General features: G+C 43.1%; 55 protein-coding genes (2 of these 55 running past the window's edge). 39 read left to right on the top strand and 16 right to left on the bottom strand.

Going from position 1 to position 57,671, the window contains the following annotated elements; translation table 11 throughout:
• The 28 genes from pfkA to argH form a co-directional block, all read left to right on the top strand.
• Positions 1-155: the 3' end of a 6-phosphofructokinase gene (pfkA, locus tag GRFL_RS00950; RefSeq protein WP_083642666.1), read on the top strand. Its footprint begins 832 nt before the window's first position; 155 of the gene's 987 nt are visible here — the last part of the coding sequence; its start codon lies beyond the left edge, outside the window; it ends in the stop codon at positions 153-155.
• 16 nt (positions 156-171) lie between these two features.
• Entirely contained in the window at positions 172-1,170 is a 999-nt protein-coding gene (gene gap, locus GRFL_RS00945; RefSeq protein ID WP_083642664.1) for a type I glyceraldehyde-3-phosphate dehydrogenase, read from the top strand.
• A 102-nt stretch (positions 1,171-1,272) separates the two neighbouring features.
• Positions 1,273-2,133, top strand: a complete 861-nt coding sequence (locus GRFL_RS00940; RefSeq protein ID WP_083642663.1) for an N-acetylglucosamine kinase — start codon at positions 1,273-1,275, stop codon at positions 2,131-2,133.
• Between the two features lie 130 nt (positions 2,134-2,263).
• Entirely contained in the window at positions 2,264-3,799 is a 1,536-nt protein-coding gene (locus GRFL_RS00935) for a YifB family Mg chelatase-like AAA ATPase (RefSeq protein ID WP_083642661.1), read from the top strand.
• A 104-nt stretch (positions 3,800-3,903) separates the two neighbouring features.
• Entirely contained in the window at positions 3,904-5,067 is a 1,164-nt protein-coding gene (locus GRFL_RS00930) for a DUF2891 domain-containing protein (protein ID WP_083645904.1), read from the top strand.
• Positions 5,064-6,284: an Nramp family divalent metal transporter gene (locus tag GRFL_RS00925; RefSeq protein ID WP_083642659.1), complete on the top strand. Its 1,221-nt coding sequence runs from the start codon at positions 5,064-5,066 to the stop codon at positions 6,282-6,284. Before GRFL_RS00930 ends, GRFL_RS00925 begins: the two co-directional genes overlap by 4 nt.
• A 1-nt stretch (position 6,285) precedes the next feature.
• Positions 6,286-7,023, top strand: coding sequence for a 5-oxoprolinase subunit PxpA (pxpA, locus tag GRFL_RS00920; protein WP_083642657.1), 738 nt, complete (start codon positions 6,286-6,288; stop codon positions 7,021-7,023).
• Position 7,024: 1 nt separating this feature from the next.
• Complete coding sequence (pxpB, locus tag GRFL_RS00915) at positions 7,025-7,750, top strand: 5-oxoprolinase subunit PxpB (protein WP_083642655.1); 726 nt, start codon at positions 7,025-7,027, stop codon at positions 7,748-7,750.
• Positions 7,747-8,610 carry a 5-oxoprolinase subunit C family protein gene (locus GRFL_RS00910; RefSeq protein WP_083642653.1) on the top strand — a complete coding sequence of 288 codons (864 nt, stop codon included), beginning with the start codon at positions 7,747-7,749 and terminating at the stop codon, positions 8,608-8,610. The genes pxpB and GRFL_RS00910 overlap by 4 nt, the downstream gene beginning before the upstream one ends.
• Positions 8,611-8,868: 258 nt before the next feature.
• The gene (locus GRFL_RS00905; protein ID WP_083642651.1) at positions 8,869-9,261 is read left to right on the top strand and encodes a hypothetical protein; all 393 of its coding nucleotides are present in this window, start codon (positions 8,869-8,871) and stop codon (positions 9,259-9,261) included.
• Positions 9,258-10,001: a hypothetical protein gene (locus tag GRFL_RS00900; protein ID WP_083642649.1), complete on the top strand. Its 744-nt coding sequence runs from the start codon at positions 9,258-9,260 to the stop codon at positions 9,999-10,001. Before GRFL_RS00905 ends, GRFL_RS00900 begins: the two co-directional genes overlap by 4 nt.
• Before the next feature lie 45 nt (positions 10,002-10,046).
• Positions 10,047-10,826: a sensor histidine kinase gene (locus GRFL_RS00895; RefSeq protein WP_083642647.1), complete on the top strand. Its 780-nt coding sequence runs from the start codon at positions 10,047-10,049 to the stop codon at positions 10,824-10,826.
• Positions 10,823-11,458 (top strand): response regulator transcription factor, encoded by a 636-nt coding sequence (locus GRFL_RS00890; protein WP_083642646.1) that lies wholly within the window; start codon positions 10,823-10,825, stop codon positions 11,456-11,458. Before GRFL_RS00895 ends, GRFL_RS00890 begins: the two co-directional genes overlap by 4 nt.
• A gap of 57 nt (positions 11,459-11,515) precedes the next feature.
• Positions 11,516-13,051, top strand: a complete 1,536-nt coding sequence (locus GRFL_RS00885) for a bifunctional GNAT family N-acetyltransferase/carbon-nitrogen hydrolase family protein (protein ID WP_083642644.1) — start codon at positions 11,516-11,518, stop codon at positions 13,049-13,051.
• A gap of 362 nt (positions 13,052-13,413) precedes the next feature.
• Positions 13,414-15,087 (top strand): dihydroxy-acid dehydratase, encoded by a 1,674-nt coding sequence (gene ilvD, locus GRFL_RS00880; protein ID WP_083642642.1) that lies wholly within the window; start codon positions 13,414-13,416, stop codon positions 15,085-15,087.
• Positions 15,088-15,098: 11 nt separating this feature from the next.
• Positions 15,099-16,829, top strand: a complete 1,731-nt coding sequence (gene ilvB / locus GRFL_RS00875) for a biosynthetic-type acetolactate synthase large subunit (protein WP_083642640.1) — start codon at positions 15,099-15,101, stop codon at positions 16,827-16,829.
• Positions 16,829-17,368: an acetolactate synthase small subunit gene (gene ilvN, locus GRFL_RS00870; protein WP_083642639.1), complete on the top strand. Its 540-nt coding sequence runs from the start codon at positions 16,829-16,831 to the stop codon at positions 17,366-17,368. The genes ilvB and ilvN overlap by 1 nt, the downstream gene beginning before the upstream one ends.
• On the top strand, positions 17,365-18,840 hold the full coding sequence (gene ilvC, locus GRFL_RS00865) for a ketol-acid reductoisomerase (RefSeq protein WP_083642637.1): 1,476 nt from the start codon (positions 17,365-17,367) through the stop codon (positions 18,838-18,840). Before ilvN ends, ilvC begins: the two co-directional genes overlap by 4 nt.
• Positions 18,840-20,108, top strand: a complete 1,269-nt coding sequence (gene ilvA, locus GRFL_RS00860) for a threonine ammonia-lyase IlvA (RefSeq protein ID WP_083642635.1) — start codon at positions 18,840-18,842, stop codon at positions 20,106-20,108. The genes ilvC and ilvA overlap by 1 nt, the downstream gene beginning before the upstream one ends.
• Positions 20,109-20,432: 324 nt before the next feature.
• On the top strand, positions 20,433-21,062 hold the full coding sequence (locus tag GRFL_RS00855; protein ID WP_083642634.1) for a GNAT family N-acetyltransferase: 630 nt from the start codon (positions 20,433-20,435) through the stop codon (positions 21,060-21,062).
• Between the two features lie 3 nt (positions 21,063-21,065).
• Entirely contained in the window at positions 21,066-22,253 is a 1,188-nt protein-coding gene (argG, locus tag GRFL_RS00850) for an argininosuccinate synthase (protein ID WP_083642632.1), read from the top strand.
• A complete protein-coding gene (argC, locus tag GRFL_RS00845; protein ID WP_083642631.1) occupies positions 22,250-23,209 on the top strand; it encodes an N-acetyl-gamma-glutamyl-phosphate reductase in 960 nt (319 codons plus the stop codon). Before argG ends, argC begins: the two co-directional genes overlap by 4 nt.
• 11 nt (positions 23,210-23,220) lie before the next feature.
• Positions 23,221-24,012 carry a pyrroline-5-carboxylate reductase gene (gene proC, locus GRFL_RS00840; protein ID WP_083642629.1) on the top strand — a complete coding sequence of 264 codons (792 nt, stop codon included), beginning with the start codon at positions 23,221-23,223 and terminating at the stop codon, positions 24,010-24,012.
• Between the two features lies 1 nt (position 24,013).
• Positions 24,014-25,147 (top strand): aspartate aminotransferase family protein, encoded by a 1,134-nt coding sequence (locus GRFL_RS00835; protein WP_083642628.1) that lies wholly within the window; start codon positions 24,014-24,016, stop codon positions 25,145-25,147.
• A 15-nt stretch (positions 25,148-25,162) separates the two neighbouring features.
• Entirely contained in the window at positions 25,163-26,110 is a 948-nt protein-coding gene (locus tag GRFL_RS00830; protein ID WP_083642626.1) for an N-acetylornithine carbamoyltransferase, read from the top strand.
• Positions 26,111-26,887, top strand: coding sequence for an acetylglutamate kinase (gene argB / locus GRFL_RS00825; protein ID WP_083642625.1), 777 nt, complete (start codon positions 26,111-26,113; stop codon positions 26,885-26,887).
• Complete coding sequence (locus GRFL_RS00820; RefSeq protein WP_083642623.1) at positions 26,884-27,954, top strand: M20 family metallo-hydrolase; 1,071 nt, start codon at positions 26,884-26,886, stop codon at positions 27,952-27,954. The genes argB and GRFL_RS00820 overlap by 4 nt, the downstream gene beginning before the upstream one ends.
• 98 nt (positions 27,955-28,052) lie before the next feature.
• Positions 28,053-29,324 carry an argininosuccinate lyase gene (gene argH / locus GRFL_RS00815; protein ID WP_083642622.1) on the top strand — a complete coding sequence of 424 codons (1,272 nt, stop codon included), beginning with the start codon at positions 28,053-28,055 and terminating at the stop codon, positions 29,322-29,324.
• Between the two features lie 57 nt (positions 29,325-29,381).
• Here argH and leuB read toward each other — a convergent pair whose 3' ends face one another.
• Genes leuB through GRFL_RS00795 form a run of 4 tightly spaced genes read right to left on the bottom strand, consistent with a single transcriptional unit; the run spans position 29,382 to position 33,683 of the window.
• A complete protein-coding gene (gene leuB, locus GRFL_RS00810; protein WP_083642620.1) occupies positions 29,382-30,500 on the bottom strand; it encodes a 3-isopropylmalate dehydrogenase in 1,119 nt (372 codons plus the stop codon).
• A gap of 12 nt (positions 30,501-30,512) precedes the next feature.
• Positions 30,513-31,127 (bottom strand): 3-isopropylmalate dehydratase small subunit, encoded by a 615-nt coding sequence (leuD, locus tag GRFL_RS00805; protein ID WP_083642618.1) that lies wholly within the window; start codon positions 31,125-31,127, stop codon positions 30,513-30,515.
• Position 31,128: 1 nt separating this feature from the next.
• Positions 31,129-32,511: a 3-isopropylmalate dehydratase large subunit gene (leuC, locus tag GRFL_RS00800; protein ID WP_083642617.1), complete on the bottom strand. Its 1,383-nt coding sequence runs from the start codon at positions 32,509-32,511 to the stop codon at positions 31,129-31,131.
• Positions 32,511-33,683, bottom strand: coding sequence for a 2-isopropylmalate synthase (locus tag GRFL_RS00795; RefSeq protein WP_083642615.1), 1,173 nt, complete (start codon positions 33,681-33,683; stop codon positions 32,511-32,513). The genes leuC and GRFL_RS00795 overlap by 1 nt, the downstream gene beginning before the upstream one ends.
• A gap of 148 nt (positions 33,684-33,831) precedes the next feature.
• Between GRFL_RS00795 and GRFL_RS00790 the strand changes: the two genes are divergently transcribed.
• Together GRFL_RS00790 and GRFL_RS00785 are read left to right on the top strand one after the other, a co-directional pair.
• Positions 33,832-35,376 (top strand): hypothetical protein, encoded by a 1,545-nt coding sequence (locus GRFL_RS00790; RefSeq protein WP_083642614.1) that lies wholly within the window; start codon positions 33,832-33,834, stop codon positions 35,374-35,376.
• Positions 35,377-36,249 (top strand): DMT family transporter, encoded by an 873-nt coding sequence (locus GRFL_RS00785; RefSeq protein ID WP_083642612.1) that lies wholly within the window; start codon positions 35,377-35,379, stop codon positions 36,247-36,249.
• Here GRFL_RS00785 and ypfJ read toward each other — a convergent pair.
• The 3 genes from ypfJ to panB form a co-directional block, all read right to left on the bottom strand.
• Positions 36,246-37,091 (bottom strand): KPN_02809 family neutral zinc metallopeptidase, encoded by an 846-nt coding sequence (ypfJ, locus tag GRFL_RS00780; protein ID WP_083645903.1) that lies wholly within the window; start codon positions 37,089-37,091, stop codon positions 36,246-36,248. The genes GRFL_RS00785 and ypfJ overlap by 4 nt on opposite strands.
• A 221-nt stretch (positions 37,092-37,312) precedes the next feature.
• Positions 37,313-38,014: an RluA family pseudouridine synthase gene (locus GRFL_RS00775; RefSeq protein WP_083642611.1), complete on the bottom strand. Its 702-nt coding sequence runs from the start codon at positions 38,012-38,014 to the stop codon at positions 37,313-37,315.
• Positions 38,015-38,066: 52 nt separating this feature from the next.
• Positions 38,067-38,885 (bottom strand): 3-methyl-2-oxobutanoate hydroxymethyltransferase, encoded by an 819-nt coding sequence (panB, locus tag GRFL_RS00770; protein WP_083645902.1) that lies wholly within the window; start codon positions 38,883-38,885, stop codon positions 38,067-38,069.
• A gap of 64 nt (positions 38,886-38,949) precedes the next feature.
• On the opposite strand from panB, the gene GRFL_RS00765 reads away from it, so the two are divergent.
• Entirely contained in the window at positions 38,950-39,405 is a 456-nt protein-coding gene (locus tag GRFL_RS00765; RefSeq protein ID WP_086047714.1) for a nuclear transport factor 2 family protein, read from the top strand.
• Here the strand turns inward: GRFL_RS00765 and GRFL_RS00760 are convergent.
• The 4 genes from GRFL_RS00760 to GRFL_RS00745 all read right to left on the bottom strand — a co-directional run bounded on the left by GRFL_RS00760 (position 39,402) and on the right by GRFL_RS00745 (position 43,789).
• A complete protein-coding gene (locus GRFL_RS00760) occupies positions 39,402-40,445 on the bottom strand; it encodes a formylglycine-generating enzyme family protein (RefSeq protein ID WP_083642608.1) in 1,044 nt (347 codons plus the stop codon). The genes GRFL_RS00765 and GRFL_RS00760 overlap by 4 nt on opposite strands.
• Positions 40,446-40,535: 90 nt before the next feature.
• Positions 40,536-41,540: an alcohol dehydrogenase gene (locus GRFL_RS00755; RefSeq protein WP_083642606.1), complete on the bottom strand. Its 1,005-nt coding sequence runs from the start codon at positions 41,538-41,540 to the stop codon at positions 40,536-40,538.
• Positions 41,541-41,666: 126 nt separating this feature from the next.
• On the bottom strand, positions 41,667-42,353 hold the full coding sequence (locus GRFL_RS00750; RefSeq protein ID WP_083642604.1) for a CPBP family glutamic-type intramembrane protease: 687 nt from the start codon (positions 42,351-42,353) through the stop codon (positions 41,667-41,669).
• Between the two features lie 2 nt (positions 42,354-42,355).
• A complete protein-coding gene (locus GRFL_RS00745) occupies positions 42,356-43,789 on the bottom strand; it encodes an L-serine ammonia-lyase (protein ID WP_083642602.1) in 1,434 nt (477 codons plus the stop codon).
• Between the two features lie 216 nt (positions 43,790-44,005).
• Here GRFL_RS00745 and dnaK point away from each other — a divergent pair, with 216 nt between their 5' ends.
• Positions 44,006-45,937: a molecular chaperone DnaK gene (dnaK, locus tag GRFL_RS00740; protein WP_083642600.1), complete on the top strand. Its 1,932-nt coding sequence runs from the start codon at positions 44,006-44,008 to the stop codon at positions 45,935-45,937.
• A gap of 106 nt (positions 45,938-46,043) precedes the next feature.
• Positions 46,044-46,409, top strand: coding sequence for a hypothetical protein (locus GRFL_RS17950; RefSeq protein WP_139839246.1), 366 nt, complete (start codon positions 46,044-46,046; stop codon positions 46,407-46,409).
• 53 nt (positions 46,410-46,462) lie between these two features.
• On the opposite strand, the gene eutC is transcribed toward GRFL_RS17950, so the two are convergent.
• The 4 genes from eutC to GRFL_RS00715 all read right to left on the bottom strand — a co-directional run bounded on the left by eutC (position 46,463) and on the right by GRFL_RS00715 (position 50,633).
• Complete coding sequence (gene eutC / locus GRFL_RS00730) at positions 46,463-47,212, bottom strand: ethanolamine ammonia-lyase subunit EutC (RefSeq protein ID WP_083642597.1); 750 nt, start codon at positions 47,210-47,212, stop codon at positions 46,463-46,465.
• The gene (locus GRFL_RS00725; protein WP_083642595.1) at positions 47,212-48,576 is read right to left on the bottom strand and encodes an ethanolamine ammonia-lyase subunit EutB; all 1,365 of its coding nucleotides are present in this window, start codon (positions 48,574-48,576) and stop codon (positions 47,212-47,214) included. Before GRFL_RS00725 ends, eutC begins: the two co-directional genes overlap by 1 nt.
• A gap of 92 nt (positions 48,577-48,668) precedes the next feature.
• Complete coding sequence (locus GRFL_RS00720; RefSeq protein ID WP_083642594.1) at positions 48,669-49,928, bottom strand: NRAMP family divalent metal transporter; 1,260 nt, start codon at positions 49,926-49,928, stop codon at positions 48,669-48,671.
• 69 nt (positions 49,929-49,997) lie between these two features.
• Entirely contained in the window at positions 49,998-50,633 is a 636-nt protein-coding gene (locus GRFL_RS00715) for an alpha/beta hydrolase (protein WP_083642592.1), read from the bottom strand.
• Positions 50,634-50,678: 45 nt separating this feature from the next.
• Between GRFL_RS00715 and GRFL_RS00710 the strand changes: the two genes are divergently transcribed.
• From GRFL_RS00710 to GRFL_RS00690, 5 genes are all read left to right on the top strand, one after another.
• Positions 50,679-51,101, top strand: a complete 423-nt coding sequence (locus GRFL_RS00710) for a PaaI family thioesterase (RefSeq protein WP_083642590.1) — start codon at positions 50,679-50,681, stop codon at positions 51,099-51,101.
• On the top strand, positions 51,101-52,243 hold the full coding sequence (locus tag GRFL_RS00705) for a chorismate-binding protein (RefSeq protein ID WP_236995852.1): 1,143 nt from the start codon (positions 51,101-51,103) through the stop codon (positions 52,241-52,243). The genes GRFL_RS00710 and GRFL_RS00705 overlap by 1 nt, the downstream gene beginning before the upstream one ends.
• A 50-nt stretch (positions 52,244-52,293) precedes the next feature.
• Complete coding sequence (menD, locus tag GRFL_RS00700) at positions 52,294-54,027, top strand: 2-succinyl-5-enolpyruvyl-6-hydroxy-3-cyclohexene-1-carboxylic-acid synthase (protein ID WP_083642586.1); 1,734 nt, start codon at positions 52,294-52,296, stop codon at positions 54,025-54,027.
• A 63-nt stretch (positions 54,028-54,090) separates the two neighbouring features.
• The gene (locus GRFL_RS00695) at positions 54,091-54,435 is read left to right on the top strand and encodes a DUF2853 family protein (protein ID WP_083642584.1); all 345 of its coding nucleotides are present in this window, start codon (positions 54,091-54,093) and stop codon (positions 54,433-54,435) included.
• An 83-nt stretch (positions 54,436-54,518) separates the two neighbouring features.
• The gene (locus GRFL_RS00690; RefSeq protein ID WP_083642582.1) at positions 54,519-55,361 is read left to right on the top strand and encodes a CvfB family protein; all 843 of its coding nucleotides are present in this window, start codon (positions 54,519-54,521) and stop codon (positions 55,359-55,361) included.
• Here the strand turns inward: GRFL_RS00690 and GRFL_RS00685 are convergent.
• A complete protein-coding gene (locus GRFL_RS00685; protein WP_083642580.1) occupies positions 55,342-55,800 on the bottom strand; it encodes a hypothetical protein in 459 nt (152 codons plus the stop codon). The two genes, GRFL_RS00690 and GRFL_RS00685, sit on opposite strands and share 20 nt — an antisense overlap.
• A gap of 260 nt (positions 55,801-56,060) precedes the next feature.
• Here GRFL_RS00685 and GRFL_RS00680 point away from each other — a divergent pair, with 260 nt between their 5' ends.
• Positions 56,061-57,671, top strand: partial view of a SusC/RagA family TonB-linked outer membrane protein gene (locus GRFL_RS00680; protein ID WP_083642578.1) — the 5' portion only. It continues 1,524 nt past the right edge of the window; the window shows 1,611 of its 3,135 coding nt (coding positions 1-1,611); it begins with the start codon at positions 56,061-56,063; the stop codon falls past the right edge of the window.

Genomic DNA, 57,671 nt, shown 5'->3' with positions numbered 1-57,671 from the left:
TAGGAGCGGTAGAAGCTCTCATGGAAGGAAAGACCGAGGTAATGATCGGTATTCATCATCAGAAGGTGGTTCATGTAAATCTTCAAACCGCTATCAAAGGGGACGCTAAAATCGATAAAGAATTACGAAGGGTGGCAGACATCACTTCGGTATAACTTAAAACCAAAAGAAATGAGTACAAAAATTGGAATTAACGGGTTTGGACGTATTGGGAGAATTGCCTTCCGTATTGCGGCTCAAAACGAAAACGTAGAAGTTGTAGCTATCAACGATTTACTGGATGTAGATCACCTTGCATACCTTTTAAAATATGATTCAGTTCACGGAAAATATTCCGGAACTGTGGAAGTTCAGGATGGACACCTTGTGGTAGATGGAAAAAAGGTGAGAGTAACTGCTGAAAAAAACCCAGCCGACCTTAAGTGGGACGAAGCAGGAGTAGAAGTGGTTATGGATTGTACAGGAATCTTTACTGATCTTGACAATGCCAAAGCGCACCTGGATGCTGGAGCCAGAAAAGTGGTAATTTCAGCACCTTCTAAGACTGCGCCTATGTTCGTAATGGGAGTGAATCACCACGAAGTTACAGCAGATCAGAACATCGTTTCTAACGCATCTTGTACTACCAACTGTTTGGCACCACTTGCTAAAGTGATCGATGACGAGTTTGGTTTGGTAGAAGGACTAATGACTACGGTTCACGCTTCAACTTCCACTCAGTTTACCGTAGATTCTCCATCTAGAAAGAATTTTAGACTTGGTAGAAGTGCGATGGCGAATATCATCCCTTCTTCAACTGGAGCTGCAGTCGCAGTAACAAAGGTAATTCCTTCATTAAAAGGAAAACTTACCGGTATGGCATTTAGAGTTCCTACTACTGATGTTTCCGTAGTGGATCTTACAGTAAGAACTGAAAAAGCTGCCAGCTACGAAGATATCAAAGCAGCCTTCAAAAAAGCTGCTGAAGGAGATTACAAAGGGGTGATTTCTTATACTGATGAGGAAGTAGTGAGCCAGGATTTCGTATCAGATGCTCATACTTGTAACTTCGATGCAGGAGCAGGAATTGAATTGAACGACAATTTCTTCAAATTGATCGCATGGTATGACAACGAGTACGGATACTCTTCTAAACTTGTTGACCTTGCTGCTCACGTAGCATCTCTATAATATTTCAGGCCTGAAGAAAATTCTTTTTTAGCTGCTTATTTCGTATTTTTAATAAGTAGAACAGGCTTTTCTTCAGGCTTATTTTAACTGTAAAACATTACAATGATTTTAATTGCCGACGGGGGATCCACCAAGTGTGACTGGATTCTTTTAAACAGCGAGGGAGAACAGGTATTGAAGACCCGTACCAAGGGACTCAATCCCGCTGTGTTTAAAGAGCCGGTCCTGGAAGAAAGGCTTGCCGAGAACAACGAACTTTCCGAGATTAAACATAAGATCGAAAAAGTACATTTCTATGGTGCCGGTTGTGGAACTCCAACTCCTCGAGAACTGCTTCGCAGCATCCTGGCGAATTACTTTACGAATGCCGATGAGGTTTTGGTGATGGAAGACATGGTGGCAGCCGTCTATGCTGCAACGACCGAACCCGGAATCGTTTGTATCCTCGGAACCGGTTCGAACAGCTGTTATTTCGATGGAAAAGATATTCATCAGGCCGTGGATTCACTAGGTTATATTCTGATGGATGAGGCCAGCGGAAATTACTTCGGAAAAAGACTCATCCGCGATTACTATTATAAACGAATGCCTCCTGAAGTAGCTGAAAAGTTCGAAGAAAAGTTCGATCTGAATTCAGATACCATAAAAATGAATTTGTATCGCAAAGACAACCCGAATACCTATCTGGCACATTTTGCAGAATTCATTTTCACCAATGAACGGAACGGGTATTTCTATAAACTGCTCCACGAAGGAATGTCAGATTTTGTGCATTCTCGAGTGATGTGCTATCCGCAGGTCACTTCGGTGCCGGTACATTTTATAGGAAGTATCGCCTACTTTAGTCAGGATATCATTCGTGCAGTAACACAACCTTATGGAATCACCTTAGGCAATTTTGTTAGAAGACCAATAGATGCTTTGATCGAATATTATCGAGAAAATGTCATCAAGGTTTCCTAAAAATGGTTTTAAGATATGGAAAAGCCCGGTTTGTACCGGGCTTTTTTTTATGTTTCAAAATTTCACCTTTTCGGCTAAAAATTTTTTAATCACCAATTGATCAAAAGATTACATTTAGTGAAAAAATCAGGTGCTAGTAAAAGTATATGGAAGTTCGGTTTTTGGGGTAGAGGCCACCACGATCACCGTAGAAGTTAATGTAGCCAGCGGAATTGGCTATCATCTTGTGGGCCTGCCTGATAATGCCGTGAAAGAATCGAGTTATCGCATCACCGCGGCATTGCAGAATAACCAGTACAAATTACCCGGAAAAAAGATCATTATCAACATGGCGCCGGCCGATCTTCGGAAAGAGGGTTCTGCTTATGATCTCACTTTTGCGATGGGAATTTTGACGGCTTCCGGCCAGATTCAGGCTGAGCAACTTTCCGAATACCTGATTATGGGGGAACTTTCCCTGGATGGTAGTCTGCAACCCATTAAAGGTGCTTTGCCAATAGCCATTCAGGCTAAAAAAGAGGGGTTTAAAGGTTTTATACTTCCAGCGCAAAATGCGAATGAAGCGGCTATCGTTGCCGGCCTGGATGTTTACGGGATGTCTAACTTAACCGAAGTGATTTCCTTCTTCGCCGGGGAAAAATCAGATCCGGTACAGGTGGATACCCGGGAGATTTTTCGGGAGGAGTCGGCTGTATTCGAATTTGATTTTTCGGAAGTGAAGGGCCAGGAATCGATCAAGCGCTGCATGGAGATCGCGGCTGCCGGTGGTCATAACGTGATCCTCATTGGGCCGCCCGGAGCTGGGAAAACAATGCTTGCCAAACGTTTGCCAAGCATTTTACCGCCCATGACGCTACAGGAAGCCCTGGAAACGACTAAAATTCATAGTGTGGCCGGGAAGATTAGAGATCAGCGCGGGTTGATATCGCAAAGACCTTTTAGAAGCCCCCATCATACTGTGAGCGATGTGGCCCTGGTGGGTGGTGGTGCCTACCCGCAACCTGGTGAGATTTCTCTGGCTCATAACGGAGTATTGTTTCTCGATGAGTTGCCAGAATTCAAACGAAGCGTACTGGAAGTGATGAGGCAGCCGCTGGAAGATCGTGAAGTGACTATTTCCAGGGCGAAATTCAATGTAACTTATCCTTCAAGTTTCATGCTGGTGGCAAGTATGAATCCCAGTCCGGGAGGTTATTTCCAGGAACCCGGGGCAATGGTGACCAGCACTGCTGCTGAAATGCAGCGATATTTGGGAAAGATCAGCGGGCCGCTTTTGGATCGGATAGATATTCATATCGAGGTAACTCCCGTTCCTTTTGAAAAATTAAGTGACGCCCCAAAGGGTGAGAGCAGTTCTGTCATTCGAAACAGGGTAATGGCGGCCAGGGATATTCAGTTTCATCGTTTTGCGGAATTTTCAGGCATTCATTACAATGCCCAGATGGGAAGCCGCCAATTGGAAAAGTATTGCAAACTTGAAGAGCAAGCGAAAAATCTTCTGAAGCAGGCGATGGAAAAACTCAATCTTTCGGCCCGGGCCTATGACAGGATTCTGAAAGTTTCCCGCACGATCGCAGATCTTTCCGCAGCGGAAAACATTCAATCTTCACACATTGCAGAAGCCATACAATATCGCAGTCTGGACCGAGAAGGCTGGCTGGGCTGAGTATCTTCAGGTTTCATTAACTAAACCTTTGAAGTCTTTTCCCTATTTTTGGGAATAACATGATAATCTGCAAACTAACCTTAAGGGGAACAAGCCTGGAGCATATGAAAAAACTGCCTCTGATCTTTGGTCTTTTACTGATTTTTGCCTGCAAAGGCCCAACCGATGAGACCAAATCATCTAATTCTTCGGAAGACAGCCTTTCTACCGAAGACCTTTTACCGGAAAGCCTAATGGAATCCAAACCTGTTGTTTTAACGCTGGAAGAAGCCAATAACCTGGCTGAACTGCCTTTAGCCTGCGTTAATACAGAATATCCAAATAAACTGGGGCAAACCCTTGAAAACAAAAATGCCATGGGTGAGCCACATGAATTGCACCCGGCATTTTATGGGTGTTTTGACTGGCACTCGTCAGTCCACGCGCACTGGTCTTTGGTATATTTGTTGAAAAATTTCCCCGATCTCCAGAAGGCGGAAGCGATTCAGCAGGCACTGGAAAAATCCTTATCTGCTGAAAATATCCAGGGAGAAGTGGATTATTTCAACAGGGAAGAAAGCAATTCCTATGAGCGCACCTACGGCTGGGCATGGCTGCTGAAGCTTTCCGAAGAACTTAAAACCTGGGAAGATCCAAAAGCCAAGGAACTGGCAGATAATCTGGAACCTTTGACGCAACTTATCGTAAAACGATACAAAGAGTTCCTCCCCAAATTAAATTATCCTATTCGCGTTGGAGAACATACCAACACCGCATTTGGCCTGGGTTTCGCTTGGGATTATGCTCATACGGTTAAGGATGAAGTTTTTGAGGAAGCGATCACTAAACGCGCTCAGGAATTTTACCTTAAAGACGATAATTGCCCGGTTTCCTGGGAGCCAAGTGGTTATGACTTTCTTTCGCCCTGCCTGGAAGAAGTGGATATTATGAGAAGGGTGCTTCCTAAAAACGCTTTTAGTATGTGGATCGATGATTTCATGCCGGAGCTTAAAAATGAGGATTTTTCAATGGAAGTTGGAGAAGTTTCTGATCGTACTGATGGAAAACTGGTACATCTAGACGGGTTGAACTTCAGCCGCGCCTGGGTTCTGTACGGCCTGGCCAATCAATATCCGGAACAATTCGGTCACTTAAAAAGTCTTGCGAACGAACATATTTCACATTCTTTTGATAATGTAGCGGGCGACAGCTATGAAGGCGGTCACTGGTTGGGAACTTTTGCGATCTATGCACTTCAGCAGGCTGGAAAGCCAAAATCTGAAGAGTGAAAGAATTTTTGAAAAACCTGGGGCCGGGAATCCTGGTTTCCGCTGCATTTATCGGTCCCGGAACGGTTACGGTTTGTAGTATTGCCGGGGTGGAATTCGGGTATAATCTCCTTTGGGTCTTGCTCATTTCGGTCATTGGCTGCATGCTGCTTCAGGAAATGTCGGCCCGGTTGGGACTTATTTCCGGAACGGGATTAAGCGAAAATATCAAATCCCAACTTGCGAATCCTATTCTTCGGAATATCGCGCTGCTCCTCGTTTTTTCGGCTATCGTGATCGGTAACGCCGCCTATGAAGCGGGTAATATCAGTGGGGCGGCTTTAGGCCTGCAGGGAATTTTTGCTGATGTAAGTCTGAAATTGGGGAATCTGAAGATCAATCTTTGGAGCTGCTTGATTGGCGGACTGGCTTTTATTCTACTGTTTTTGGGTAGTTATAAGCAACTGGAAAAAGTATTTATAGGCCTGGTATTATTGATGAGTTTATCTTTTCTGATTACCGCGATCCTTACCAAACCTGATCTCAGACTGATTTTTAAGGGTTTAATTCCTTCCAATGTTGATGCCGGCTTGCTGAGCATCATCGCGCTCGTGGGAACTACGGTTGTGCCTTATAATTTGTTTTTACATGCTTCCCTGGTTAGCGAAAAATGGAAAGGTGCTGGTAAGTTGGGAATTGTTCGGAAAGAATTGATCTTTTCCATAGGTCTGGGTGGACTCGTGTCTATGGCTATTCTCATCTGCGCCGCGGCTTCCGGAATTCAGAATATTGAAAACGCTGGCGATCTTGCGGCCGGCCTGGAACCCCTTTTTGGAGAAGCGGCTACGGTCTTTCTGGCTTTGGGTTTGTTGGCGGCCGGCATCACATCATCTATAACAGCTCCACTGGCCGCGGCTTACGTCGTGCGTGGCTGCCTGGGTTGGAAACCTGCAAGAAACGACTGGAAATTTCGAATGGTCTGGATGAGTATTGTGCTCTTAGGGATCATATTTTCTTCTGTGGGCTTTAAGCCGGTTGAGGTGATCCAGTTCGCACAGGTAGCCAATGGGATGGTGCTTCCGGTAGTTGCGATCTTTCTATTCTGGATCGTAAACCGGGCGGCAGTAATGGGGGAATACCGGAATGGTTTCATTCTGAATTTATTCGGAATTTTAGTGATCGGACTCGCTTTTTTCCTCGGAATCAAATCGATTTATAACGTTTTAAGCAACTTTTGAAATGGAAAATTACATTCACATAAACTGCGATCTTGGCGAAGGCGGAAAATTTGACGCTGAACTGATGCCGCTGATTTCCGCCTGCAACATTGCCTGTGGCGGTCATGCCGGCAACCTGGAAACCATGCAGCATAGTGTAAGGCTGGCGATGAAGCACGATACTGAAATAGGAGCTCATCCGTCGTATCCTGACAAAGAAAATTTTGGAAGAAAAAGCCTTTCGATGACTGCTGAAGATTTGAAACTATCGGTGGAAGCACAGGTCATGAGCCTGTTGCAGATTGTGGAGGCAGAAGGAGGAAAATTAACTCATATTAAACTGCACGGTGCACTGTATAATGATGCGGCAAAAGATGAAAATATTGCAAAAATTGTCTTGGAATCATTCCGACTTCTGGAGCATGATTTTCGATTATATGTTCCTGCAAATTCGGTGATTCAGGAGCTGGCAATGGGGGAGTTTGATTGTTATGTAGAGGCTTTTGCAGATCGTAATTACGAACCAGACTATAGCCTGGTTGCACGTTCAAAACCTGATGCGATCATAACGGATAAAGAATTGGTTTTCGAACACATTCATGAAATCTATGCGCACCAAAAAGTACGAGCGGTAAACGGAGAAATATTGGAACTGGAAGCCGATACTTTTTGCCTGCATAGCGATACGCCATCTTCGGTAGAAATTTTAAAATATCTGCATAAAAAGTTTGCTGAAAATCACTTAAAAATTCAGCATTGATATGGAGGGTTTTCCGAAGATTTCGAGGATGGGAGAGCGATCGATTCTGATTCAGTTTGATTCAGAGATCAGTCAAAATACGCTTCGGAAAGTACTTTTCTATAAAAATAGGCTGGAGAGAAAGTTATCTGAAGAAAAACTTCAAATAATTAACACATATAACTCGATATTAATAAGTTATGAATGCACTATAGAAGATGCTTATAGTGCGTTTATCGCAATAAATGAAGTCCTTTCTGAGGCTAATATACTAAAAAAAGATTCGGGTAAGGTCTACCGGTTGCCCGTATGCTACAGCGAAGAATTTGGGCCGGATCTTCATGTGATTTCCAAACGGAATAACCTGGCTGTAGAGGAAATTATCAGTCTACATTCAGCTCAAAAGTACCTGGTCTATTTTATAGGTTTTTTACCCGGGTTTCTTTACCTCGGAGGACTTGATCAAAAGTTGCATATTCCACGGAAAGAAAGTCCACGGCAAACTGTTGAGAAAGGCTCGGTTGGAATAGCCGGTAGTCAGACTGGTATTTACCCGAAAAGCAGCCCCGGAGGCTGGCAATTAATTGGCAGGTCCCCTGTAGATCTTTTTAATCCCAAACAGGTTCCGCCCTGTGAAATCTCACCTGGCGACCAAGTGGTCTTTGAACCTGTTTCTGAAATGGAATATTTCCAAATTGAAAGAGCTGTTCAAAAAGGAGCATACTCGTTAAAATTTAAGCGAAAATGAGGGGAGAGATTGAAGTGTTACAACCTGGATTATTTACCAGTTTACAGGATCGAGGCAGGTTCGGATTTCAAAATTTTGGAGTGCCGCGAAGCGGAGTAATGGATCTGTATTCGATGAAAATTTGCAATCTTATTTTAGGGAATCCACCAGATACTGCTGCTCTGGAATTTACTTTCCAGGGCCCCGAGTTAAAGTTTTTACACGATGCCCGGATCACTTTGAGTGGCGGGGAATTTATGGCAAGTCTGGACGGCAAAGCGGTCTCTCGTTTTGAAGTGCTGAATATTCCTGCAGGAAGTATTTTAAAGATTGGTCCTACAAAAAACGGACTTCGAGGATATATGGGGATCAAGAACGGTTTTTCTGAAGAAAAGATCATGGAAAGCCATAGCTGGTATGAAGGCATTACCCCAAAAAGCCGGCTCGCCAAGGGAGATTTTCTCTATTTTACCGCCGTTAATAATGAGATTTCTGCCAGCCATGCCGCTTTAAAGCCGCAAATGGCGTATCTTAATACTGATGCAATCGTAGTCTTTGCCGGGCCAGAATGGGAAAATGTTCCGGTTGAGCTTCAACAGGAAATCCTGAAGCAGGAATTCACCCTTCATCAGAGCAGTAACAGAATGGCTTTCCGTGTAAACGAAAAAATCCCGAATGCGCTGGAACAGATCGTCACCGGGCCGGTCATTCCTGGAACGGTACAGTTTACACCGGGTGGGGATTTGATCATTCTTGGGAACGATTGCCAGACCACCGGCGGTTATCCAAGGATTTTGCAGGTTTCAGAAAAAGGTTTACAGGTATTGTCGCAAAAGATTCCGGGGAAAAAGTTTCGTTTTAAACTGGAAGAGTTGATATAAAGGGGCAAAAAAAAAGTGCCTAGTGGGATGACGGTTATAGAAAAGACCCTACTCAGAACTATAACTTACCACTTCGACACTTCTTTTGCCCCAAAACACTTTAGCTTTACTAAAATGACATTACAAATGTAACTTCAGCTTTGAGTTGATACAAGGGGATTTTTCCCCTTTTTACATTTTTGATAGGAAATTGCTTGGCAGAATTAATAATTTTGAAACTTTAAGTTAATTTAACAAATCAACCAAACCAGAAAGAAAATGCCAAGACCAACTAAATGCATTAGCGTAGCCGAAGCCAAGGCGCTACAACAGGAGTGGTGGGACACCCGGCTGGAAGTGACCACCAATGGACATAAACACCAGGACACCTGCGAATTTCATTTCAGCCTGGAAGAACTTCAGGAATTCCTGGATTATGTAAAGGAAGAATCTGATGCTGCCGGGATTAAGAGCCCTGGAATCAATATCTGGTTCGGTGCTTACCAGGCAAAAGAAAGCAGGCCTAATTTGAGTACGATTTTTCTTTCCGCAACCAAAAAGAAAAATGGAGAAGAAGTTGATGAATATGGGCGGGATTACGATGAAAATCCTGAGATCGACCCGATGAATGACAATAGTGGTCCGTGGCCGCCACTTCAATACAATCCATGATAGACTATATTTTAAAGCACAAACTCTACCTGGGAGCAAGCTATGAATTTCTGGCCATGCTCTCAGCGCTATGGTATTATTTTCATTTTAAAGACAGCATCAGTAGAGGCCTGAAGCTTTTTATCCTTTATCTGGTGATCGTTTTTATTGTAGACACGTCAGGGTTTTATGCGCTTTGGGCCTACCTCGATAATTACGAGACCATCCCGGCACTGAAGGATTCGCCGTTTGCCCGGAATTTCTGGCTCTATAATGCTCTGCATGTGATAGGCTATTTCTGTATTGGCTATTTTTTCACTTCACAGCTGGAATATCTTCAGAAATATAAATTGAAAAAGATCCTGAATATACTGCTTGTGGGTATCGTGGTTTACAGCCTGGTATGCTATTTAACTTTCGGGACTTTCTTTGAAACCTATGATCCTTCGGTAATGATCATAGGAACTTTGGCAGTTGTTTTGTGTATTATGGCGTATTTCTTTGAACTGCTGCTTTCCGAAAAAATTCTGCATTTCCGCACCAATCTGCTGTTCTATTTTGCAGTGGTGATTATGATGTGGCACCTCGTCATAACTCCTATCAACCTGTACATGTCGTATACAGGTCTCAGCAATATAGAGTTTCGCCAGTTCTACATTACTTTCCTACACTGGATGAATTTCATCATGTACAATACCTTTGCTGTAGGGTTTTTCCTGGCTTACCTCAGGCGCCGGAAACAGGCTTTGAGCCTGGGATAGCGAATTTTGCCAAAAAAACGTATACTTGCTTTAGAAAATTAATGCATGCTGCGGAAAGAGGATATTTTTCTCATCATTTACTTTATCCTGGTCATATTTTTCCTGGCGGCTTTTACGATCGTTTTCTTTGTGGTTTATCAGAAGCGGAAAAATAAACTGCTGCAGGAACGACTGGAAGCCGAACAACGTTTCAGGGATGAACTGAATACCGCCCGTTTGGAAATACAGGAAGCCACGCTGAAGAATGTAAGCTGGGAACTGCACGATAACATTGGGCAGCTGATGGCTGTGGCGAGCATGCAGCTGAAATTACTTCAGAAAAAACAACCCGAAAATACTGGGATCGAGGAAGTTCACAACCTGGTTTCCGATTCGCTCACCGAAGTTCGTGCGCTCTCCAGATCGCTCAATAATGAAGTCATCGAGAAAAATGGGCTTGTAAAAACCGTTCAGAATGAGCTGGACCGCTTCAATCGCCTGGAAGTGCTGCAGGCTGAACTGCAGGTGAAGGGCGAGCCTTTCCAATTGAAACAGGAAGACGCCATTATTCTTTTTCGCATCCTTCAGGAATCTTTTTCCAATACGCTCAAACATTCCGGGGCTTCCCAATTGAACGTGCTGTTTGAATTTTCAGAAGATACACTCGAGATCACCGCTCGAGATAATGGTAAAGGTTACGAACAGGACGGCGTGGAAACGGGAGCCGGTTTGCTCAACATGAAGAGTCGTGCGGCAATGATTCATTCGGAAATTTCGATGGAATCTTCTGAAAATACAGGAACTTCTCTATATTTACGGTATCTAAACATGAAAAACCTCCCATGAATCGTTCGATCATCATTGTTGATGACCATAGACTTTTTGCGCAATCATTACGTGGCCTTGTAAATTCTCTGGATGGATTTGAGGTGACTGCCGCTTATAAAAACGGTTCTGAACTTGTAGGATATCTTGGCAATGGGGTTGAGCTTCCCGAGATCATTCTTCTGGACATGCGTATGCCGGTGATGGATGGCATGCAAACCATGCAGTGGCTGAAGCAGCACCATCCCGAGCAAAAGGTACTGGCCCTCACCGTAGATCAGGAAGAAAACACCATTATTAAAATGCTGAAACTGGGCTGTCGCGGGTATCTTCTGAAAGATATTGATCCAGATGAATTCGAAGAAGCGCTGAAAGCCGTGGCAGAAGAAGGTTATTATACCAACAGAACGATTTCAGATGCCCTGAGTTCTTCAGCCAGCCATAAAAAGAACCAGGAGGAGCTCTCTGCCCGGGAAACCGAATTCCTGGGGCATGCCTGCAGTGAACTCACCTATAAGCAGATCGCTGAACAAATGCATTTGAGCCCTAAGACAATTGATGGTTACCGGGAAAGCCTATTTTCCAAGCTTCGGGTACGTTCTCGCGTAGGCCTTGTGATCTATGCCATCAAGGAAGGTATTCATCAAATTTGACATTTTTATAGCATTTTCAATTTCTAAATTCACCGGAATCTCTTGTATCTTCGTGCTATGATAGATTCAGCAAAAATTGAGCTTCGTAACCTGCAGGTGCAGGATTATGAAGAATTGAAGGAGTCGATGATCAAAAGTTATCACTCCATGCCGCATGAATACTGGACCAAAAAGGAGATTAAAACGCTTATTCGCAAATTTCCTGAAGGTCAGCTATGCATCGAGATCGATAATAAGATCGCGGGCTGCGCGCTTTCGATCATCGTGGATTATGACAAGTTTGACGATAATCATGATTATGATTCGATCATTGGCGGTGAAAATTTCTCTACTCATACTGCGAATGGAAATGTGCTCTACGGAATTGATGTGTTCATTCATCCCGAATACCGTGGAATGCGTTTGGGACGACGGCTTTATGAGGCTCGTAAGGAATTATGTGAGCATCTGAACCTGAAATCGATCATCTTCGGCGGAAGGATTCCCAATTATTCCAAATTTGCTTCGGAACTTACCCCAAAACAATATATCGATAAGGTGAAATTGCAGGAGATTCATGATCCGGTTCTGTCATTTCAGCTTTCGAACGACTTCCACGTCAAAAAAGTGATCAAAGGTTATCTTTCCGGAGACCACGAAAGTAAGGAGTTTGCCACATTGATGGAGTGGAACAATATTTACTATACGAAATCTGGAAACCTGGTGAAATCTACCAAAACCGTGGTTCGGCTTGGTTTGGTGCAGTGGCAAATGCGTTTGTTCAAGAACTATGAAGCCCTGGTTTCGCAGATCGAATTTTTCGTGGATACCATCAGTAGCTATCAAAGCGATTTCGTACTGTTCCCGGAATTGTTCAATGCGCCTTTAATGGCTGAGTTCAACCACCTGAATGAGGCAGAAGCCATCCGCGGACTCTCAGAATACACCGATCGATTGCTGGAAACTTTCCGCGAATTCGCGATCAACTATAATATTAATATCATCACCGGGAGCATGCCGCAGGCTGTTGGGGACCATATGTACAATGTAGGTTTTCTGTGTCGGCGCGACGGTAGCTACGAGCGATTTGAGAAAATTCACATTACCCCGGCTGAGGAGTCGGCATGGGGTATGAAAGGCGGGAACCAGGTTCAGACCTTTGATACCGATTGCGGGAAAATTGGAGTGTTGATCTGTTATGACGTTGAATTCCCGGAACTGCCCCGAATCCTGAAAGATCAGGGAATGAATATCCTGTTCGTCCCATTTATGACCGATACGCAAAATGGGTATTCCCGGGTAAAGATCTGTGCACAGGCTCGTGCCGTGGAAAACGAATGCTACGTGGCTATTGCCGGTTCGGTAGGAAACCTTCCTAGGGTGGCAAATATGGATATTCAATATGCCCAGAGCGCCGTGTTGACGCCTTCAGATTTTGCTTTCCCAGTAAACGGGATCAAGGCTGAAGCGACGCCCAATACGGAAAGTACCCTGCTCGTGGATGTGGACCTGGACCTACTGAAGGAATTGCACAATTTCGGAAGTGTTCGCAATTTGAAAGATCGTCGTAAAGACCTGTATTCTCTGAAGCTCAGGAAGAAAAATAAAAGTTAAAGTAGATTTCAGGAAATGTTTTCTTAGATTTGAGTGAATGATTAAGATCAACCAAAATATTATCGCTACTGTAATTGTGGTCATTTCTATTATTAGAAACCGACCCTGACAGATGCATAATATTTTAAAGTACTAAAGCCATCTGTAAAGATGGCTTTTTTTATGCGCTCAGGCGAGGATATACCCGAAAATTGACTTTCTGCAAAAGTTTTGACTGTCGTAATCAAAATAATTGTAAATAACTGAAAAACAGTTATTTGAACTCTTATTAAACGTTTCGACTGTAAGTAAGCCTCCTGATGCTAAGAATTGGAAAGTTTAACAACTGGTACTTTTAAGTGCTGGAACCTAAAAATGTTTTGATGAGTAATAAATTCAGCAAAGTAATAACTCAAAGTGATTCTCAACCGGCATCCCAGGCGATGCTTCACGCCATTGGACTAACCAAAGAAGATTTTCAAAAACCATTTGTTGGAATTGCCAGCACTGGTTATGAGGGAAATCCCTGTAATATGCATTTGAACGATCTGGCTAAAGACGTAAAAAAAGGCACGGAGCAAGCCGGACTTGTGGGACTAATTTTCAATACGATTGGCGTAAGTGATGGGATTTCCATGGGAACTCCGGGAATGCGCTACTCTCTTCCTTCAAGAGATATCATTGCTGATTCTATGGAAACCGTGGTTAGCGCCATGTCTTATGACGGGCTGGTAACCGTAGTTGGATGCGATAAGAACATGCCGGGTGCTCTGATGGCACAACTGCGCTTGAATCGCCCATCAATATTGGTGTATGGAGGAACGATCGCTTCCGGTTGTCATAATGGGAAAAAACTGGATGTCGTTTCGGCTTTTGAAGCTTGGGGCTCGAAAGTAGCCGGCGACATCGATGAAAAAGAATACCAGGCAGTTATTCAGAAGGCGTGTCCTGGTGCCGGAGCCTGTGGTGGAATGTATACCGCCAACACTATGGCTTCAGCAATTGAAGCTTTGGGAATGAGTTTGCCTTATAATTCTTCAAATCCCGCTGTAGGTCCCGAAAAAGCAGAAGAAAGCACGAAGGCCGGGGAAGCGATGAAATTGCTTCTGAAAAAAGATATTAAACCCCGCGATATCGTGACCAGGAAATCCCTGGAAAATGCGATCAGGTTACTGACCGTTTTGGGCGGGTCCACCAATGCGGTACTGCATTTCCTGGCGATCGCCAAAGCGGCGCAGGTCGATTTCGGCCTTAAGGAATTCCAGCAGGTTTGTGACAATACGCCGTTTTTGGCAGATTTGAAACCAAGTGGGAAATACGCGATGGAAGATGTACATAGAATTGGCGGAATTCCTGCGGTTATGAAATATATGCTTCAGAATGATATGCTGCACGGTGATTGTCTAACGGTTACCGGAAAGACGCTGGCGGAAAACCTGGCTGAGGTTCCGGAGATGGAAGAAGGGCAGGACGTCATCCGCCCGCTGGATAACCCGATCAAAAAGACCGGTCATATTCGCATTTTATACGGAAATCTTGCAGAAGAAGGTTCCGTAGCGAAGATTACCGGAAAAGAAGGCCTGGAATTTACCGGAAAAGCCCGTGTTTTCAACGGTGAATATGATGCGAATGACGGCATTAGTTCCGGGAAAGTGAAAAAAGGAGATGTGGTGGTTATTCGGTATGAAGGGCCAAAAGGTGGTCCCGGAATGCCTGAAATGCTGAAACCTACTTCTGCCATTATGGGTGCAGGGCTTGGAAAAGATGTAGCCCTGATCACAGACGGTCGGTTTTCAGGAGGAACACATGGGTTTGTGGTAGGACACATTACTCCTGAAGCGCAGGAGGGCGGACTTTTAGCCTTATTGAAGGATGGCGATGAAATAACAATCAATGCGGAAACCAATACCATCGATGTAGCACTTTCCGAAGAAGAAATAGCAGAAAGAAGAAAAAGCTGGCAGCCGCCTGCACTTAAAAAACAAAGCGGTGTTCTTTATAAATATGCCAGAACGGTGGCTTCAGCCTCACAGGGTTGCGTGACCGATGAATTTTAATACGTGGAACTATGGAAGTAAAAACAGCAAGTTTTGAGAAAAAGGAGACGGAAAAAGTAACAGTTTCGGGAGCTGAAGCGGTTATCAAATGTCTGCTTGAGGAAGGCGTCGATACCATCTACGGTTATCCCGGAGGTGCGATCATGCCTGTCTACGATGAATTGTTCAAATACCAGGACAAGCTTCATCATGTACTCACGAGACACGAGCAGGGTGCAACGCACGCTGCGCAGGGTTACGCACGAGTCTCGGGAAGGGTCGGCGTTGCTGTGGCTACTTCAGGTCCCGGGGCTACCAACCTCGTAACAGGGATTGCCGATGCCATGATCGATTCCACTCCAATGGTTTGTATTACCGGGCAGGTAGGCTCTCATTTGCTGGGAAGTGATGCTTTCCAGGAAACCGATATTGTGGGTATTTCCACCCCCATTACCAAGTGGAATTACCAGATCACCCGCGCCGAAGAAATTCCGGAAGTGATGGCTAAGGCATTTTATATCGCCAGGTCAGGAAGACCAGGGCCAGTTTTGGTAGATATTACCAAAGACGCGCAGTTTGCCTCACTGGATTTCAGCTATAAAAAATGTTCAGGGATCAGGAGCTATAAACCCGTTCCCGAAGTAAATCTTCTTCAGGTAGAACGCGCTGCGGAAGTAATCAATAATGCCAAAAAACCCATGATCGTGTGGGGTCAGGGAGTTATCCTGGGTCATGCGGAAGATTTGCTCAAGAAAGTAGTTGAAAAAGCCGGAATTCCGGCGGCCTGGACCATTTTGGGCCTTTCCGCACTGGAAACTGAACATCCGCTGAATGTAGGAATGGTTGGGATGCATGGAAATTACGCACCCAATGTTTTGACCAATGAGTGCGATGTGTTGATCGCCATCGGGATGCGTTTCGATGACCGGGTTACCGGTAACCTGGAGACTTATGCCAAGCAGGCAAAAGTGGTTCATTTTGAGATCGACCCGGCGGAAGTCAATAAAAATGTGACAGCCGATTATCCGGTTCTGGGAGACGTTAAAGAAACTCTGAAAGTGCTTTTGGAACTGCTGAATGAAAATGACCATTCTCAGTGGCACAATCAGTTTAAAGAATTATATAAAGAGGAATATAAAAAAGTCATCAGTCACAATCTGGATGTTTCCAAGCCAGATATTCATATGGCTGAGGTGATTCGCGAAATCAACAAAATGTCTAAAGGTGATGCGGTGATCGTTTCAGATGTAGGGCAACACCAGATGAAGGCCTGTCGGTACGGTAAATTCAACCAGACGCGGAGCAATGTGACTTCCGGAGGTTTGGGAACCATGGGGTTTGCGCTTCCGGCGGCAATCGGAGCCAAAATGGCTGCTCCGGAAAGAGAAGTGGTAGCAGTGATCGGCGATGGCGGTTACCAGATGACCATCCAGGAACTGGGAACAATTTTTCAAACTAAGGTACCGGTGAAAATTGTGGTTTTAAATAACGGTTTTCTCGGAATGGTTCGCCAGTGGCAGCAGTTGTTCTTTGATAAAAGATATGCTTCTACTGAAATGGTTAACCCAGATTTTGTGACGATCGCCAAGGGATATCATATTAAAACCTGCCGCGTGACCGAAAGAGCTGAACTGGCAGCTGCGGTCAAAGAAATGATGGAAAGCGATGAGGCTTTCTTCCTTGAAGTAAAAGTTGAACAGGAAGAGAACGTGTTCCCAATGGTTCCAACCGGGGCATCAGTATCAGACATATTATTGGAATAATGGAAAAGAAGAATTTTACCGTATCGATATACACCGAAAATAATTTGGGTCTTTTGAGCCGTATCGCGGCGATCTTCCTGAAAAGACATATCAATATTGAAAGTATTACAGCGTCGCCCAGTGAGGTGACCGAGGTGATGCGCTTTATCATTATTGTAAATGTGACCGAAGAGCAGATCAAAAAGATCGTGGGCCAGATCGAAAAGCAAATCGAGGTGATCCGTGCTTTTTATCATACTACGGAAGAAACCATATACCAGGAAACCGCGCTTTATAAGATCAAATCTGAAGAATTCCTGAATGATCACAACATTCAGGATTTTATTAAGGAAACCAACGCGCGTATTGTAACCGTGACCAAAGAGTTTTTCGTGGTGGAAAAAACCGGCAAACACCGGGAGATCAATCAGCTTTACGAAACTTTAAAACCTTATGGTTTGATGCAGTTCGTTCGCTCCGGCACCATTGCCGTGACCAAGAACGAAATGCCCATTTCAGAAATATTAGAAAAATTTAATACTACAAATTCATTATCATGACGAACTATTTTAACAGTCTTTCTTTACGCGATCAATTAGCCCAGCTGGGAACCTGCCGTTTCATGGAGCTGGATGAGTTCAGCGACGGAGTGGCTGCTTTAAAAGGAAAGAAAATAGTTATCGTGGGCTGTGGCGCCCAGGGACTTAACCAGGGTCTGAACATGCGGGACAGCGGTTTGGACATTTCTTATGCGCTTCGCGAAGGAGCTATTCAAGAGAAGAGACAATCCTGGAAAAACGCTACTGAAAATAATTTTACTGTTGGTACATACGAGGAATTGCTTCCGGAGGCAGACCTGGTCATCAATCTTACGCCAGATAAACAACACACCCCGGTGATCAGTTCTATTATGCCACATATCAAAAAAGATGCAGTGCTATCTTATTCTCACGGTTTTAATATCGTGGAAGAAGGTATGCAGATTCGTGAGGATATCACCGTGATCATGGTGGCGCCAAAATGTCCCGGTTCAGAAGTTCGTGAAGAATATAAAAGAGGTTTTGGGGTCCCAACGCTGATTGCTGTGCATCCTGAAAACGATCCTCAGGGGATTGGTCTGGATTGGGCGAAAGCCTATGCATTTGCTACCGGAGGTCATAAAGCGGGAGTGCTTCAGTCTTCTTTTGTAGCCGAAGTGAAATCTGATCTTATGGGTGAGCAAACCATTCTCTGTGGAATGTTGCAAACCGGTTCGATCTTGACTTTTGACAAAATGGTGGCTGAAGGAGTAGAGCCGAAATATGCTTCCAAGCTTATTCAGTATGGTTGGGAAACGATTACGGAAGCTTTGAAACATGGTGGAATCACAACGATGATGGATCGTTTGTCAAATCCAGCTAAACTTCGCGCTTTTAAAATTTCAGAAGAATTGAAGGAACAGATGCGTCCGCTTTTTCAGAAGCACATGGATGATATTATTTCAGGAGCATTCAGTTCCAGGATGATGACCGACTGGAAAAATGATGATAAGGAATTGCTGACGTGGCGTGCAGAAACAGAAAATACCGCCTTTGAACAAACCGAAGCAACTTCCGAAGAAATTAAGGAACAGGAATATTTTGATAAAGGTGTCCTGATGGTTGCCATGGTAAAAGCGGGTGTGGAACTGGCTTTTGAGACAATGGTCGAAGCAGGAATTATCGCAGAATCGGCTTATTACGAGTCACTGCATGAAACTCCGCTGATCGCCAACACTATTGCCAGAAAGAAACTGTTTGAAATGAACCGTGTGATCTCTGATACTGCGGAATATGGCTGTTATTTATTTGATCATGCAGCCAAACCTCTGATCAAGGATTACGTCAATGGGCTGGAGCCTGAAGTTGCCGGAAAGACTTTTGGCGATGGATATAATGGAGTGGACAATCAGGAATTGATCGCGGTGAACGATGCTATTAGGAACCATCCGGTCGAGAAAGTGGGTGGTGTGCTGAGACAGGCGATGACCGCAATGAAGAAAATACATGCTTAATGAGTTTATTGCAGAAGGATATTTATAGACCAGATTTAAAAGATGTAAAGAAAGCGGCCGAGCGTATTTCCAAAGTAGTGGTGAATACGCCTCTGGCCGATTCTTTTACGTACAGCGCTAAATATGACGCCCGTATTTTATTTAAAAGAGAGGATCTGCAGCAGGTTCGTTCCTATAAAATTCGTGGTGCGTATAACAAAATATCCAGTCTGCCACAGGAACAACTTAAAAAAGGTGTGATTTGTGCCAGTGCGGGAAATCATGCCCAGGGAGTTGCTTTCGCCTGTAATAAATTAAAAACAAAAGGTGTTATTTACATGCCAATTACTACGCCCAGGCAGAAGGTCGAACAGACAAATATGTTTGGTGGGGAATGGGTTGAAGTGGTGCTAAAAGGTGACACTTTTGACGATTCTTATAAAAATGCTATCAAGCACGGTGAGAAGTTTGGCCAGGTTTTTATCCATCCGTTTGATGATGAAAAAGTGATCGAGGGACAGGCAACGATCGGGATGGAAATTCTGGAACAGGCTGATGGCCCGATAGATTATGTTTTTGCACCATTTGGTGGCGGCGGATTGCTGGCTGGATTGTCTTCCGTATTTAAACAGCTGAGTCCGAATACCAAGATTATTGGTGTAGAGCCGGAAGGAGCGCCATCCATGCTTTCTTCCATGAAAGCCGGAAAAGTGATTGAACTGAAAACGATAGAGCGCTTCGTTGATGGAGCAGCCGTTCAGAAAGTAGGTTCCAGGAATTTTGAGATCTGTAAAGAAAATCTGGATGCAATGATCACTGTTCCGGAGGGGAAAATTTGCCAGACGATTCTGGATCTTTATAACAAAGACGCAATCGTGGTGGAACCTGCCGGAGCGATGGCAATCTCAGCTTTAGATTCTTATGCGGAAGATTTAAAAGGGAAAACCGCAGTCTGTATTGTAAGTGGAAGCAATAACGACATTACCCGAACTGCTGAGATCAAAGAACGAGCTTTATTATATGCAGGGATCAAACATTATTTCATTATCAGTTTCCCACAAAGGGCAGGAGCTTTACGAGAATTCGTGGATAAAGTTCTGGGACCAAACGATGATATTACCCATTTTGAATATTCTAAAAAACATCATCGTGAAAACGGACCCGCTGTGGTGGGAATAGAATTGAACGATCCGGCTGACTTTGAGCCGCTGGTTGCCAGGATGAAAAAGAAGAACTTTTTTGGGGAATATCTCAATGATAAACCGAATTTATTTCAATTTTTAGTATAAAAATCTTGTTAAATCAAATTATTATGTACTTTTACTTTATGATTCTGAGACAAATAATATTGCAATCATATCACTTTAGGCCGCGCCGCAGTTAATCACGCGCCTAATTCTTCATTTTTATAATATTATTTGATCTTTATTTTGAACATTTTTTCCAGCATATTATTTAAGATTTTTATCAGTGTTTTCACTGATATTTCTCCTATGCGCCGCTTTCCCCGCCGCACGTAAGTGCGTGTATTCTATTATGGAACTTAGGTGAGTCCGGTTCCCCCTTCGAAAGATCAAAATCAAAATTATTTAAAAACTAAAATTTCTTAGCAAATGAAAATTGTCATTGCTAATAAATCTCATGCTTCTTACGCAGAAGAAATCTGCACTACTATTGAAGAATCGGCCAAGGTTCGCGGTACTGGTATCGCACGTCGAACTCCCGAATATGTCATTAGTAAAATGGAAAAAGGCAATGCAGTGATCGCCCTGGATGGCGAGAAATTTGCCGGTTTCTGTTATATCGAAACATGGAGTCATGAGAAATATGTGGCAAACTCAGGTTTGATCGTGCATCCGGATTATCGGCAGCATGGCCTGGCAAAAGACATCAAAAAGGTCATTTTCAAACATTCCCGCGAAAAGTATCCCAATGCAAAAATCTTCGGGATTACCACTGGCTTGGCGGTAATGAAGATCAATTACGAGTTGGGTTATCAACCGGTAACTTTTTCTGAATTGACCGATGATGAAGCTTTCTGGAAAGGATGCCAGACCTGTAAGAATTACGACATTCTAACCCGAACCGAGCGAAAAATGTGCTTGTGCACCGGTATGTTGTATGATCCGCAGAAGAAGAAGGAAGCTAAAGAAAAATCAAAGTTAAACGATAAAGCCTTTCACAGGCTCAAAAACATCAAGCAAACACTTTTTTACAAAAAGGAAAAACTTGAAAAAGAATAAATTATGAAGAAAGTCGTAATTGCCTATAGCGGTGGTTTGGACACCAGTTATTGCGCGAAATACCTCTCAGAAGAAGAAAATTTTGAAGTTCATGCGGTAAGCGTGAATACCGGTGGTTTTTCCGAAGAAGAGATCGAAAAGATCGGTTCCAATGCGAAAAAGATCGGAGCGGCAACCTATAAGAATATCGATGCGGTATCTTCGTTTTATAACAAAGTGGTTAAGTATCTCATCTACGGAAACGTTTTAAAGAATAACACCTATCCGCTTTCCGTAAGTGCCGAACGAATCGTACAGGCGCTGGAAATCATCAATTATGCAAAGGAAACCGGGGCTGAATATATCGCCCACGGAAGTACTGGTGCAGGAAATGACCAGGTGCGTTTTGATATGATATTTCAGCTTATTGCTCCAAATATTAAGATTATTACGCCTATCAGAGATAAAAAACTGACTCGCCAGGAAGAAATCGATTACCTGAAATCGAAAGGCGTGGAAATGAACTGGGAAAAAGCCAAATATTCGGTGAACAAAGGGCTTTGGGGAACCAGCGTGGGTGGTGCAGAAACGCTGACCTCTGAAAAACCACTTCCAGAGGAAGCTTATCCTTCCCAGTTAAAAGAAAAAGAGCCACAGCAAATTACCCTTGGATTCACGAAAGGAGAATTCACTTCTTTAAACGGAAAAGAAAATGCTCCGGAAAAGAATATTCAGCTTTTAGAAGAGATTGCGAAGCAATATGCGATCGGGCGTGATATCCATGTGGGCGATACCATAATCGGAATTAAAGGACGCGTTGGATTTGAAGCTGCCGCAGCGCAGATCATTATCAAATCTCATCATTTGTTGGAGAAGCATACCTTGAGCAAATGGCAATTACAGCATAAAGATTACCTGGCGAACTGGTATGGTACACATTTGCATGAAGGCCAGTATTTGGAACCGGTCATGCGTGATCTGGAAGCCTTTTTGGAAAGTTCCCAGAAGCAGGTAACCGGTGAGGTTTATGTGAGTTTGCATCCTTATCGTTTCCAGTTAGACGGAATAAGATCAGATTTTGATTTGATGAATTCCGGTTTCGGAAAATACGGGGAAGAGAACAATGCCTGGACGGCAGATGATGCTAAAGGATTTATCAAGATACTTTCCAATTCCGGGAAGATCTATCAATATGTAAAAGAAAAAGGATGATCAAGGCGGGAATTATTGGAGGCGCAGGATACACAGCCGGTGAGCTGATCAGGATTTTGCTGAATCATCCTGAAGCCGAAATTGACTTTGTTTACAGTACTTCACAACCGGGAAAACCTGTTTCGACCATTCATCAGGATCTCGCCGGTGAAACCGAGATTACATTTACCGATTCGATCAATAAGGACGCCGATGTTGTTTTTCTTTGCCTTGGCCACGGAAATTCTAAAAAGTTTTTAGCAGAAAACCACTTTTCTGAAAATACGAAGATCATCGACTTGAGTACCGATTTCAGAATGAATGGTGATCATGATTTTGTTTATGGCTTGCCTGAATTTTTTAAATCTGAAATTTTGTCGGCTAAAAATATCGCAAATCCGGGATGCTTTGCCACCGCCATCAGCCTGGCGATTTTACCGCTGGCTAAATCTGGTGAGATAAAATCTGACTGGCATGTGAATGCGGTTACCGGTGCGACTGGTGCAGGAACTTCCCTTTCAGATACCACGCATTTTACCTGGAGAGACAATAATTTTTCTTCCTATAAATCTTTTGGGCATCAGCATTTGAATGAAATAGGGCAGAGCTTGAAAATGCTGCAACCCGATTTTTCTTCCGAAGTAAATTTTATTCCGAACAGGGGGAATTTTTCCCGCGGAATTCATGCTACGGCTTATACCGAATATAATGGAAGCCTTGAAGACGCAAAAAAGCTTTATTCAGAAGTTTATTCTGAAGCACCCTTTACCCATTTAGTGGAAGATATCCATTTGAAACAGGTGGTGAATACCAATAAATGCCTTCTGAAACTGGAGAAATTCGGAGATAAGCTGCTTGTGACCAGCGTGATCGATAACCTGTTGAAAGGAGCTTCCGGGCAGGCGGTTCAGAATATGAATTTAATATTCGGTTTTCCTGAAGATGCAGGATTGAAATTGAAGGCCAGTTATTTTTAAAAAACAGAATTATGAAAATTGCCATTTTAGGAACCGGGAATCTTGGACTTTCTATCGCGAAAGGTTTAATATTCAGCAATGCTTTTACCAGCCTGTATCTAACCAAAAGAAATGCAGAGGGAATCAAGGATTATGAAGAGTATTCCAAAGTAAAAGTGACGAGCGATAACCGTGAAGCGGTTCAAAACGCAGATATTTTAATTTTTTCCGTTCAGCCAACCCAAATGGAAAGAATACTGGAGGAGATCAAGGATCTTTTAACCGAAAAGCACGTGATCATTTCTACCGTAACCGGATTTAAAATTCCGCGTATCGAGGAAATTGTTGGTGACCAGTTTATCATTCGTTCCATGCCAAATACGGCGATTGCTGTCGGTAAATCGATGACCTGTCTTTGTTCTAACGAAAAAGGGAAAAAGCGAATCGCGATTGCTGAAGCTATTTTCAATCGTTTAGGTACCAGTATCATTATTCCTGAAAATAAAATGCAGGCGGCCACGGTGATTTGTGCCAGCGGGATCGCATTCTGGATGCGTCTCATCCGCGCAACCACTCAGGGAGCTGTCCAACTCGGTTTTGACGCAAAAGACGCGCAGGAGCTTTCTATGCAAACCTGTTTAGGTGCCGCGAGCCTTTTGATCGAATCGGGCAAACATCCGGAAGAGGAAATCGATAAGGTAACTACGCCGCGAGGCTGTACTATTGAGGGACTGAATGAAATGGAGCATAATGGTCTAAGTTCTTCGCTGATCAAGGGACTGCAGGCTTCCTTTAAAAAGATCAATAATATTTCAGAAAAATAATATGGAGTTATTTGATGTTTATCCGTTATACGATATCACACCGGTGAAAGGTGAAGGTTGCTATGTGTATGATGAAAACGGAACAAAATACCTGGATCTGTATGGCGGTCACGCGGTGATTTCCATAGGGCATTCCCATCCAGAATATGTAAAGGCAATTTCAGACCAGGTTTCAAGACTTGGATTTTACAGTAATTCTATCAAAAACCTGATGCAACAAGAACTGGCCGATAAATTGGAAAAATTGGCCGGAATTGAGAATTATCAGTTGTTTTTGTGCAATTCGGGAGCTGAAGCGAATGAAAATGCCTTAAAGGTTGCCTCCTTTGAAACAGGAAAAAGCAAGATCATTTATTTCGATAATGCTTTCCACGGAAGAACTTCCGGGGTTGTTGCCGTTACCGATAATGAATCGATCAAAGCACCTTTTAACAAAGATCATCATGTGGTAAAATTGCCTTTTGGAGATGCTGAAGCTTTGACCGAAGCCATGCAGGAAGGTGACGTAGCCGCAATCATTTTTGAAATAATTCAGGGTGTAGGCGGTTTGGATGAAGCTGAAACCGCTTTTTATAAAAAAGCCGAAAAGTTATGTGAAAATTACGGTGCCATACTGATCGCTGATGAAGTGCAGGCTGGTTATGGAAGAACTGGTGATTTTTTCGCATTTCAGAAGCATGGCATCAGACCTGATATCATTTCCATCGCGAAAGGAATGGGAAATGGCTTTCCTATTGGCGGAGTTTTGATCGATAATAACATCAAAGCAAAATATGGAATGCTGGGAACGACTTTCGGCGGAAATCACCTGGCCTGCGCAGCTGGGATTTCAGTTTTAGATGTCATTGAAAAAGAGAACCTGATCGAGAACGCATCAGAACTTTCAGAATATATTCAGCAGAAAGCCAAAGAGATTCCGCAGATCAAAAAAGTTAAAGGCCGCGGACTCATGATCGGTCTGGAATTCGATTTTGAAGTAGCTGCTTTAAGAAAAGACCTGCTTTTCAATTACCAGATCTTCACAGGAGCTGCGAGCAATAAAAAACTGCTGCGAATTCTTCCGCCATTGAACATTCAAAAAGAACATTTTGAGGCTTTTTTCAAAGCATTGAAAACGGCTCTCGAAAACCATTAAAGTATAAGATTTTTCATGAAAAATTATTTTTCAACTCACGATATTCAAAATATTCAGGAACTGATTAACCAGGCATTAGAACTGAAAAAAAGCAATACCAGCCTGGAACTTGGAAAGGGAAAAACCCTTGGATTGTTATTTTTTAATCCGAGCCTTCGTACGCGTCTAAGCACCGAAAAAGCCGGGAAGCTACTTGGGATGGATGTGATGACGATGAATGCAGGAAAAGATGGATGGGCGCTGGAATTTGAAGATGGAGCGATCATGAATTCAGATAAAGCTGAACACATTAAAGAAGCTGCCGGGGTACTTTCTCAATACTGTGACATCATAGGCGTTCGTGCTTTTCCTGAACTGATTGATCGCGATAAAGATGAAGAAGAACAGGTTTTAAAGAGTTTTCAGAAATATGCCAGTGTTCCGGTAATTAACCTTGAAAGCGCTACCGGTCACCCTTTACAGGCATTGACCGATGCGATAACGATCACAGAGCTGAAGGACAAACCAAAACCAAAAGTGGTACTTACCTGGGCGCCGCATACCAAGGCATTACCACAATCGGTCCCGAATTCTTTTGCCGAGATCATGCAGAAGATCGATGTTGACTTTGTGATCACCAATCCAAAAGGATACGATCTGAATCCGAAAGTAACCGGTGATGTTAAAGTGATCCATGACCAGGAAGAAGCCTTGAAAGATGCCGATTTTGTGTATGTGAAGAACTGGAGTAGTTATGAAAACTACGGAAAAGTATTGTCTACGGAAAAAGACTGGACCTTCAATCAGCAGAAATTAAAACATACCAATAACGCGAAGGTGATGCATTGTTTGCCAGTTCGTAGAAACGTGGTGATCGCAGATGATGTTTTAGATAGTCCGAATGCTGTGGTTCTGCAACAAGCTGGAAACAGGACTTTTGCAGCGCAGGCTGTGATGAAACGAATTCTGGAAAATCTTGATTAAATGAAACAGCTGAAGGTCATAAAAATAGGAGGGAAGCTCATTGAAGATGAGGGAAAACTTGCAGATTTTCTGAATGATTTCGCCAAATTGAAAGGACCAAAAATCCTGGTTCATGGCGGTGGAAACATGGCAACCGAAATCGCCGGAAAACTAGGTTATGAAACCAAAATGGTTGATGGCAGGAGAATTACCGATGAAAATTCTATGGCAGTGATTACCATGGTTTATGGTGGATTGATAAATAAGAATATCGTCGCCAAACTTCAGAATAGAAATGTGAATGCTATTGGGTTATGTGGTGCCGATGGAAAAGCCATTGTATCTAAAAAACGTCCTGTAAAAGAAATCGACTTCGGATTCGTGGGGGATATTGAAAATATCAATTCAGAATTTATTCTGAATCTCTTGGAGCAAGGTATCACGCCGGTTTTTTCCGCAATTTCTTATAGCGAAACCGGGGAGTTGTTCAATACAAATGCTGATTCTGTAGCTTCGGAAATTGCTGTGGCGATGAGTAAGGAAATGGAAACGGAGCTGCTATATTGTTTTGAAAAGAAAGGTGTTCTGGCGGATATCGATAATGAAACTTCGATCATTGAGAAGATTGATGCAGAGGAATATCAGAGCTTACTCGAGCAGAAGGTCATCAGCGACGGAATGCTGCCCAAACTACATAATTGTTTCCAGGCAATAGAGAAAGGTGTACAAACTGTAAGATTAGGCGATATGCATTTACTTCGACCAGAATCCAAACATACCAAAATACTAAGTTCATGAAATTAGAAGAATTACAGCAGAAAGCTAATGAATTGCTGAAAGATTTGATTCAGACCCAATCCTTTTCCGGTGAAGAAGAACACACAGCACAACTGCTTGAAAACTGGATGCAGGACTTCGGAATTCAATATGAAAGACATTTGAACAATGTTTGGGCAAAAAACGATCATTTTGATGATTCAAAACCCACCTTGTTACTCAATTCCCATCACGATACGGTCCGTCCCAATAAAGGTTATACTCGCGACCCTTTTAAAGCGGAAATAATCGACGGGAAATTATTCGGGCTAGGTAGTAATGATGCCGGGGGCTGTCTGGTTTCCTTACTGGCAACTTTTACCTGGTTTTATCAGTATGATGAGCTGGATTACAACATCATTTTCGCTGGAACTGCGGAAGAGGAGACCAATGGCAAGAACGGGATAGCCTGTATGCTTCCAATTATGCCAAAAATTGATGTGGCAATCGTGGGAGAACCAACGTTGATGAATCTGGCAATTGCTGAAAAAGGACTGGTTGTTTTCGACGCGAAAGTGAAAGGAACACCTTCTCATGCCGCACATCCGAACGATAATAACTGTATTTATAAATCAGCTAAGGCGTTACAATGGTTTGAAAACTTCAGTTTTCCGCAAATTTCCGAAGTTCTTGGAGAGGTAAAACTCACCGTCACCCAGATCAAAGCGGGAACCCAGCATAATGTAGTTCCGGCAGATGTAGACCTGGTAATAGACGTTCGGGTAAATGACAAGTATTCCAATGCTGAAGTCGCCGAAATTTTACAAAAACAGGCGCCTGTTGATGAAATTGTACCAAGGTCATTACGCTTAAATTCCTCATCGATTCCAAAGGATCATATTCTGGTGAAAGCCGGGATTGAACTAGGCATGGAAACTTACGGATCGCCTACACTTTCAGATCAGGCAATGCTCAGTTGTCCGTCGCTTAAATTAGGGCCGGGCGATTCAACCAGATCACATTCCGCAGATGAATTCATTTATGTGAAAGAGATCGAGGAAGGCATTGAAAAATATATCAAACTGCTTGAAAAAGCATTAGAGAGGTAACTTTTATAAGCTTCGACAGACTCAGTTAAACAATAAAATTACGTCAGGCTGAATTTATTAAACTAGTTCAGGATGGCTCTGACTAAAACCAAAAAATTATGAAACTCTGGGATAAAGGTATTTCCATAGATAAAAAGATCGAAAAGTTTACGGTTGGTAATGATCGTGAACTGGATATGTTTCTGGCAGAATATGATCTAACGGCTTCGGAAGCGCATGCTAAAATGCTTGGGAAAGTCGGGATACTTTCTGAAAAAGAAGTTGAAGATCTTGTGGCTGAAATTGATAATCTGAAACAACAGCTGCAAAATGGCAATTTTGTGATCGAAAAGGATTTTGAAGATGTTCATTCCAAGATCGAATATGAACTGACTCAAATACTGGGTTACACCGGGAAAAAGATTCATACTGCACGTTCCCGAAATGACCAGGTTCTTGTTGCGATGCAATTATATTTTAAGGACAATTTGCAGGAGATCATCGCAAAAACCAAAAACCTGATCAGCATTCTTTTGGATCTTGCTGAAGAACATAAGGAAAAGGTTCTTCCGGGATATACGCATTTACAGGTTGCGATGCCGTCTTCTTTTGGACTATGGTTTTCGGCTTATGCTGAAATCCTGATCGACGATTTGTATTTACTGGAAGCCGGGATGAAGGTGGTAGATCAGAATCCGCTTGGTTCGGCTGCAGGTTATGGCTCATCTTTTCCTATTGACAGGCAATTCACGACAGACGAACTTGGGTTTGCTACACTGAAATACAATGTTGTTGCGGCACAAATGAGCCGTGGGAAGTGTGAGCGAACTGTGACCTCTAATATTACTTCTATAGCCAATACCTTATCGCGATTTGCGATGGATATCTGCCTGTATATGAGCCAGAATTTCAGTTTTATCTCTTTTCCTGATGAGTTAACGACCGGTTCGAGCATCATGCCGCATAAGAAGAACCCGGATGTTTTTGAATTGATTAGAGGAAAATGCAATAAACTTCAGTCAATTTCCAATGAAATGATCCTGATCACCAATAACCTGCCTAGTGGTTATCACCGAGATTATCAGCTTATAAAAGAGAACAGTATTTATTCCGTAGAAAATATGAAAGAGATTCTGGATATTTTCTCCCATTCCATCGCCCAGATCGAAGTAAATGACATAAGCCTTTCCGACGAAAAATATAAATACCTCTTTACAGTTGACAGTATTAATGACCTTGTAATGCAGGGTCAGTCGTTTCGTGATGCTTATAAGGAGATAGGGGGGCAGGTTCAGAATAATACCTATGAGCCTGTTGCGCTAAAGGAGCATACACATTTGGGGAGTAAGGACAACCTCGCCCTGGAAGAGATTCGGAAAAAGATGTCATAAAAAAACCTCCTGAAAGTCCGAAGACAATCAGGAGGTCAAAACATAAATGAACAAAATTTAAATTATCGTCATTTGCCCAAAATTGAGATTTTCGTTGTTGATCATGTGATTTTCCGTATCACTGATCACACTTTCCAAAAAGTCTCCAACTTTAGACGTTGAATAATGATTGTCTTTATTAATATCTGGAGTACACACATTTAGTGCTATACTCATTTCCACTGCTTTGCGAATTGATAGGGCTTCAGCATTCAATCCAAAATTTTCCAGCAACATAGCCGCCGAAAGAATGGATGCTACCGGGTTTGCAATTCCTTTTCCGGCCGCTTGCGGATAAGAACCGTGAATCGGCTCGAATAAAGCTACTTCAGCTCCTACGGAAGCAGATTCTAACAATCCGATACTTCCTCCAATCACACTGGCTTCATCTGAAATGATATCTCCGAACATATTTTCAGTAAGGATCACATCAAACTGTTTCGGATTTAAGATCATCTGCATCGCAGCGTTGTCTACAAAAAGAAAATCCAGGTCGATTTCAGGAAACTCCTTTTCAGCAAGAGTTGTCACGGTTTTGCGCCACAAACGGGAGGTTTCCAGAACGTTGGCTTTGTCTACCAGCGTCACTTTTTTACCTCTGGTTTTTGCAGCCTCGAAAGCCAGGCGCGCAATGCGCTCAATTTCAGTTACAGAATAGGTGCAAAGATCTGATGCAGTCTGCCCATCTTTACTGGTGCTTTTTTCACCAAAGTAGATTCCTCCTGTCAATTCCCGAAAAATGACCATATCGGCACCTTTAATATTTTCAGCTTTTAATGGAGAACGGTCAATTAGCGCATCGTAAGCCTTGACCGGCCTGATATTGGCAAATAAGCCCAGTTCTTTCCTTAATTTCAATAAACCCTGTTCCGGTCGCACTTTTGCGGAAGGATCGTTGTCGTATTTTGGATCTCCAATTGCCCCGAAAAGTACAGCATCAGAATTCTTACATAATTCCAAAGTGGCATCCGGCAGCGGATTCCCCAACAAATCTATTGCTGCCGCACCGACCACAGCTTCTTCAAAATAGAAATCATGATCAAATCGATCTGCTACGGCTGTCAACACTTTTACTGATTGCTGTACGATTTCAGGACCAATCCCGTCTCCGGGAAGAACAGCTATATTCAACTTCATTCTAGTAGGGTTTTAAACAGTTTTTTCCAGCTTTTCAGAGCTGCTTTTTTCTTTTTCATAATTCTTTATAGCATCCAGTTTGCTCACCAGGAAGTCGATATCGTCGTACCCATTGATCAAACAGGTTTTTTTATAAGGGTCAATTTTAAAGGATTCTTTTTCACCGGTTCCGGTAATTTCGATCTCTTGGTTCTCAAGGTCTACCTTAATTTCTTCGGAAGGATTTGCCGTCACCGCAGTAAATATATCCTGAAGAAAATCTTCGCTCACCTGTACCGGTAAAAGTCCATTATTCAGGGCATTTCCTTTAAAGATATCCGCGAAATAGCTCGAAACCACTACCTTAAAGCCATATCCTTTGATCGCCCAGGCGGCGTGTTCCCTGCTGGAACCACAGCCAAAGTTATTTCCTGCAACCAGAATGGAGCCTTTATAAGTTGGATCGTTCAAAGCAAATTCTTCATTTACTGAACCGTCTTTGTTGAATCTCCAGTCCCGGAAAAGATTATCACCAAATCCGGCTTTATCGGTAGCCTTTAGAAATCGAGCAGGAATGATCTGATCGGTATCCACATTTTCCATGTCTAAAGGCACGACTGTATCTGTAAGTGTTGTAAACTTTTCCATTTTAATTCAGGCTTTTGGTAAAATCAACAAGTTTTCCTGCAACGGCTGTCGCAGCAGCAGTTAACGGACTTGCCAAAATGGTTCTGGAACCCTGTCCCTGTCTTCCTTCAAAATTTCGGTTGCTGGTTGATACACAATATTCACCTTCCGGAATTTTATCATCGTTCATAGCCAAACAAGCTGAGCAACCCGGTTGTCTTAGTGTAAATCCTGCTTCTTCAAAAACCTTATCCAGGCCTTCTTCTTTGATCTGCGTGGCAACCTGCCTTGATCCAGGAACGATCAAAGCGTTCACATTTTCAGCTTTTTGTTTTCCTTTTATATAAGATGCAGCTACTCGGAAATCTTCAATTCGAGAATTGGTACAACTTCCTATAAAAACCCAGTTTATGGTTTTATCGATCAGAATTTCTCCCGGCTTAAAATTCATGTAAGCCAGTGCTTTTGAGTCACTTTTATTTCCTTCTAACGGAATGGATCCTGTTAGTTTGATTCCCATTCCAGGATTGGTTCCGTAAGTGATCATTGGTTCAATATCTTCTGCATCAAAAGAGTATTCCTGATCAAATTCTGCATCTTCATCGGTCTTTAATGTCTTCCAGTAAGAAACCTGTTTTTCGAATTGTTCCCCTTTAGGAGCAAACTCGCGACCTTTAACATACTCAAAAGTAGTTTCATCAGGAGCGATAAGTCCGCCACGCGCACCCATTTCGATACTCATATTACAAACGGTCATACGACCTTCCATAGACATTTCTTCAAATACATTTCCGGCATATTCACAGAAATATCCGGTTCCGGAATTGGTTCCAAGCTGGCTGATGATATACAGGATCACGTCCTTTGGAAGCACTCCTTTTTTGAGTTTTCCATTAACATTCACCCGAAGTTTTTTCGGCTTTTCAACCAGTAAACATTGGCTTGCAAAAACCTGGGCAACCTGGCTGGTACCGATACCGAAGGCAATCGTTCCGAATGCGCCGTGAGTTGAAGTGTGACTGTCACCACAAACAATGGTCATTCCAGGTTGGGTAATTCCCAATTCTGGCGCCATCACGTGAACGATCCCATTATAAGGATGGCCGAGGCCATACAGCGTAATATCATTTTCTTCGCAGTTTTGCGAAAGTTCTTTCAATTGTTTTCTTGACAAAAGGTCCTTAACCGGTAAATGCTGATTTTGTGTAGGCGTATTATGATCGGCCGTGGCCACGATCTGATCTGGTCTGGCCACAGGAATTTTTCGCTCCTTCAATTCATTAAAAGCCTGCGGACTCGTTACTTCGTGTATCAGATGTTTATCGATGTACAAAATATCCGGACCGTCAGGAATACTTTCAACTACATGAGCATCCCAAATTTTATCAAATAATGTCTTTTTCATTAAGCTATAGCTCTTGCATTTTTACGATAGATCTCCATGATTGTATGGATATCGGTATCGGCAACTTCTTTTTTCTGATCTGCGAAATTCAAGAATTCGTGGTAAACCACGTCCAATTCCAATTTCGTTAGGTTATAACCCATTTTCTTGGCTTTGTACGCTAAAGCGGCACGACCACTACGGGCTGTTAAAACAATAGCCGACTCGGTAACCCCTACGTCGGCTGGATCTATGATTTCGTATGTTTCTCTGTTCTTTATGACGCCATCCTGGTGAATTCCGGAACTGTGAGCAAAGGCATTGGCCCCGACGATCGCTTTGTTAGGCTGGACGTACATACCCATTTCCCTGGAGACCATTTTACTGGTGTCAAACAATAACTTCGGGTTAATGTTCGTATTTAAATTTAAGGTAGGGTGTTGTCTTAAGATCATTACGACTTCTTCCAAAGACGTATTACCGGCTCTTTCACCTATACCGTTTATGGTGCACTCAATTTGTCTGGCGCCATTTGCCACTCCTGAAATCGCATTGGCTGTAGCCAATCCAAGATCGTTGTGACAGTGACAGGAAATGATCACATTCTCGATTCCTGGTACATGGTCTTTCAAGAACTTGATCTTACGCCCATAATCCTCCGGAAGGCAATAGCCGGTCGTATCAGGGATATTCAGTACGGTGGCTCCGGCCTTCACTACTTCAGCACAAACTTTTGCCAGGAACTCATTATCAGTTCTACCCGCATCTTCCGCGTAAAATTCCACGTCATCTACATATTTTTTGGCATAGGCAACGGCTTCTGCGGCGCGATCGATAATTTCAGATCTTGAGGAGTTGAATTTGTATTTGATGTGAGAATCAGAAGTTCCAATTCCCGTATGAATTCTAGGTTTTCTGGCATACTGAAGTGCTTCCGCAGCTACTTCAATATCTTTTTTAACGGCACGGGTGAGTCCACAAACAGCAGCATTTTTTACGAGTTTGGAAATCTCGGTAACCGACTGAAAATCTCCAGGGCTCGAAACCGGAAAACCGGCCTCAATCACATCTACTCCCAGTTCATCCAGTCTCGCAGCGATTTTCAACTTTTGTTGAGTATTCAATTTGCAGCCGGGGACCTGTTCGCCATCCCTCAATGTAGTGTCAAAAATTTCTACCTTTTCTGTGCTCATATGAGATTTATTTTACTTTATCTTTATCTAAAGTATTGGAAAACATACGCTTCAAACCCCATTTTTTGGAAACTGTTACGATAGTTAATTGTTCTTTTTTTGAATGTAAATTATTGAAAAACAGTGTTTTAAAAATATATTGATTACAATGACCAATGACTTAACCGAAAATCTATTTTCTCTGATAAAGTCCTTATCAGCTTCAGAAAAGAGGCAATTTTCACTTTATGTTGGCCGTATTGGCGTAAATGCCGATAGCAAGTTTCTGAATTTATATAAGGTGATTTCCCGTCAGAAAAAATATGACGAAAAGGAAATTCTTGATAAAACGAAGATCAGCAAACAGCAACTTTCCAACGTCAAGTCCCATTTATATAAGCAACTTTTAATCTCCCTTCGATTGAACCCTGTTCACCAGGATATTCCTATCCAGATCAGGGAACAACTGGATTTTGCCTGGATCCTGTACCACAAGGGATTGTACAAACAAAGCCTGAAACTGCTTGATAAGGTGAAAACCCAGGCGCTTACGTATGAAGAGAAGAATGTTGCCTATGAAATCCTGGAGCTGGAAAAGATCATTGAATCACAATATATCACACGTTCGATCAAGAACCGGGCAGACAGCCTTATCAGGCAAACCGAGGAGCTGAACTATCTCAACCTTATTTCGGGAAAACTGTCTAATTTATCGCTGGAGTTGTATTCCATTTTCCTGAAAATGGGATATTGCCGTACCGAGGAAGAAGCGGCAGACATCAAAGCTTATTTTCAGAAGCAGTTACCAGAATACACCTTCAGTGAGCTGGGGTTTCGGGAAAGATTGTGGTTGTATAAGGCAAATTTGTGGTATAGCTTTTTAATACAGGATTTTTTGGGTTGCTACCGCTATTCGATGAAATGGAACGATCTTTTTAAGGAATATGAACATCTCATCCCCATTCACCCGGTTTCTTACCTGAAAGGGAACCACTATCTGTTGGAATCGCTTTTTTACCTTAATCATACTGAGCTTTTCGAAAAAACGCTTAAACACCTGGAAGATTCGCTGCGGAACCCAAAAATTCCGCATGATGACAATATTGCCGCGCTGGCCTTTTTGTATGTGTATTCCAATAAGCTGAATTTACGTTTTATGAAAGGGCAGTTCAGCAATGCCGAAGAATTGATCGAGAAGATCTCTAAAAAGATCGATAAATTCAAGGACCGCCTGGACGAACACCATATCATGATCTTTTATTATAAAATCGCCTGTTTATATTTTGGCGACGGAAATAATAAAAAATGTATCGAATTCCTGAAAAAGATCATCAATAATAAATCTTTGGAAATGCGTGAGGATCTCATGTGTTTTGCGAGAATTCTGAATCTGGTAGCGCACTATGAGGCCGGCCTGGATTATCACCTGGACAGCCTGGTAAAATCTACGTACCGGTTCCTGATCAAAATGAATGATCTTCATGAAGTTCAGAAGGAAATGATCAAATTCCTGAGAAATTTACCTGACGTCTCCCCGCTGAATATCAAGGATGAGTTCCGAGAACTGCACGGAAAACTGAAGAAATATGAAGATCATCCTTTTGAACGCAGGGCATTTTTATATCTTGACATCATTTCCTGGCTGGAAAGCAAAATTGAAAACCGTCCGGTGAAGGAAATTATCAAAGAGAAGAACCAGGAATTTTCGCGCTAATTGCACTCAAACAAAAATCACATTTTCAATATCCTCCAGCTCAACTTGGCAGTGCTGATTATCAGTACTTCCGGGGTTTTGGGAAGGTATATCAGCTTGTCACCGCCGGTGACTATTTTTTTTCGAACACTGGTGGCCAGTGTGCTATTTTTTGTTTTTCTGAAATTGCGCAAGCAAAGCCTGAAACTGGAAAACTGGGCAGATGTTGGAAAAGTCTTGCTGGCTGGGGTCTTTCTCTGCCTGCATTGGGTGACTTATTTCTATTCCCTGAGATTGTCTAATGTGGCAATTGGATTGTTGTCATTGTTCACCTATCCCGTGATCACCGCATTTTTGGAACCCATTATTCTGAAAACCGGTTTCCGCAAACTGCACCTGGCACTTGGGGTCCTGGTTTTGACCGGAGTCTATTTTCTTACGCCCGATATCGATTTTGAAAATTCCTATTTTATCGCTGTCCTCTTCGGAATGGTTTCCGCAGTTTTTTACTCGCTTCGGAATATTATTATGAAACCGAAAATTCAGAAATACAACGGCTCGGTTTTGATGCTTTATCAGATTGCGACCGTGTGCGTTTGCCTCATTCCCGCAGCATTCATTGCTGATCTTCCGCAGGTGATAGGGCAGTGGAAGCCACTGCTGGTCCTGGCCATTTTGACCACCTGCATTGGTCACACACTTTTCCTGATGAGTTTTCGGAATTTTTCCATTACCACAGCCAGTATCATGAGCAGCATTCAGCCTGTCTACGGAATTTTGCTCGGAATATTGTTTCTGGAAGAAATTCCCGGTACCGAGACGATTATAGGCGGTACGCTGATTATTAGCGCCGTAGTGATTGAAAGTCTGTTTTCTTTTAAAAGAGCGGCCTAATGAAGCAATGCGCTGAACGTATCCCGCTGGTTCATATCTCCAGATCGGTATCCTTTCATAAACCACTCCATGCGTTGTTTGGAAGTTCCATGCGTAAAGGAGTCGGGGTTGACATTTCCTGAAACCCTGCGCTGGATGGCGTCATCACCAACGGCATTCGCGGCGCTTAGTGCTTCCTCGATATCGCCTTCCTGCAAATATTCCTGGTTGTAGTGCGCCCAGATACCGGCATAAAAATCGGCCTGAAGTTCCATCGCAACAGAGAGTTCATTGGCTTCAGTCTGGCTGCTTTGCTGTTGCAATCTTCGTACTTCGCTGGCGGTTCCCAGCACATTCTGAACATGATGCCCAACCTCATGAGCGATCACGTAGGCAATTGCAAAATCCCCGCCTTTTGCTCCGAAACGGGTGCGTAGTTCTTCAAAAAAAGTGAGGTCCATATACACTTTCTGATCGGCAGGACAATAGAAAGGGCCGGTGGCGGCTGAAGCGTTTCCGCAGCCGGTGCGCACAGCATCCGAAAAAAGCACCATTCCTGGTTCGTTGTAGGTCATATTCTGGGAGGCAAAGATCTCGTTCCAAACATCTTCCGTATCGGCAAGAACTACTTCTGTAAAATCGCCCAGCTCTTTTTCTTCCGCAGTAAGTTCACGCTGCTCTGTTTGGCTGGTTCCGGGGTCCTGGAGCTGTTCCAGTACTGATACATCACCGTCGCTCAGCACAAACTGCGCAATAACGAAGATCAGGCCAATGATTCCACCGCCGGCAACTAGTTTTCCGCGACCAGACATCCCGCGCCGATCTTCTACGTTTGAACTTTGTCTTCTACCTTTCCATTTCATGATATAAATTTTAAGCAGAACTAAATTACTAATAAAATAGATTTGGCCGCCGATTAATTTTGTTTCAGGCAAGGACCTTATGAAATTTACCTCTTTCAATTTCTTCTGAAAAGATTGCTGCTGTACGGATTTCTGAAATTGAAGTTTGTCAAAATTCAGCTATTCACGCCACAGCTATGAAGTAAAAGGATACGATCGCTTCTGAGAATGGAAATTGGCAATTATTTTATTGCATTCCAAAGGCTGTCGTCTGGAGCGGGTGCAATGACATGCACCAGTTCATTTTTTACCGGATGAATGAACTGTAATTCCCGGGCATGCAGGTGAATGCTCGCATCTTTGTTGCTTCGGTCAAAACCGTATTTAAGGTCGCCCTTAATAGGGCAGCCAATTGCCGAAAGCTGACTACGGATCTGGTGATGCCGGCCGGTTTCCAGGTCGATCCTAAGTACAAAATAATTGTCCAGTTCCTGGATGAGCTGGTAATGCAAAATGGCTTTTTTACTATCGGGAACCTCTTTAATATGGGCGTACGATTTATTTTGCTTCGAGTTTCGCTTCATGTAATGAACCAAACGGTCCTGCTCTTGAGGCGGCCTGTTCTTTACGATCGCCCAGTAGGTCTTTTTGGCGTCTTTCTGCTGAAAAAGTTTATTCAGCCGAGGCAGAGCTTTCGAAGTTTTGCTGAAAAGCACAATACCGCTCGTGGGGCGATCCAGCCTGTGAACCACACCTAAATACACGTTTCCGGGCTTGTTATATTTTTCCTTTAGAAATGATTTCACCACCTCGCTGAGCGGTTTGTCACCTGTTTTATCACCCTGAACGATATCGCCTGGGCGCTTGTTCACCACAATGATATGATTATCTTCGTAAAGAACCTGAAGATTATCTTTATTGGAATGTGCGTTTTCGGAGTTCAAAAATTCAAGTTTTCAGGGAAAAATTCAGAATACAACTAATTTTTGAGAGGCATCAATATTGTTCCTGATCTGATGGGAAATCCCGGCTTTTCACATCATCGCGATAATTTTCGAAAGCTTTGGTCATTTCCGAATGGAGATCAGCGTAACGCCTAAGAAATCTTGGGTTGAATTCGTGCGTCATCCCCAAAAGGTCGTGCACGACGAGAACCTGCCCGTCAACGCCATTTCCAGCCCCAATACCAATCACGGGGATATTGATGCTCTCCGCGACTTCTTTTGCCAGGCTGGCGGGAACTTTTTCCAGGACAACTGCAAAACAACCCATTTTTTCCAGCATTTTCGCATCGTTCTTCAGTTTTTCAGCTTCTTCGTCTTCTTTCGCGCGAACGGTATAAGTCCCGAATTTGTAAATAGATTGCGGGGTAAGGCCTAAATGTCCCATTACAGGAATCCCGGCATGTAAAATTCTTTTAATCGAATCTTTCACTTCTTTACCGCCCTCCAGTTTCACCGCATGGGCACCACTTTCCTTCATGATCCTGATAGCCGAACGCAGCGCTTCTTTCGGGTCGCTTTGATAGCTTCCGAAAGGCAGATCTACCACAACCAGGGAACGTTTGATTGCGCGTACCACGCCGGAAGCATGGTAAATCATCTGGTCTAAAGTGATAGGCAGGGTGGTTTCATGTCCCGCCATGACATTGCTGGCAGAGTCGCCAACCAGGATCACATCAATCCCGGCGCCGTCCACGATCTGCGCCATCGTGTAATCATAGGCGGTCAGCATGGCAATTTTTTCTCCCTGAGCCTTCATATCTACAAGGGATTTGGTGGTAACTCTTTTATAAGCTTTCTTGGCGGTTGACATTTTCGAAGTTTTAATTTGAAGTAAAAGTACTAAATTCGGGAACCACATTCAAAAGACGCAAAGCATGAAAAAAATAATTTTCTTTCTGTTGATTATGGCAGCTGCAAACACTTCCGCCCAAACAAAAAAATCAGGCGAGTCACCACAGGATTTCGTAGAAGAATTTTTTAAGGCATTTCACGAGCAGGATACGCTGGCTTTAAAAAATATGGCTTCGGAAGGAGTTCAGTTACAATCCATTTCCATCAACACGGAAGGAAAGAAATTACTGAATTCTGAGCCTTTTGAACATTTTCTGAAGTCTATTGCCTCCATCCCGGCCGATTCCAAATTCGAAGAAAGGTTGTTGAATTTTAAAGTGGAAGAAAATGGTCCTTTAGCCGTGGTGAATACAGCTTACGAATTTTACTATAACGGGAATTTTTCCCATTGCGGCGTCAACAATTTCACGCTGGTCAAGCTGGAAGATCAATGGAAGATCGTGCATCTTATCGATACCCGGAATAAAAAATGTGATTAACGCTCCACATCTTTAACGCAGCGAAAACCCGTATGCTGAAGGCCAGTGTCTGGTGTGGAACTCATCCGCGCCGAGGTACGGTAGCCGGTACAATACATCTCACTGCATAAAAAAGAACCGCCGCGTATGACTTTTTCCTGTTTTCCGCTGATAAAATCTTTGAAATAGCCCTCTTCTTTTCCAATTTGCCTGGAATAGGCATCTGGATAGTAGGTGTCCAGACACCATTCCCAAACATTTCCGGTGGTATCATATAACCCAAACTGGTTAGGAGCAAAACTTTTCACAGGCGCCAGACCTGGGAAAGAATCTTCATTCCAGTTATCGAAAGGAAAGTTTCCCTGGAAATAATTCGCATGCTCCGCCGCCAGGCTGTAATCATTGCCCCAATTATAGATCAAACTGTCATTTCCGGCTCGGTTGAAATATTCAAATTCGACTTCGGTGGGCAGTCTTTTCCCCGCCCATTTAGCATAAGCTTTCGCGTCATACCAGGAAACCTGGACGACGGGATAATCATCTTTTCCCTCGATATTGCTGCCGGGGCCTTCCGGTTGTTTCCAATTGGCATCCTTTACAAATTTCCACCACCATTGCGGATTGAATGGATCGAAAACCAGCGCACCCGGCGGGTATTTTTTTCCGTTGATCTCAAAGGTTCGTTCTGCCGTGGTAACATATCCGGTTTCTTCAATAAACCTTCGGAATTGGGCATTGGTTACTTCTGTTTCATCTACCCAAAGCTCTTTTACGGTTTCCTGATGACGGGGAAACTCATTTTCTTTTGCCTGATCACTGTTACCACCCATCATATAAGTGCCGCCCGGGATCTGCACCATTCCTTCTGTAGAAGCCGAGTCCACTCGTGCTTTGATATAACTGATCTCTTTTAGGTAAATTTCATGATAGGTGCCTTTCACATGCGATTCCGGAGCTGGTTCTACCACCATTTCAGGACCCGATTTTTTCTCATCTTTACAGGAAATGAGGAGTAGGCCACAAAGGATAGTGATGATGAAAAGATGATATTTTGATCGCATGAATTCTCGGAATATTGGCAAAGATACATATAAAAAAGCCGGAAAATCAAGGGTGAATTTCCGGCTTTTCCACTTTGGAATCAGAAAAATCTAGGGTTTCAGTACAACTCTGAAACGTGCTTTATTGTTCATCATTTTATCGAACGCTTCATTGACATCATCCAGCGAATATTCCTCGATCATCGGTGTGGTTCCGGTCATAGCGCTGAAATTCAGTGTGTCTTCTGAGTCCATTGCGGTACCACTTGGCCAACCGGCAGCCGATTTTCTTCCCATCAGCAATTGCATTGGAGAAACTTCGATGGGTTCTCCTGTCGCGGCAACCATCAGTAGCTTACCATCAATTCCCAAACCGTCTACCACGGAAGAAATCGCATCGCTGTGTGGGGCTGTTGCCAGAATCAGTTTGGCGCCTCCTAATTTTTGCAATTCTTTGGCTCCGTCTGAATTTCCAGTATTGATGAAATGGTGGGCACCAAGTTTTTCCGCGAGGTCTTTTTTATCGTCATTGTGAGAAATTGCGACGGTTCGCATTCCCATTTTAGAGGCATACTGAATGGCCAGGTGACCCAAACCGCCAATTCCCTGCACGGCGACCACATCACCGGCACGAATTCCGGAGTTTCTAAGCGCATTATAAACGGTAATTCCGGCGCATAATAGGGGAGCGGCATCAGCTGAAGAGAGCTCATCTGGCACCTTGGCGATGGCTTCTTTTGGAGCGGTCATATATTCCGCGTAACCACCGTCGTAGTGAATTCCACTTACTTTTCCGTTCTCACAATTAATGAAATCCCCGCGGCGACAAGGCTCGCATTCGAAACAATGGCCGCCATGCCAACCTACACCTACGCGCTGGCCTTTTTCCCAATTGGACACGTTAGAACCAACTTCTTCTACAATTCCAACGACTTCATGCCCGGGAATTCGCGGGTATTCCAGTCCGGGAAAACCGCCTTCCTTTACGAAATTATCAGAATGACAAATTCCGCAGGCTTCTACTTTTATTAGAACTTCATTTTCGGCAGGAGATGGTTTATCAACGTCTTTAACGATGAATTTTCCGCCTGCTTTTTCAATAACTGCTGCTTTCATTAGTTTCTTTTTTGATTAAGGAAGAGGAAGTGAAAACTGAAAATTCACACTCCTTATTTCCTGCAATTTTTTTGAAAGCAGAAGGTACGAAATGGCCTGTAGAACTATTTTTAAGGTTATGTTAATCTATTCCAGGATTGGAAACATGACAAGGAATACCATGAGGTTATTCAGGCTGTGAAGCGCTATTGGCCAGAACATTTCACGGTTTTCCAGTTTTATTTTTCCGAAGAAAAAACCGGCAATGATCCTCGGGAAGATCATGATTAGCAGCACGAGGTCTATCTGAAAACTTTCCACGTAATTGAAAATATGCACAAACCCGAAAATGACCGCGCTAAAAATCCAGATTAAAAGGTACCTGCGATAGATCCAGTAATTGATCTTTTTCATGAGCTTTTCTGGGATCAATTCCCCCAGAGCGTAGTAAAAAAAGGCAATACACAGGAATAGCAGCAAATATTTTAAAGTCCAATGGGCGTTTTCCGGCATGAGGACCAGGCCAACGATGTATAGAATGGAGCAGAAAAAAAGCTTCAGATTTTGTTCGGAAGGTTTCAGCAGGCTGCGGAACAGACTTTCTTCTACGACCGGCGCGAGAATGACTGCCAGGAAAAAGAATTTCAACGGATTTTCAGTAAGGGTTTCCAGCAAATCACTTTGCTGATATTGCTTCAGGTCAAGTTCCGGAAAATAGGCATTCAGCATGCCCATCAGGAAGAAAAACAGGATGTAGCAGGCGATCATCAAACCAAAATTCCTGAACAGGTTTTTGATCTTGAATCCCAGGTCCCGTTTGTAAAGCACTTCCATTTTTAGCAGTCACTCAAATTTACCTTTACCGCCAAACCGCCTTCAGATGTTTCCTTGTATTTGGAATTCATATCTTTTGCGGTATCCCACATCGTTTCAATTACTTTATCCAATGGCACTTTAGCCCTTGTCGCGTCGCTTTCCAATGCAATTTCAGCGGCATTTATGGCTTTTATTGCTCCCATCGCATTTCTTTCGATACACGGAACCTGAACGAGACCGCCAATAGGGTCACAGGTTAAGCCAAGATGATGTTCCATGGCTATCTCACTGGCCATTAAGACCTGCTCTGGTGTGCCACCTAATAATTCAGCCAGACCACCGGCAGCCATGGCGCTGGAAACGCCAATTTCAGCCTGGCAACCGCCCATCGCTGCCGAAATGGTCGCACCCTTTTTAAAGAGACTGCCAATTTCTCCGGCTACCAGCATGAACCTTTTCAGGTCTTCAAAGGTCGCTTCGTGATTTTCAATGGTCATATAATACATCATTACCGCAGGGACCGTTCCGGCGCTTCCGTTCGTAGGAGCGGTTACTACGCGACCTAAAGAAGCGTTCACTTCATTTACGCTAAGCGCAAAGCAACTAACCCATTTCAGGATCTGGCGGAATTTGACTTCGGTATTACGAATTGCAGGTATCCAGTCATTTACATCGTTATAACTGGTTTCACCAATCAATCGCTGGTGCATTTCAAAGGCGCGCCGTTTCACGTTGAGTCCGCCGGGAAGCGTTCCTTCCGTATGGCAACCAATATACATGGATTCCAGCATGGTATCCCAGATCTGATGCAGACCTTTATCGATCTCCTCATCGCTTCTCAGGGAACGTTCGTTCTCCAGGACGATCTCGGAAATAGTTTTATTTTCGGTTTTACAATAGTCCACCAGTTCAGTGGCTTTTTCAATAGGAAACGGAAACTGTTGGAAATTTTTGATCTTTTTACTGGCGTTCTTACGCTCTTTTTTCACCACAAATCCGCCGCCGATAGAATAAAATGAAGAATTGCATTTTTTGCCGTCGTTCATCAATGCGCGAAAGGTGATTCCGTTTGGATGAAATTCGAGGAATTTTCGGTTGAACTTGACGTCTTCCTTAAAAGTGAACTGGATTTCGCGTTCCTGGTTGAAATTCAGAATAGCTGTTCTCTTGATTTTTTCAATTTCAGATTCGATGATGGAAATGTCCATTGTAACCGGGTCATGGCCCAGAAGTCCGAGAACGGTAGCAACGTCAGTAGCATGACCTTTACCTGTCAGGCTCAGGGAACCGTAAAGATCCACGTGGATATTCACGACTTTATCGAACCGGTCTTTCGCTTTCAGTTCGGCGATCCACCGTTGAGCAGCGCGCCAGGGACCTAAGGTATGAGAACTGGAAGGACCGACACCTACTTTCAACATATCAAAAACACTGATACATTCAATTTTTCGCATTCCGAATCTAAATTTTGAAACAAAAATAAGGATTTGTAATTCTCACGCATCAAATATTGCAGAAAGTCTAAAATTTTTTCAGCAGGTTATAAAACCTGGGATTGACAGACTTTTTCAGAAAAAGTGACAAGGTGTCATAAGATTTGTGCTGGCATAAAGATTGACTTTTAGTGATTGAAAAATTGAAAACTTAACGATAAAACAAGTTATATAGTTATGAGTAAAGTAATAGGAATTGACTTGGGTACTACCAACTCCTGTGTTGCCGTAATGGAAGGTAACGAGCCAACGGTAATTCCCAACGCCGAAGGTAAGAGAACTACTCCTTCTGTGATTGCTTTCGTAGAAGGTGGCGAGATAAAAGTAGGAGACCCGGCAAAACGCCAGGCAGTAACCAACCCAACCAAAACGATTTCCTCTATCAAGAGGTTCATGGGTAACAAATTTTCTGAGTCTGAAAGAGAAGCAGGAAGAGTTGCTTATGATGTGAAAAAAGGTGATAACGATACGCCACGTGTAGATGTGGATGGTCGTTTGTATACGCCTCAGGAACTTTCAGCAATGATCCTTCAGAAAATGAAGAAAACTGCGGAAGATTATCTGGGACAGGATGTAACGGAAGCGGTGATTACTGTACCTGCATATTTTAATGATTCTCAGCGTCAGGCTACCAAAGAAGCTGGTGAGATCGCAGGTCTTAAAGTAAGAAGAATCATCAACGAGCCAACTGCTGCGGCACTGGCTTACGGATTGGATAAAAAATCTCAGGATCAGAAGATCGCGGTGTATGACCTTGGTGGTGGTACATTCGATATTTCGATTCTGGAACTAGGTGATGGAGTATTTGAAGTACTTTCTACAAATGGTGATACGCACCTTGGTGGGGATGATTTTGATGAAGTATTGATTGATTACCTGGCTGATAATTTCCAGAAAGCGGAAGATATCGATCTTAGAAAAGATCCTATGGCGCTTCAACGTTTGAAAGAAGCTTCAGAAAAAGCGAAAATAGAGCTTTCTTCTTCTTCTCAAACAGAGATCAACCTGCCTTATGTGACTGCTACTGCTAGTGGACCTAAGCACTTGGTGGAGACCATCACTCGTTCAAAATTTGAACAATTGGCTGAGGAACTGGTAACAAGATCTATGGAGCCAGTAAAAAAAGCGCTTAATGATGCAGGGCTTTCAAAAAGTGATATCGACGAGGTCATCCTTGTTGGTGGATCAACCCGTATCCCTAAAATTCAGGAAGAAGTAGAGAAATTCTTCGGGAAAAAACCTTCAAAAGGGGTGAATCCTGATGAGGTGGTAGCGATTGGTGCTGCTATCCAGGGTGGTGTATTGACCGGAGACGTTAAAGACGTATTGCTTCTGGATGTGACTCCACTTTCTTTAGGTATCGAAACCATGGGAGGAGTGAACACGAAATTGATCGAAGCGAATACTACGATTCCAACTAAGAAGTCTCAGACATTCTCGACTGCGGCTGATAATCAGCCATCTGTTGAGATTCACGTACTTCAGGGAGAGCGCCCAATGGCGGCAGATAATAAGACAATTGGTAGATTCCATTTAGACGGAATCCCACCAGCGCCAAGAGGAACACCTCAAATTGAAGTGACTTTTGACATCGATGCCAATGGTATCATTAAAGTTAGTGCTACTGATAAGGCTACTGGTAAATCTCAGGATATTCGTATCGAAGCTTCTTCTGGATTGACCGAAGAGGAAATCGAGAAAATGAAGAAAGAGGCTGAGGCGAATGCTGAAACCGATAAAAAAGCGAAAGAAAAAGTTGATAAGCTGAACGAGGCTGATGCAATGATCTTCCAGACTGAAAAGCAGTTGAAGGAATTTGGTGATAAACTTTCAGATGAAAAGAAAAAGCCAATTGAAGATGCGTTGGAAGAGTTGAAGAAAGCTTATGAAACTAAGGAAGTTGAAACCATTCAGCCAGCTTTAGACAAGATCAACGAAGCATGGAAAACTGCTTCTGAAGAGATGTATAAAGCTCAGGCAGAAGCTCAGGGCGGACAGGCCGGCGGACCACAACAAGGTGCTACCGGAGCTCAGGGTGGAGCCGCTGAAGGCGGAGACGCAACTAGTGGAGACGACGTGGAAGATGTAGACTTCGAAGAAGTGAAATAATCTGAAACGACCATTATAAATTGAAAACCCTCACTTTGGTGAGGGTTTTTTTATGGCTTCACGCAACCTTTTCTTTATGATCACATCTAAATAGAAACTAGCCATTATGAAAAATTTTCTGTTTTACGCATTTTGCTTTTTCCTATTCATAGCATGTACTAATGATTCAGATAATTTACCCTGTACAGCTGATGAAGAATGGCTACAAGATTTTAAAGATCAGGTTAGTGAAACGTGTTGCGAGAATTGCGCTTGTGTTCAGAAAATTTTTAAGGGCAACTACAAAGGAAGGACGGTTTATTATCAAAGGCCTGCAGGCGAACTATGCGATGCAGTTTACTTCTTAAAGTTTTATAACTGTACAGGGGATGTTGTCAAAGAAATGAGCCAGCAGGAAACTTATGATTACCTTATTGAAGGCGGAAGAGAGGATGAAGTTGTTTTTTCCTGCCCGGAAACAGGAATTTTTTAATCATTCAAGTCACTTATTTAGAAGAACTCTTTTTCTGAGAATTTTCCATTTTTTTATTCTTCAAGATGATGGTCGTTGCCGGCTTTTAACTTTACCCCGCTCAATTTTCTTCGGAAAGATTCATTAATGAAGTATTGTAGTAATTCGGAAGCTTTTTCAACGCTCAATCCGTTTTCGTGGATATTAGAAATACAGTTTCGGCGTTCATCGGTGGTTCCGGGTTTGGGATGGAACGTGGTATAAACTCCAAGGCTTTTTGGAGAGGATAATCCCGGGCGTTCACCAATTAGAATTGCCGTGAATTTTGATCCTATTTTTTCAGCGATCTCATCACCAATCGCAACCCGACCATATTTCACAAGGCATAAACCGATTTTATACTCGCTCAATTTCGGAAGAATTTCCTGTAGCAACGGAATCGCTCGTTCATTAATCGCGTCGGCAGCAAGTCCGTCGGTAAGAATAAACAGGATATCATAATTTCCTTTTTCGGCTTCTGAATTCTCTGCCAGTTTTTTTCCAAGATCCGGACGCTTTAAATATTCTTTTCTATCAGAAATCTTGGTCTGAAACTGGTAAACGGGAAGCTGAAATTCCTTTAGTTGTTCAAGCAGTTGCTTTTCCTTTAAATCGGAATAAATGGCGTCTTTGGTAAAAGCATGATCTTCCTGGAAATGCAAAACTGCTGCGGTGGGCAAACTTCCGCCAGAATTTCCCAAAGCGATTCTTGCTTTTGAAAGAGACCTTAAATTCTCCCAGGGATCAGTTTGCAAATAGTTCTTATTTGAAAGTTGCTTTGACATTACTTCAGTTTCAATAGTTGGTCTTTGATTTCCTTTCTATAACCCTGTTCGTCAAAAATGCCCATTTTCAGCAACCATTCTTCAAATTCAGGAGCTGGTCTTTTATTTAAAACTTTTCGGAGATACATGGCGTCGTGAAAGGATGTCGACTGGTAATTCAGCATGATATCATCGGCACCGGGAACGCCCATAATATAATTACAACCGGCAACTCCCAGAAGCGTGAGCAGCGAATCCATATCGTCCTGATCAGCTTCCGCGTGGTTGGTATAACAAACATCGCATCCCATTGGAAGGCCCAGTAATTTTCCGCAGAAATGATCTTCCAGCGCGGCACGAATGATCTGTTTTCCGTCGTATAAATATTCCGGACCAATAAAACCAACCACGGTATTTACCAGAAACGGATCGAATTTTCTCGCAACGGCATAGGCCCTCGCCTCACAGGTTTGCTGGTCGACGCCGTGATGCGCATCTGCGGAAAGTGAGGAACCCTGGCCTGTTTCGAAATACATCATTTGCTTGCCAACTGTTCCACGATTCAATTCCTTTCCGGCATCATAAGCTTCCTGAAGTAATTTCAGGTCAATTCCAAAAGAGGAATTGGTCTTTTCCGTTCCGCCGATGGATTGAAAAATTAGGTCTACCGGAGCTTTTTCAATAATTTCAAGCGTGGTGGTCACATGGCTTAAAATGCAATTTTGCGTGGGAATTTCATATTGCTGCCTAAAGTCATCTAATTGTTTCAATAATTTTGAAACTTCCTGCGGATTATCGGTTGCCGGATTAATGCCTATCACCGCATCACCACAGCCATACATGAGTCCGTCGATGATACTCGCCGCAATTCCCTTTGGGTCGTCTGAAGGATTGTTCGGCTGTAGTCTAACCGAAAAATGTCCTTTTTTACCAACCGTATTTCTGAATTTTGTAACAACTTCGATCTTTTGAGCAACAGCAATCAAATCCTGATTTCGCATGATTTTGGAAACGGCCGCGAGCATTTCGGGAGTCAGGCCGGGGGACAAATTTTTCAAGGTATCACCATTGGCCTGATAGGACAATAGGTAATCGCGAAATTCACCAACTGTTAAACCGGAAATAGATTGAAATGCTTTAGGATCATGACTATCGATTATGAGCCGGGTTACTTCATCATTTTCATAGGGAATGACGAGGTCTTCCAGAAATGTCTTCAGTGGAATTTCGCTCAGGCAATATTGAGCGGCGATACGTTCTTTAGTGTCTTCCGCCGCGATTCCAGCCAGCGCATCTCCGGAACGTTGCGGACTCGCTTTAGCCAGAACCGCCTTCAGATCCTGGAAAGTGTATGTGTTGCCGCGAAGTACGTATTTATAGGCCATATCAAGCTGAAACTAAAAGGAATGTACAAAGTTTTCCTTCAGAATAAACTGATTTACCGCCTTTTAAGTTTTATTTAATGCAATACTGAGGTTTAATTGAATAGGGTATAGAGGTAAATGAGGTTGAAAATGATCAAAACGGCGAGGCAGAGTAAACTGAAGATTCGGTAATGTTTACCCGGCCGGTCATTTTCCGGCATTTGTTCGCCGGTGACCAGTTGGTAATTGAACCAGGCCAGAAAGGGTGCCGATATGAATGATAAGGCTGTCGCAAAATCGATTAGGATTGTAAAAGAGGCATTAAAGAAAAACAGGATCAGCAGGGAAAGAATAGGAATAATAAAAACATTCAATTTGTAAGTTTTCCATTTTTGCTCAGGTTTCCAACTGACTTTTTCTTCGGCAAACAATTCAGAAATTACCCTGGGGAAAGCATCGGCCACAGCCAGGGTGGTAGAAAACATGGCAATGAATGCCGCTACGCCAATAAGCGGTTTGCTGCAGCTGCCAAGAGTTTTGCCGTAAAGCTCGATCAACTGGCCAGAAAATTCCACTGCATTTCCAGAAAAGCTAATGCCACTGCCAAACATCACCAGCACGCCCATCAGGAAAAATAATAAACCGATGATCGCAGCAGCCAGGTAACCGGTGTTAAAGTCGAAAAATGCCTCTTTGAGACTGGTTTTTCGGCGATTATTTTCGGCTTTTTCCTTGGTCCAGATGGAATGCCACACCGCAGCGTCAAGTGGAATCGGCATCCAGCCCATAAACGAAATGATAAAAGCAATGCCTGCTTCGTTCCAAACTTCGGGAGATTTTACATGTAACGCGGTCTCCAGCCTGCCATCCCCAAAAGCAAGCAATACGGCTGTGAGTGTTGCTAAACCTAGAAGGCTCACAATAAATTTCATGGTTTTATCCAGCGCCGGATATTTCCCAATCAGCAATAAAGCGATACAGGCACCGATGATCAAAAAGCTCCAGGTAAAGCCAGACCAACCCATCCCGAATAGCCGTTCGGCCAGACCAGCTGTCACGATCGTCACCGCAGCCTGAATAATAAACATGCTTCCTACGGTAATTGCGATAAATGTGAAATAGGGGAATTTCCCCATTTTTCGGTAACCTGTGATCATGTGATTCCCGGTGCCGGCAGCATACCGAGGCCCGAATTCTAGAAAAGGATATTTTGTAACGCAGGCAAGTATTAGAACCCAAAAGAGTAAAAAACCATAATCGGCACCAGCGCGAGTCGCCTGAACCAGATGTGAAACTCCGATAGCTGCCCCGGCCAGAAGAAATCCTGGGCCAAGCGTCTTAAATACAGAATCAGATTTTGAAAATATGCTCATATGCGCTGCAATATGTTATGCGATTTTTGCCGTTTTTTAAGTGACTGTAATTGTAAAAAATCCTTCAAATTAAGCGAATTTAGCGATCAGTTCGGAATTTACTTCATGCCCTCCTTCATAAGCCAGAATTTCCAGGTTCTTCGGAAAGAGTTCGGCGAGTCGGTTTTCTTCCACTTCAATAATGCCATTTTTCAGGTATTCGTCATTTTTTCCGTAGAGAAAAGCGAATTCGGTATTCTTCAAAAAATTAAAATCTTCCGAAGTTAATTCCTGCGGAACTTTCCCGGAATGCATGATCAGCTTTTGGCAGTTTATTCGTCTGCGTGCCACGAACCTGGTGGCAACCGAAACTCCCTGCGAATACCCAAGAATATGTAGATTTTCAGCATCTTTTAATTTTTCAGCTTCAAAGACAGCGTCCAGGTAATTCAGCATATTTTCAATACCTTCTTCAAGATTTTCACGGGTAAGCCAGGAAGCACCAACATGACGATATTCCCCATTCAGGTAAAATTTTGAATGGGCCTGAGGTGCAATGATATAGTTATCATCAGTATTCAAATGTTGAAAGTGGCGTAAGAAATACCGACTCAAATAACCAATTCCGTGGAAAACAAGCCAGATATTTTTCGTGTGGGCGGTGCGCTCATTTAGAGTAGAATACGTGTTGCTGATCTGGTAAGAAACCGATTTCTCGCTGCTCATCTCTTTCGGGTTTTGTATTTTTACAAAGTAATCAATCTTAAAACGATGACGAAAGAAGAAATTCTCCAACTTTCAGAAAAAGCCTGTAAAAATACACTGATGGAAACGCTGGGGATCGAATTTGTGGATGCCGGCGAAGATTATATGATCGCGAAAATGCCCGTAACTTCAAAGGTGCATCAGCCAGATGGCGTCCTGCACGGTGGTGCTTCCGTGGTCCTGGCCGAAAGTGTTGGCAGTATGGCAAGTTATGTTTTTTTGAATACGGAGGAATTTTTCATTCGGGGGATCGAGATTTCTGCCAACCATCTGAAGAGCGTTCGTGAAGGTTTCGTGTATGCCCGCGCCAGTTTTATTCATCGCGGAAGAACGACCCAGCTTTGGGAGATCAGGATTACCGATGAAGCCGATAATTTGATTTCACTGGTGAAACTAACCACGATTGCCCTTCCGAAAGAAAAGAAATAATGACGAAAGAAGATTTTTTTCAAAAAATACAGCAGCAACTCAAGGCACAAAAGGCTTTTGTTTGCTATCGTAAACCGGGACAGGCACTTGCTAATTTGCTTTTACAGCAGGATTACACCGCTCATGAACTAACTGATTTTAGCGAAAACGGATTTGTTTTTGCTCCTTTCGACCGGAATGGTAAGACTTATTTGATTCCGCAAAATACCTCGGAAACCATTCAGTTTGAACTGGCTGAAGTATTGATTACAGATGAGGAGACGAGCAGTGATTACGAAGGGAGTTATGTGGGGGCAGAAGAAGACCAGAAAGATCATGAATTGCTGGTTCAGAAAGGAATTGATGCCATTCGGGATCAGCGTTTTCGGAAGGTTGTGCTCTCCAGATCGGAGCTGGTCGAGCTCAATGATCCAAGCCCGATGCCCATTTTTAAAAAATTGCTTCAGAAATATCGGGAAGCTTTTGTTTACTGCTGGTTTCACCCCAAGACTGGTCTTTGGATGGGTGCTACTCCTGAAACCTTGCTGCAGGTGGAGCGTGACAGGTTTGAAACCATGGCATTGGCCGGAACACAGGTAAACAAAGGACAGGAACAAATAGAATGGGGACAAAAAGAATTGGAAGAGCAGCTGCTGGTCACCGATTTTATTCTGAATGCTTTGGAAGGCTTGCCGGAAATTAAGATTGGGGAGATCTCCAAACCTTATTCAGCTCATGCCGGGACTCTCCTGCATATTCGTACCGATATTTCCGGAAAAGTAAGTCAGGCTGAAGACCAGTCGAAGTTGATCGAAGCTTTACATCCTACTCCCGCCGTTTGTGGTTTGCCAAGGAAGGAAGCCCTGGAATTTATCCAAAAACATGAACATTATGACCGGGAATATTATTCTGGGTTTTTAGGAGAATTAAATTTTAAGACCGAGAAAAAACGAAATGGGAACAGGAGAAACCAGGAAAATCAGCAATTTTCGGCTATTCTGAAACAAACCAGTTTGTACGTGAACCTGCGCTGTATGAAATTAAAAGACGGCGATGCGCGTATCTATATTGGCGGCGGAATTACGAGGGACAGTGATCCTGCTCACGAATGGATGGAAACCGTGAATAAGGCACAGACCATGAAATCGGTTCTTGTTAAATAAGCCTCAAAGCGTTCAATAGAATTCCCATGAAATTGTAATTTTGGGCTAATATGAAATATTCCAAGATTCCCGTGGCCCGCTCGGTGGTGGCCCTTTGTGTTGCAAAAGACATCAAACACGTCGTAATTTCTCCTGGATCCAGGAATGCGCCCTTAACCATAGGATTTACACATCATTCTGAAATTGAAGCGTACAGCATCGTCGACGAGCGCTGTGCAGCATTCTTTGCCCTGGGAATGGCTCAGCAAACTGGAAAACCGGTTGCTTTGGTATGTACTTCAGGGTCGGCATTGCTGAATTATTATCCTGCGATAGCAGAAGCATTTTACAGCGATATCCCGCTGGTGGTCATTTCCGCAGATCGCCCCATTGAGCGCATTGATATTGGCGATGGTCAAACCATACGGCAAAAGAACGTTTTTGAAAACCATATTTTATATTCGGCGAATCTGTATTCTGAATTGGTGCTGGAAGGAGAAAACCTGGATCCAAAACTTCAGCAAAAGCAATTTGAAGCCCAAAAACATAATGAGCGCGAGGTCAATCTGGCACTGAACAAGGCAATCGAAGAGATGGGGCCAGTGCATATCAACGTGCCGTTCTATGAGCCTTTGTATGATACGGTAGACAATATGGAAGTGCGGCCGTTGCAGATTTTTCCAGAGATCAAAGAAAGATATTATACTCAAAACCAGTTGCAGCCTTATATTGATGTTTGGAACCGCGCCCGGAGAAAACTGGTACTGGTAGGAGTGGCACAGCCCAATGTGGTGGAACAGCAATTTTTAGATCAGCTGGCAAAAGATCCCAGCGTGATCGTGTTTACTGAAACCACTTCCAATCTCCACCAGGACGATTTCTTTACGCGAATCGATACGCTGATTGGTCCCATTGAAAAAGACCAGGACCGCGAAGGTTTGTTCCGAAAACTGCAGCCGGATATCCTGCTTACGTTCGGTGGGATGATCGTTTCCAAAAAGATCAAAGCCTTTTTGCGAAATTATAACCCGGTGAATCACTGGCATGTAGATTCCAAAAAAGCATACAATACGTTCTTCTGCCTGAATAAGCATTTTGAGACCGAGATCAATTCGTTCTTTACGGAATTTTTGCCCGCTACGGAACTGGTGGAAAGTGATTATGCCAGTTTCTGGAAAGACATCAGGCAAAAGCGCCAAAAACGCCATGAAGAATATATGGCTGAAATTGCCTATTCTGATCTGAAAGCCATGCAGTTGATCGTTCCGAAGGTTCCGGAAAATTCGGTTATCCAGTTTGGGAACAGCTCGACCATTCGCTATGCGCAGCTTTTCGAATGGGACCATACCTTTAAGATTTTCTGCAATCGCGGGACCAGCGGGATAGATGGTACGGTTTCAACTGCTGTGGGATCTGCCGTGGCGCAGGATGATCCTGTTCTGCTCATCACCGGTGATCTTAGTTTTTTCTATGACAGCAATGCTTTATGGAACAATTATATTCCGAAGAATTTCAGAATTATCGTGTTGAACAACCAGGGTGGTGGGATTTTCCGTATTCTTCCGGGAAATAAGAATTCTGAAAATTTCGATACCTATTTTGAAACTGTTCATAACCTGAACGCGAGGCCTCTTTGTGAGATGTATGGTCTGGAATATCGCCGGGCCCAGAACGAAGAGGAGGTCGCCAAAAACATGGGAGATTTCTTTGGCGAAAGCGATGCGCCGGTGCTGCTTGAGATCTTTACACCAAGAACCGTAAATGATCAAATCCTGCTCGAATATTTCAATTTTATGAAAAGTTAAAACTGGCGTATTCATTTTAATTGGCATTTTTGGTATATTGTATGGCAACTAAAAAATTAAATCATGAGTAAGCTAGATGAAAAAGTTGGTCAGTACATAGATGACCTTAAAAGTAAAGTAGGCGAAAGCAATCCTGATGTGGATCTGGTACGTAAAATTGCCAAAGCTCAGGGGCCTAGTATTTACAAGGCTGATGCCGAAACCGTTTCCTCTTCCAGCGAGGGTGAGATGAACACGGTTAAAAAGAACTTCATCATGAAGAAATTAGGAATCACTGATGAAGGCAAGGCAGAAGACGCGCTGAACCAGGTTATCGAAAAGTACGGGAAATCCAACCGCAACAAGTATCGCGTAGTGGTGTATTACCTGTTGACCAAGCATTTCAAAAAAGAAAGCATTTACAAATAATAGTATTTGATAGTATTTTGAAAAAATCCGTTTTCTTTCCGAAAGCGGATTTTTTTATATGATCTTTGCACAAAATTATCAGGATGATTCAAATTGGAGAATATCACATGTTGAAAATGAGCCGCGCTACAGATTTTGGCGTTTATCTGGAAAATGAACAGGAAGAGGAGGTGTTGTTGCCCAATAAATATGTTCCTGAAGGTTTGAAAGCCGGTGATGAAATTGAAGTATTTGTTTATTTGGATCACGAAGAACGACCAGTTGCCACAAATTTGAAACCTTACATAAAACTGGATCAGTTTGGAAGTCTGAAATGTGCAGAAGTGAGCCAGGTTGGGGCGTTTTTGGACTGGGGCCTGGAAAAACATTTGTTCGTTCCGTTTAAAGAACAGGTAGTGCCCATGGTTGCAGGGGAAAGCTATCTTGTTTTCTGTTATCTTGATCTGGAGACCAATCGTTTGGCGGCTTCCTCAAAAGTGCACGCATTTCTCGATAATGAGGAGTTGAGTGTGGAGCCCTTTGAAGAAGTGAACCTGATCATTAGCAACAAAACCGATCTGGGCTATAAAGTCATTATCAACCAGCTTCATCTGGGGCTGATCTATAAGGATGAGGTTTTCAAGAACCTTTATGAAGGTGATGAATTGAAAGGCTATATCAAAAAGATCCGAGAAGACAATAAGATCGATGTGACCTTGCAGCGTCCTGGTTATCGAAGTATTGAACCCAATGCGGATAAGGTCATGGAAAAACTTCAGGAAAGTGGTGGGGTTCTGAAACTTTCAGATAAGTCTGATCCTGAATTGATCTACCAGACACTTGGAATGAGCAAAAAAAGTTTCAAGAAAGCTATCGGTACGCTGTATAAACAACGCCTGATCGAAATTCGAAAGGACGGGATTTATCTTAATTCTGAAAATAAGTAGTGCGGAAAGGAGAATAGCTGTTCCTGAACCTGGAAGATCCATATGGATTCAGTGTTGGCGCTACAAAAGGATTGATATACGTACTGTTATCATCCCTTCCGAAGGAATTTACCTGCACTTCAAATGATTTTTTCTCCCGCTTCGGAATGGAAAGCGGAGAGGTGAAATTGGGAGCGTCCTGGCTCTTTTTTCTATTGATCTCATCCATCGCGGCAAGCATATCCACCTGCTTGCGTTGCCCGTAAGGATCACTGTCCAGGAAATTGCCATCTGGCAATTCGAAATAAGTAGGCGTTTGCCAGCTGAAGGCAAAATCTTTCCACGAAATCCCGATTTCCTTCCTGTTGATCTCAAAATCTTCTCGGTTCCAGCGCTCGTACTCCTGGGCCTGAATGCTAAAACTGGCAAAGATGAAAATAATAAAAAGGAAAGCTCTCATTTTTCGGTTTTCAGTATGCGATCAAAGATTGTGCTAAAATAACGGAATTTTTCAATTTAAATTTCGAAGGCTTCCGTAAGATGCAGAAATGGGAATAATTCAATTTATAGACTAAGATTTTTAACTTCCGAATACTTTTATGAATAATATTCTTTTATTCATAAAAAATAGAATAACGTTAAGAAAAGCAGCAAATATCTCCTTAATTTAACATTAAATTTACATATATTTACTCAAACACCTTAACCAATTTCAACATTATGACAAAAAGAATTACTTCATTTTTTGTCGTCTTTTTTACCTTATTCAGTTTTTTACTAAGCGCACAGGAAACGGCTGTAAAGGGTAAAGTGACCGACGAAAATGGAATGCCCATGTTTGGGGTGACCATTCAGCTAAAGGGCACGAATTCAGGAACCACAACCGATTATGACGGGATGTATTCGATCAGTGCGCCAGATGGCAGTACGCTGATTTTTTCTTTTGTAGGCTACACAGCAAAAGAAGTGCCCGTGACCGGTAGAACCTTAGACGTTAGCCTGGCGCCAGATGAAAATGCGCTGAGCGAGGTAGTTGTTACCGCTTTCGGTATTGAGCGCGATACTCGTTCCCTGGGATATTCGGTATCCAAGGTAGAAGCCGAAGATGTGAATATGACCGGTAATACCAACGCCATCCAGGGATTACAGGGGCGTGTTGCCGGGGTACAGATCAATCAAAGTTCCGGTACCGCTGGTGGTGGAGTGGATATCCTGATCAGGGGAATTACTTCCATTAACCCACAACGTAGCAACCAGCCACTGATCGTAATCGATGGGCTGGCGATGGATAACAGTACTTTTTCCGGAGATGTGAGACCGAGCGCAGGATCGAACTCTCCGAGCAGTGCGGAACAATTTTCATTCACAAACCGTGCTGCCGATTTGAACCCGGAAGATATCGAGTCGTTTAACGTGCTAAAGGGCGCCGCTGCGACAGCTTTATACGGTGTTCGTGCGGCAAACGGGGCAATTGTCATCACTACTAAAAAAGGAAAATTAGGAAAACCGAAGATCAATTTTTCGGCTTCTACCAGTTTTAAAGACATTGTACAAACTCCGGAATTGCAAAAGACCTATCGGGAAGGATATAGCGGTGCACCACGAACCTTATACACTCCAGAAACAGAATCCGGTTTTACCCGGCTTGGAGGAACTTCTTTCTATTCCTGGGGGCCGCGCTACAGCGATGATTCCTATACGATGGATGACGGGACGGTAATCGATCTTTCAGACGATCAATTCTACGATCCTTACGACCTTTTCAGAACCGGGGTGCTTACACAGCTTGACCTGAGCATGAGCGGTGCTACCGAAAAAATGAATTATTACTTTTCTGTAGGTAACGACAGTGAAGAAGGAGTGTTGCCAAATACTTATTATGACAAAACGAACCTTCGCTTAAAGGCCGGTTACCAGGCCACAGATAATTTCAACATCAACACCTCTCTTACTTATGCCAATAGCGGTGGAGCGAGAGGAAATGGTGGAGATAAATCGGTTTTTAGTTCCCTTTCTTATTATTCGGCTACATTCCCGATCAATGATTATCAGAATGCAGATGGTTCTCAGCGAAATTACTCGTTTGGGGTGATCGATAACCCGAGATATTTATTGGAAAAAAGTCCGTTGAAGGATGATGTGAATCGCTGGATCGGGAATATTTCCCTTAACTGGAATCCTCGTGATTGGGTAAACCTGACCTATTCTGCCCAGATCGATAATTATTCTGATAGAAGAAACCGCTTCGTTCCACCAGATTTGGACGTGGGATCACAGGTAGGTGGTTTTGTGTTGGAGCAATACAATGATTTTCTTGGCCTGGAATCCAAC

It is taken from the genome of Christiangramia flava JLT2011, from assembly GCF_001951155.1.
Classification (GTDB): Bacteria; Bacteroidota; Bacteroidia; order Flavobacteriales; family Flavobacteriaceae; genus Christiangramia; species Christiangramia flava.
The sequence above is the reverse complement of the archived record's forward strand: the minus strand, read 5'-3'. Positions and strand labels throughout refer to the sequence as shown.

What these genes read in the sequence shown, in the direction of transcription:
- gap (WP_083642664.1), top strand. Translation starts at nt 172, where the DNA reads ATGAGTACAAAAATTGGAATTAACGGGTTTGGACGTATTGGGAGAATT.
- GRFL_RS00940 (WP_083642663.1), top strand. Translation starts at nt 1,273, where the DNA reads ATGATTTTAATTGCCGACGGGGGATCCACCAAGTGTGACTGGATTCTT.
- GRFL_RS00930 (WP_083645904.1), top strand. Translation starts at nt 3,904, where the DNA reads ATGAAAAAACTGCCTCTGATCTTTGGTCTTTTACTGATTTTTGCCTGC.
- pxpA (WP_083642657.1), top strand. Translation starts at nt 6,286, where the DNA reads ATGGAAAATTACATTCACATAAACTGCGATCTTGGCGAAGGCGGAAAA.
- pxpB (WP_083642655.1), top strand. Translation starts at nt 7,025, where the DNA reads ATGGAGGGTTTTCCGAAGATTTCGAGGATGGGAGAGCGATCGATTCTG.
- GRFL_RS00910 (WP_083642653.1), top strand. Translation starts at nt 7,747, where the DNA reads ATGAGGGGAGAGATTGAAGTGTTACAACCTGGATTATTTACCAGTTTA.
- GRFL_RS00905 (WP_083642651.1), top strand. Translation starts at nt 8,869, where the DNA reads ATGCCAAGACCAACTAAATGCATTAGCGTAGCCGAAGCCAAGGCGCTA.
- GRFL_RS00900 (WP_083642649.1), top strand. Translation starts at nt 9,258, where the DNA reads ATGATAGACTATATTTTAAAGCACAAACTCTACCTGGGAGCAAGCTAT.
- GRFL_RS00895 (WP_083642647.1), top strand. Translation starts at nt 10,047, where the DNA reads ATGCTGCGGAAAGAGGATATTTTTCTCATCATTTACTTTATCCTGGTC.
- GRFL_RS00890 (WP_083642646.1), top strand. Translation starts at nt 10,823, where the DNA reads ATGAATCGTTCGATCATCATTGTTGATGACCATAGACTTTTTGCGCAA.
- GRFL_RS00885 (WP_083642644.1), top strand. Translation starts at nt 11,516, where the DNA reads ATGATAGATTCAGCAAAAATTGAGCTTCGTAACCTGCAGGTGCAGGAT.
- ilvD (WP_083642642.1), top strand. Translation starts at nt 13,414, where the DNA reads ATGAGTAATAAATTCAGCAAAGTAATAACTCAAAGTGATTCTCAACCG.
- ilvB (WP_083642640.1), top strand. Translation starts at nt 15,099, where the DNA reads ATGGAAGTAAAAACAGCAAGTTTTGAGAAAAAGGAGACGGAAAAAGTA.
- ilvN (WP_083642639.1), top strand. Translation starts at nt 16,829, where the DNA reads ATGGAAAAGAAGAATTTTACCGTATCGATATACACCGAAAATAATTTG.
- ilvC (WP_083642637.1), top strand. Translation starts at nt 17,365, where the DNA reads ATGACGAACTATTTTAACAGTCTTTCTTTACGCGATCAATTAGCCCAG.
- ilvA (WP_083642635.1), top strand. Translation starts at nt 18,840, where the DNA reads ATGAGTTTATTGCAGAAGGATATTTATAGACCAGATTTAAAAGATGTA.
- GRFL_RS00855 (WP_083642634.1), top strand. Translation starts at nt 20,433, where the DNA reads ATGAAAATTGTCATTGCTAATAAATCTCATGCTTCTTACGCAGAAGAA.
- argG (WP_083642632.1), top strand. Translation starts at nt 21,066, where the DNA reads ATGAAGAAAGTCGTAATTGCCTATAGCGGTGGTTTGGACACCAGTTAT.
- argC (WP_083642631.1), top strand. Translation starts at nt 22,250, where the DNA reads ATGATCAAGGCGGGAATTATTGGAGGCGCAGGATACACAGCCGGTGAG.
- proC (WP_083642629.1), top strand. Translation starts at nt 23,221, where the DNA reads ATGAAAATTGCCATTTTAGGAACCGGGAATCTTGGACTTTCTATCGCG.
- GRFL_RS00835 (WP_083642628.1), top strand. Translation starts at nt 24,014, where the DNA reads ATGGAGTTATTTGATGTTTATCCGTTATACGATATCACACCGGTGAAA.
- GRFL_RS00830 (WP_083642626.1), top strand. Translation starts at nt 25,163, where the DNA reads ATGAAAAATTATTTTTCAACTCACGATATTCAAAATATTCAGGAACTG.
- argB (WP_083642625.1), top strand. Translation starts at nt 26,111, where the DNA reads ATGAAACAGCTGAAGGTCATAAAAATAGGAGGGAAGCTCATTGAAGAT.
- GRFL_RS00820 (WP_083642623.1), top strand. Translation starts at nt 26,884, where the DNA reads ATGAAATTAGAAGAATTACAGCAGAAAGCTAATGAATTGCTGAAAGAT.
- argH (WP_083642622.1), top strand. Translation starts at nt 28,053, where the DNA reads ATGAAACTCTGGGATAAAGGTATTTCCATAGATAAAAAGATCGAAAAG.
- leuB (WP_083642620.1), bottom strand. Translation starts at nt 30,500, where the DNA reads ATGAAGTTGAATATAGCTGTTCTTCCCGGAGACGGGATTGGTCCTGAA.
- leuD (WP_083642618.1), bottom strand. Translation starts at nt 31,127, where the DNA reads ATGGAAAAGTTTACAACACTTACAGATACAGTCGTGCCTTTAGACATG.
- leuC (WP_083642617.1), bottom strand. Translation starts at nt 32,511, where the DNA reads ATGAAAAAGACATTATTTGATAAAATTTGGGATGCTCATGTAGTTGAA.
- GRFL_RS00795 (WP_083642615.1), bottom strand. Translation starts at nt 33,683, where the DNA reads ATGAGCACAGAAAAGGTAGAAATTTTTGACACTACATTGAGGGATGGC.
- GRFL_RS00790 (WP_083642614.1), top strand. Translation starts at nt 33,832, where the DNA reads ATGACCAATGACTTAACCGAAAATCTATTTTCTCTGATAAAGTCCTTA.
- ypfJ (WP_083645903.1), bottom strand. Translation starts at nt 37,091, where the DNA reads ATGAAATGGAAAGGTAGAAGACAAAGTTCAAACGTAGAAGATCGGCGC.
- panB (WP_083645902.1), bottom strand. Translation starts at nt 38,885, where the DNA reads ATGTCAACCGCCAAGAAAGCTTATAAAAGAGTTACCACCAAATCCCTT.
- GRFL_RS00765 (WP_086047714.1), top strand. Translation starts at nt 38,950, where the DNA reads ATGAAAAAAATAATTTTCTTTCTGTTGATTATGGCAGCTGCAAACACT.
- GRFL_RS00760 (WP_083642608.1), bottom strand. Translation starts at nt 40,445, where the DNA reads ATGCGATCAAAATATCATCTTTTCATCATCACTATCCTTTGTGGCCTA.
- GRFL_RS00755 (WP_083642606.1), bottom strand. Translation starts at nt 41,540, where the DNA reads ATGAAAGCAGCAGTTATTGAAAAAGCAGGCGGAAAATTCATCGTTAAA.
- GRFL_RS00750 (WP_083642604.1), bottom strand. Translation starts at nt 42,353, where the DNA reads ATGGAAGTGCTTTACAAACGGGACCTGGGATTCAAGATCAAAAACCTG.
- GRFL_RS00745 (WP_083642602.1), bottom strand. Translation starts at nt 43,789, where the DNA reads ATGCGAAAAATTGAATGTATCAGTGTTTTTGATATGTTGAAAGTAGGT.
- dnaK (WP_083642600.1), top strand. Translation starts at nt 44,006, where the DNA reads ATGAGTAAAGTAATAGGAATTGACTTGGGTACTACCAACTCCTGTGTT.
- GRFL_RS17950 (WP_139839246.1), top strand. Translation starts at nt 46,044, where the DNA reads ATGAAAAATTTTCTGTTTTACGCATTTTGCTTTTTCCTATTCATAGCA.
- eutC (WP_083642597.1), bottom strand. Translation starts at nt 47,212, where the DNA reads ATGTCAAAGCAACTTTCAAATAAGAACTATTTGCAAACTGATCCCTGG.
- GRFL_RS00725 (WP_083642595.1), bottom strand. Translation starts at nt 48,576, where the DNA reads ATGGCCTATAAATACGTACTTCGCGGCAACACATACACTTTCCAGGAT.
- GRFL_RS00720 (WP_083642594.1), bottom strand. Translation starts at nt 49,928, where the DNA reads ATGAGCATATTTTCAAAATCTGATTCTGTATTTAAGACGCTTGGCCCA.
- GRFL_RS00715 (WP_083642592.1), bottom strand. Translation starts at nt 50,633, where the DNA reads ATGAGCAGCGAGAAATCGGTTTCTTACCAGATCAGCAACACGTATTCT.
- GRFL_RS00710 (WP_083642590.1), top strand. Translation starts at nt 50,679, where the DNA reads ATGACGAAAGAAGAAATTCTCCAACTTTCAGAAAAAGCCTGTAAAAAT.
- GRFL_RS00705 (WP_236995852.1), top strand. Translation starts at nt 51,101, where the DNA reads ATGACGAAAGAAGATTTTTTTCAAAAAATACAGCAGCAACTCAAGGCA.
- menD (WP_083642586.1), top strand. Translation starts at nt 52,294, where the DNA reads ATGAAATATTCCAAGATTCCCGTGGCCCGCTCGGTGGTGGCCCTTTGT.
- GRFL_RS00695 (WP_083642584.1), top strand. Translation starts at nt 54,091, where the DNA reads ATGAGTAAGCTAGATGAAAAAGTTGGTCAGTACATAGATGACCTTAAA.
- GRFL_RS00690 (WP_083642582.1), top strand. Translation starts at nt 54,519, where the DNA reads ATGATTCAAATTGGAGAATATCACATGTTGAAAATGAGCCGCGCTACA.
- GRFL_RS00685 (WP_083642580.1), bottom strand. Translation starts at nt 55,800, where the DNA reads ATGAGAGCTTTCCTTTTTATTATTTTCATCTTTGCCAGTTTTAGCATT.